A 55,831-nucleotide genomic window follows, 5' to 3' on the forward strand; every position below is an offset into this window, starting at 1 on the left:
TTCTCCGCCGGCCCCGCCGGAGAAGACGCGCCCGACCGCCGTGCGTCCGGACACCCAGTGGGAGCGTGAACATGGACCAAGTCAGCAGATACCTGGTGCTGAGCGACCGCGCGTACGCCGACACCGCCGGCGTTCCGGTCCGGCTCGCCTACGGCACCCGCACCGCGAGCACCGTGGCGGTCGACCTTCCCACCGCGCGGGCCCTGGAGGCCGGCGACGCCGGCGCGATCAGCCCGGCCTGGACCGGCGCCCTGCGCGCGGCCAGGCTGCTCGTACCGGCCGGCGAGGACGAGCTGGCCACCGTGCTCGACCGCAACCGGCGCGCCTCGGCGGACCGTTCGGCGGTGCACATCGCCCTGTTGCCGACCTCCTACTGCAACATGGGCTGCGCCTACTGCGGACAGGAGCACACCCGGGGCGGGCTGTCCCGCAACCACCGCAGCCGGGTGCACGACCGTGTGCTGCGCGCCGTGACCGCCCCGGAGACCCGCAGCGCCCGCATCGACTGGTTCGGGGCCGAGCCGATGATGGGGTACGCCGTCATCCGCGACCTCGCCCCGCGGTTCGTCGCCGCCGCCGCCGAGCGCGGGGTCGCCTACTCCTCGGTGATCGTCACCAACGGTTCCCTCCTGAATCCCGCAAAAATCAACACCCTCATCCGTTCCTGCGGGGTCACCCATTTCGAGATCACGATCGACGGGCCGCCGGATATCCACAATGAACACCGGCCGCTGAAAAGCGGACGCGGATCTTTCTGGAACATCGTGCGTGCCGTGCGTTCCGTACTCGACGAACCGGATCTGGGGCCCACCCATTTCTCGTTCCGGACGAATGTCGATGTGCACAACCAGGACTCCGTGCCCCGCTATGTCGAGCTGATGGCGGAGCTTGGTTTCAGCCACCCCCGCGTATCCTTCTCGATCGCTCCCGTGCACTCGTGGGGAAACGACGTATCGGAGATCGAGGTCTCCAAGTACGAGTTCGCCGAACGCGAGACGGGATGGCTCAAACTGCTCACCGGTCACGGGCTGCACACCCAGCTGCTGCCGACCACCGCGCGGAAGGTCCTCTGCCCCGCCACGACCCGCTCGTCCGAGATCATCAGCAGTACCGGCAACATCTTCTCGTGCAGCGAGTACCCCCTCGTCCCCGAGGCCGAGCGCACCCTCGCGCTGACGCACATCGACCGGGCGGGCACCGAACCGGTCCGGCCGCTGGGGCCCTTCGACGGCTGGAACGACGAGATCGCCGCGGGCAGCACCTGGTGCAAGAGCTGCGTCTTCATGCCCACCTGCGGGGGCTCCTGCCCCAAGGCGTGGCAGGAGGGCCATCCGCCCTGCCCCGGCTACAAGTACAACGTCCAGGACAGGCTGGATCTCATCGCCGCCCAGTGCGGCCTGCACGAGGTGGCCGGCGAGCCCGCCGGAGCCCGGTGATGACGGCGGAGACCGGACCGGGCACCCCGCGCCGGCTGCTCATCGGGGTCTGCGGCTCCGGCAACGTACTCGCCGTCCCGCAGTACCTCATGGCCCTGCGCACCGGCCTCGGACCCGGCGTCGAGATCCGTATGGCCATGACCCGCTCCGCCGCCGCGCTCATCCCGGCCGCGACCATGCGGCTGCTGTGCCGGGACGTGTACTGCGACGGCGAGGACGAACTGACGACCGGTCATGTCGCCCCCGCCGTCTGGGCGGACCGGTTCGTCGTCCTGCCCGCCACCGCCAACATGCTCGGCCAGGCCGCCAACGGGCTCGCCTCCGGACTCCTCAGCTCCGCGCTGCTCGCCCATGAACGCCCGGTGGTGTTCTTCCCGAGCATGAACAGCCTGATGTGGGAGCGCCCCGCCGTCCGCCGCAACGTGGACCGGCTGCGGGCGGACGGCCATGCCGTCGTGGACCCGGTGCCCGCCGCGGGCTGGCAGATCGCCGCCGGCGACGTGCGCAAGAACCTCGGGCTGCCGCCGCCCGCCACCGTGACGGCGGTGATCGGCGAGTTCCTGGACATGCCGGTCGGCCCGCTCGGCGGCTGACCGCACACCATCAGCAGAAGGAGGGCACGTGGCAGCAGCCGGACAGAGGTTCCGTACGGCACTGACGGGCGGACCCATGTCCGTGCGCGGCTTCCGGCTGCTGCTCGCCGGACAGCTCTCCTCCACGGTCGGCGACTACTGCTACGCCGTCGCGCTGCCCTGGCTGATCCTCTCCGGCGACGGCGGCCCGGTCCTGCTCGGCACGGTCCTGGCCTGCTACGGCATCCCGCGCGTCGTCACCATTCCGCTGGGCGGGGTGGTGGCCGACCGCATCGGCGGCCGGCGGGTCATGCTCATGACCGACCTGGTGCGCGCCGCGGCCGTGGGCATCCTCGCGGTGCTCGCCTCGGCCGGGACGCCGACGCTCGGCCAGCTCGCCCCGATCGCCGTCGTCCTGGGCGCCTGCTCCGGCATGTTCATCCCCGCCTCGTACACCCTCCTGCCCGCCCTGCTGCGCAAGGAGGACCTCGGCCGGGGCAACGCCCTGTCGACCATGGTCAACCAGGTCGGCGGACTCCTCGGACCCACCGCGGGCGGCGCCCTGGTGGCGGCCTTCGACGCGGGCCCGGCGCTCACGGTCGACGCCGCGTCCTTCCTCGTGTCGGCGCTCGTTCTCGCCCGGATCCGCACCGGCGCGGACACCCCGGAGCACGACGGGGCCGACGCCGCCGACGAGACCCCGTCCCGCAAGGTGTCCTTCCCGGAACTCCTGCGCCACGGCAGGCTGCTGCACGTCGTCCTCGTGGTGGCCCTCGTCTGCAACCTGGCCTTCAACGGCACGATCGAGGTGGCGCTGCCCGAACTGGCCCACCAGGGGATGGGCGCCACCGGCTACGGGATCCTGCTGACCTGTCTGAGCCTGGGCGGTCTGGCCGGCTCGCTGGTCGCCGCCCGCAGCCGTCCAGTGCGGTCGCCCGCCTATCTGTTCGCCGTGCTCGCGGTCGTCATGGGCGTCGCCCTGAGCGCCGTGCCGTACGCCGGAGGGCTGGCCGGCGCCGCGGTGTGCGTCTGTGTGTACGCCCTGGCCAGCGGCTGGCAGAACATCGTCGTGGTGACGATGCTCCAGGTCTGGGCACCGTCCGCGCTCATCGGCCGGGTCATGAGCCTGGTCATGCTGGCCGTCATGGGCACCTTCCCGGTCTCCGTCGCGGTGGCCGGCTTCGGGGTCCGCCACCTCGGCGCGGCCCCCTTCTTCCCGGTGGCGGGCGGGGCCATCGCGCTCACCGTGCTGGGCGCGCTCACCCAGCGGGTGTTCCGCGAGCACCGCGCCGACACCGAGTACGCCCCGCCGGTCCCCGCACCCGCCGGGGCCCCGGCCGCCCGCTCCACGCATCCAGGGCAGGACAACAGTCAGGAGTCACCACGATGAGCGTGTTCGTCCCGTTGGGCATGGAACGGTTGAAGGGCGGCCCGGACCACGGCGGCCCGCGGCCGGGCCGGGGCACCGGCGACACCGCTTACCTGCTGATCAACCCGCCGGTGACCGACCCGACGACCGCCTACCACTCGATCCCGTACCTCGTGGGCGCCGCCAGAGCGGCCGGCCACACCGAGTACGCCTGCGTGGACGCCAATCTCGACGCCTTCACCTACCTCGCCGACCCCGTGCGCTTCGGCGCCACGCTCACGGCCGCCCGCGCCCTGCGCGCCGAGATCGAGGCCAGGTCCGGCGACCCCCGCCGCCACGACGAGATCCGCTACCGGCAGGCCCTGGCCGCCGAGGGCCTGACCGCCACATCGGCGCGCGACGCGATCCGCGTGTTCCAGGACCCCGAGCACTTCTACCACCCCCCGACCTATGCGCAGGCGGTCGCGGTGACGAGCCGGTGGTGGGAGCTGATCGCCCTGGAGATGCCCCCCGGCGCGGCGGACGGCTTCTCGATGCGGGTCAAGTCCGCCGTCAACCTGTGCAGCACGGCGGACCTGTCCGACCCCGAGGTCCCGGCCGCCGTGGCCCGCCCCTTCGAGGGCTACTTCGCCGACGAGTTCGTCCCGAAGCTGCGCGAACACCCCTGGGCGGTGGTCGGGCTCTCGGTCAACTACACCAGCCAGCTGCCCGTCGCCCTGCGGATGGCCCGCCTGGTCCGCACCGTGCTGCCCGACACGGTGATCGTCTTCGGCGGCACCGAGGTCGGCGACGTGGTCAAGTACGCGTCCGACCCGGCCTCGGCGTGGCGGGTCTTCCAGGACGCCGACCTGATCGTGCCGGGCGAGGGCGAGAACGCCCTCATCGGCATCCTCGACGCCGTGGGGAACGGCGCGGTCCGGGGCGGTGACGCCTTCGAGGGCATCGGCGGCGTGATGACCAGGAGCCGGCCGGACCCCGTCATCGCGTACAGCAGCGTGGCGACGCTCGACCCCCCGGCGTACGACGTGTGGGACTGGGACCGGTACTGGTCGCCCGAGCCGGTGATCCTCTACAGCCCGACCCGCGGGTGCTACTGGAACAAGTGCACCTTCTGCGACTACGGCCTCAACACGGACCGGCCGACCTCGCCCTCGCGGGAACGCCCCGTGGCCGCCGTCCTCGAAGACCTGCGGGAGGTGAGCCGCTACGGCAGGACCCTCTACTTCGCGGTGGACGCGATGTCCCCGCGCTATCTGCGCACCCTCGCCGCCGCCCTCGCCGAATCCTCCCTGGACCTGCGGTGGTCCGCCGAACTCCGGCTGGAGCGGACGTTCCCCAAGCGGGCCGTCGGCGAACTCCTCGCGGCCTCCGGCTGCGTCGCGGTCTCCTTCGGCTACGAGTCGGGCAGCCAGCGGGTCCTCGACCTCATCGACAAGGGGGTGAAGATCGACGCCGTCCCGGACGTCCTGGCCGAACTGGCGCGCAACGGCATCGCCGCGCAGATGATGGGTTTCACCGGTTTCCCCACCGAGACCCGGGACGAGGCGCTGGAGACGTACGAGTTCCTCCACCACCACGAGAAGCTGTGGACGACCGCCGGCATCGGCCTGTTCGCGCTGACCCCCGGCTCCATCGTCGCCAAGGACCCCGGCCGGTTCGGCATCGACCTCCTGCCGACCTCCGCGTCCGACGACATCCGGCGCTATGTCCCCTGGCGCGACCGCCGGTCCGGCGAGGTGCACTGGCCGGAGGCCGAGGACCCGCGCATCCCGCGCTCGTACAGTGCCGGCTACCGCAGGACCAGCTTCGACCGCCCCTTCGTCGGCGGGATCGACGCCGCGCACACCCTGCTCTACCACGCCCGCTTCGGCCGGGGACTGCTTCCCGAGACCCCCGAGGGCCCCGGCCGCGACGAGGAACCCCGCGTCCGCCTGGTCGAGGAACCGGTCGTGACCATCCCCTTCGCCTCCGTCGACGGGCTCACCGGGGTCGCCGACCTGATGGCGCAGGTCAGCCGCCGCAGCCGGGAGCACCTGGACACCACGTCCGGTGGCTACCGGGACTGGCTCGACGGCACCGGCACGGCCCGTGCCGGCTCCTGCGGCGTCCTCGTCCTGGCCCACGGCGACCTGGTGGAGGTGCCCGCCGGTGTGGACTTCGGCACGGACAACGCCGTGACCCGCGCCCTGCGCCTGATGCTCGCGACGCAGGCCCGCGCCTGAGGCGGTCCGGGGCGGCCGATTGAGACGCCGGGCGTCTCGGTTCCGGGGGAACTGGGTATTGGACCGGTCACGCCGCCGGGTGCGAGGGTCTTACCGGACCCTCGCACTCCGTCTCCCGGAAAGGCCCCGCCGTGCCCGACGCCCTCGATGTCGTGATCTGCGAACCCCTGCGCACCCCCATCGGCCGCTTCGGCGGGGTGTTCGCCGGGGAGAAGCCGGCCGCCCTCGCGGCCCACGTGATCGCCGAGGTCGTCGCCCGGACCGGCATCGACCCCGACCGGGTGGACGAGGTGATCCTCGGTCACGCGTACCCGTCGGCGGAGGCCCCCGCGATCGGCCGGGTCGCCGCCCTGGACGCCGGGCTCCCGCAGTCGGTGACCGGCCTCCAGACCGACCGCCGCTGCGGCTCCGGGCTCCAGGCGGTCCTGGACGCGGCGATGCAGATCCGGGCCGGGTTCAGCGAGGTCGTGATCGCGGGCGGCGTCGACGTGATGAGCGGCGCCCCGTACTACACGCACGACGGGCGCTGGGGCATCAAGGGCCCCGGCCTCCAGCTCCACGACGCGCTCGCCCGGGGCCGGGTCACCGCGGGCGGCGTCCACCACCCGGTCCCCGGCGGCATGATCGAGACGGCCGAGAACCTGCGGCGCGCGTACGGGATCAGCCGCGCCGACCAGGACGCGCTGGCCCTGCGCTCGCAGCGGCGGGCGGGTCTCGCCGCCGCCGAGGGCCGGTACGCGAAGGAGACGGTCCCCGTCACCGTACGGACCAGGAAGGGCGAGACGGTGGTCACCGCCGACGAGCACCCCCGCCCCGACACCACCGCCGAACAGCTCGCCGCGCTCCGCCCGGTCATGCTGAAGTCCGACCCGGACGCCACCGTCACCGCGGGCAACGCCAGCGGCCAGAACGACGCGGCGGCCGCCTGCCTCGTGACGAGCGCCGCCACCGCCGAACGCCTCGGCCTCACCCCGCTCGTCCGGCTCGTCTCCTTCGCCCGCGCCGGGGTGCCCGCCGCGACCATGGGCCTCGGGCCCGTCCCCGCGACGCAGGCCGCGCTCGGCCGCGCCGGGCTCACCCTCGCCGACCTCGACCTGATCGAGCTGAACGAGGCGTTCGCCGCCCAGGTCCTGGCCTGCACCCGGGAGCTGGGCCTCGGCGAGAAGGACCACGAGGAGCGGGTCAACGTGAACGGCTCCGGCGTCTCGCTCGGCCACCCCGTCGGCGCGACCGGCGCCCGCATCCTCGCCACGCTCACCCGCGAGCTGCACCGCCGCGAGGCCCGCTACGGCCTGGAGACCATGTGCATCGGCGGTGGCCAGGGCCTCGCGGCGGTCTTCGAGCGCGTGACGGTCTGACGGGTCGGCTACGTGGCTTCCGGGCCGAAGTCCTCCGTGAAGTGGCTGTCGTGCCGGACGCGGAACCGCTTGAGCTCCTCGCCGCCGCGCTGCGACATCTCCGCGACCCGCTCGAAGTACTCCTCGCGCGGGGCACCCGGCGAGAACAGCATCAGCATGGACATCGGTTCGTCCCGCCCCTCGTCCTACTGCTTCACGCGCACCCGCTCGTCCGCCGCCGCTCCCGCCGCCAGGTGGTCCTCTGCCGCGTCCGGGTCCGTCAGCCGGTTCAGCCGGGCCGGCACGTCGAGTCCGACCAGCAGCACCACGATCACCGTGCCCGCGAAGGTCAGCACGGCCAGGGCCCGCCCCAGGCTCATGCCCGACGCCAGGTGAGCGCCGAGCACCGGGGCGACCGCCCCGCCCAGGGCTCCCACGTTGTAGGTGAAGCCCAGCGCCGCGCCCCGGCTGCGGGTCGGGAAGTGGCCGCCGATGTAGCGGGGGAGGAGGCCGGAGATGCCGAAGCCGGTCGCCTGGAGCAGGAAGAGCAGGACGCCGAGGAGCAGCAGGTTGTCCTCCACCGCGAAGACCGGGTAGACGAAGGCGAGCGACGCCAGCAGCGTCAGCGCGTACGCCTTCCTCGTACCGATCCGGTCGCCGAGGAAGCCGGCCGTCCAGCAGCCGGCCATGGTCCCGAAGCCCGCGAAGTACAGGACGTCGGTGACCTGGCCCGTCGAGTAGCCCAGCTCCGTCTTCAGGTACGTCGGCAGCAGCGCCTGGATCGGCCAGGAGTACAGGAAGGCGAAGAACAGCGTCACGATCATCGACAGGTAGAGCACCCAGCCGCGCTTCCCGCCCAGCTGCACGGCGAGCGCCGCCAGCGAGACCCCGGCGACCACCGAGAGCACCGGCACCAGGCCCGCGCCGCCGGGCGTGAAGACCAGGAACAGCGAGAGCGTGGCGACGGCCACCAGGAGCGTGTTGACGGTCGCCCTGCGCGGGGTCCGGAACAGGGGCCGGAACGGGTTGGGCTTCGCACCCTCGTCCGCCACGGACTCCGTCCACTCCTCCGCCTCGGGCAGCGCCCGCCGCATCCACAGCGCGATGGCGATCGGGATCAGCCCGAGGTAGAACATCCAGCGCCAGCCGAGTGACGGCACCACCCAGTCGTACACCTGGGCGGCCAGCACGGAGCCCACCGAGAAGCCGGAGATCAGGAAGCCGCTGGCACGGTTGCGCAGGGCGGGCGGCCAGCTCTCCATGACGTACGTGGAGCTGGCGCTGTACTCGCCGGCCATGCCCATGCCGATGGCCAGCCGGGCGGCGAACAGACTGTGGTAGTTCCACGCGAACCCGCAGGCGAAGGTGCCCAGCGAGTACAGCAGGATGCTCGCCACCATCGACGGCTTCCGGCCGTAGCGGTCGCCGAGGGCGCCGAGCACGGCGCCGCCGAGCCAGCGGGTGATGAAGGCGCCGGAGATCAGGCTGGCGGCCTGCACCGCGCTCAGCCCGAAGTCGTCGCTGATCTCGGTCAGCACGAGGGTGATCAGCACGAAGTCGAAGCCGTCGAGGACGTAGCCGATCCAGGCGGCGAAGAACGACTTCCACTGGGTGCGGCTCACCTGGCGGTACCAGGGGAGCGCGGGGGGTGTGTGGTGCACGGTGACTCCAGGATGCGGGACGGCGCTCGTCGTTGAACAGCCGCCCCGCGAAAAGGGGCAGGTCAGCGCCGGGTGATGCCCGTCACGAAGCGGGCGGTGAGAGCCGTGGGCGCGGTGATGGCGGTTCCGACGACGACGCTGTGCGCGCCGCGTGCCAGCGCCTCGGCCGCGTCCTCGGGGGTGTTGATACGGCCTTCGGCGACGACGGGTACGCCGATCGCGGCGGCGAGTGCCGCGACCAGGTCCAGATCGGGCCCGGTCTGCTTCGGCTGCCCGGGCACGTAGCCGGACAGGGTCGTGGAGACGAAGTCCGCGCCGAGCCGGGCGGCCGTGACGCCCTCGGCCAGGGTGGAGACGTCGGCCATGACGAGCGCGCCGGCCGCGTGCACCGCCTCGACCAGCTCCGCGAAGGTCGAGCCGTCGGGACGCGGCCGGTCGGTGGCGTCCGCCGCGACGACGGCCGCCCCGGCCCCGGCGACCGCGAGGGCGTGCCGAACGGTCGGCGTGATGTAGACGCCGGTGTCGCCGTCCTTCCACAGTCCGATGACCGGCAGGTCCACGGTGGCGGTGATCGCGGCGACGACCTCCGGCTCGTTGGCCCGGACCGCCGATCCGCCGCCGGCGACCGCCGACCGCGCCAGCCGCACCAGTGTGGCGGTGTCCCGCATCGGGTCGCCCGGGGGCGCCTGGCAGGACACGATCAGCTTGCCCCGGAGGGCGGTGGACAGCTCCCGTGCGTTCATCGGAGGACTCCCGGTCGGTGGAGGGGAAGGGTGAGGGTGAGGGCCGCCGCGCCGAGCACGGCCGCGTCGTGGCCGAAGAGCGGGGCGCGCGGGACGAGCCCGCGCAGCGGACCCATCAGCTCGGCCGCGAACGCGTCGCGCAGCGCGTCCCCGTACAGCGGCCCGATGCGCGGGACCCCGCCGCCGACGACAACGCGGTCGGGTCCGAGCGCGTTGGCGAGCCCGCCGAGCACCCGGCCGGCGGCCGAGGCGCCCGTGGTGATCGCGGTGACGGCGTCGGCGTCGCCCTCGGCGGCGCGCGCGGCGACCGTCTCCAGGCGGCCCGCGGGCGCGCCGGTCAGCCGCTCGTAGTGGGCGGCGATCCCGGGCCCGGAGGCGATGACCTCCAGATGGCCGGTGGCCCCGCAGGTGCAGGGCAGCCCGGCCGCCTCCGGGCTCGGCAGGTGGCCCAGGTGCCCGGCGATACCGGCCGCGCCGTGCACCATCCGCCCGTCGGCCGCGACCGCGCCGCCGACGCCGGTCCCGATGGCCGCGAACAGCAGCGAGGCGTGATCGCCGCCGTCTACGCGCAGCGCGCCCAGCTCGGGGCCCGCCGTGGCCCGTACGTCGTTGTCGCAGGCCACCGCGTACCCGGTGCGGTCCGCCAGACCGGTGCCCAGCGGGGTCCCGGCCCAGCCCCGGATCGCGTCGGTGGAGCTGGTGACCGTGCCGGTACGCGGATCGATCACGCCGGCCGCCGCGATGCCGGCCACGGACGCCGTGCGGCCGGGGTCGACCTCGGCGACGGCCGCAGCGAGCGCGTCGAGCACCGCCGGCGCACCCTCCCGGGCCGGGGTGGGCCGGGAGCACCGCGCGACCACGGTGCCGTCCGCGCCGAACAGCGCGGCGGCGATCTTCGTCCCGCCCAGGTCCAGGCCGACGACCGGCCGCCGCGTCGGAAGCGCCCCGGGGGCCGCCGTCGAAGCCGTCATCGGACCGGCGGCAGGCCGGCGTCGCGCAGCCGCCCGGAGACGTACGCGACGGACTCCGCCGACAACTGGATCTGCGGGAACACCGTGTCGCCGCACTCGATGACCCCGAGCAGCCTCAGCGCCGCCTTGAAGGAGCCGAGCGCCGACGAGCTGCGGCCCATGTCCGCCTCCGGGCCCGCGTCGACCATCGCGAACAGCTCGACCAGGCGCTCCTGCTCCTTGGCGGCCAGCGTCCAGTCGCCGGCGCGCGCGGCCTCGTAGAGCCGTACGTAACCGCCCGGGTCCACGTTGCCGATGCCCGGGACGACCCCGTCGGCGCCGGCCAGCAGGGCCGCGTCCACCGTCAGCTCGGAACCGGTGAGGACGCTGAAGCCCGGCACCGGACCGTGCGCCCGGCCCTCCCGCCCGCCGAGCTCCACGACGAGCCGGCGCAGCCCGCCCTCGTCGCCGCTGCTGTCCTTGAGACCGGCCAGCGTGCCGTCCTCGGCCAGCTCGCGGACCAGGGCGGCGGAGAGCTTGCTGTGCACGGCGACCGGGATGTCGTACGCGAACAGTGGCAGGTCCACCTCGGCGCGCAGCCGGCGGAAGTGCGCGGCGATCTCCCGGGGGTGGGTGCGGGTGTAGAAGGGCGCGGTCGCGACCAGGGCGTCCGCGCCGAGGGCGGCGGCGGCTTCGGCGTGCTCGGCGACCCGGGCCGTGGTGGTGTCGATGACTCCGGCGAGGACCGGGACCCGGCCGTCGGTGGCGTTGACGACGGTCTCCAGGACCGTGGCGCGCTGCTCGTCGGTGAGGTAGGCGACCTCGCTGGTGGACCCGAGCGCGAACAGCCCGTGCACACCGCCTCCGACGAGGTGGTCCACGAGCCGGGTGAGCGATGCGGTGTCGACCTCCCCGCGCGGGTCGAGCGGGGTGCAGACCGGCGGGACGACGCCGCGCAGCGGTGCGGGCAGGGACATGATGAAGGCTCCAGACGTGAGACGTAAGATGTCTTATGTCTGCGGTACCTTAATCAGACGCTCCTGCGAACGGTCAAGGGGCACCGGTACCTCGGGAGGACGTTGTGGCGCGGCCCACCATGGCTCAGGACATCGAGCGCAGGGTCAAGGGGCTCATCCTGGAGCGCCGCCTGGCCCCCGGCGACGCCCTGCCCACCGAGGCCGAGCTGATGGACCTCTTCGAGGCCGGCCGGGTCTCCGTGCGCGAGGCCCTGAAGTCGCTCCAGGCGGTCAAGGTCGTGGAGATCCGACGGGGTTACGGGACCTTCGTGGGCTCCCTCTCCCTGTCGCCGTTCGCCGAGGGCCTGGCCTTCCGGGCGGCCGTCCGCCACCGCCAGGGCGAACCGGGCCTGGCCGAGCTGATGAAGGTGCGCGAGGCGCTGGAGGCCGGGCTCGTCGGGGCCGTCGCGGCGGGCGTCCCGGCGGACGACCTCGACGTGCTGCGCGCGCTCGTCGCGACGATGGAGGGCGAGGCGGCGGACGGCGGCAGGGTCGCGCGCGCCACGGACCGGGCCTTCCACCTCGCGCTCTACGCCTCGCTCGACAACCACCTGCTCAGCGAGGTGCTCGACGCGTTCTGGGCCGCGATGGACCGGGTGCGCGAGGACTTCGACGACGGCCACCAGGACCCGTCGGTCACCTGCCGCCAGCACCGCGAGATCGTGGAGGCGGTGGCGGCGGCCGACGGGGAGCGCGCGGTCCGGGCCATGCGCACGCACTTCGACGGCATCCGGGACCGGCTGAACGCGGGGTGACGGGGTTCAGGGCCCGCCCGTGACCGCCCTGACCGCCATGCGCACCGCGCGCTCGGAGACCGCCGCGTAGTCGTCGCCCGCCTCGATCGCCGTCGTGGCGGCGTTCACGATGCCCTGGAGCAGGACCGCCGTGCGGCGGGGATCGTCCTCGCCCAGTTCGGTGAGCGCCTCGGTCAGCGGGGTGAGCAGCGCGCCGTGCACCCGGCCCGCGCTCTCCCGCACCAGCTGGGCGTCCCGCACCCCCGCCAGCGCCCGCGCGATCCGGTGCTCGCCGCTGCGCACCAGTTCCAGCTGCGCCGACACATAGGCGGCGACCCGCTCCCGGGGTGTGCGCGCCGCCGCCATGCCGGCGTCGATGGCGTCCGTCCAGCGGGGCAGCGCGTCCTCGACCACGGCCGCGAGGAGTTCGGGCCGGCCGGGGAAGTACTTGTAGACGCTGTTGCGCGCCAGGCCCGTCGCCCGGGCCACCGCCGCGAAGGTGACCGCCTCCGCGTCGCCGCCCTCCAGCAGTTCGCGCGCCGCCCGCACCAGGGCCTGCCGCTGCCGGGCGTGGTGTTCGGCGACCGTGGCGGCGCTGATCCGGGGCATCCGCCCAGTTTAGAAGCCCCGAGCCCCCGCTGAACCGGACCCCCACTTGGGGACGGTGCGTCCCCATCATCTATGTTGGCGACGCACCGTCCCTAAAAGACGCCGTGCCGGAAGGGACATCCCTGTCGCGTGCCGTCCCTGTCGCGTGCCGTCCCTGACGCGTGCCGTCCCTGGACCGCGCCATCCCCCTCAACCGAATCCCGAAGGAAACCACCCGTGTTCCTCGCACTGCTGGAGCTGCGCGCCGCCCGAGGGCGCTTCGCGCTCATGGGGTCCGTCGTGGTGCTCGTCGCCGCACTCGTCGGCATCGTCTCCGGTTTCACCACCGGCCTCGGCGACGACACCGTCTCGGCCCTGCGCGCCCTGCCCGCCTCCCACCTGGTCTTCTCGTCCGACGCCCGCTCCGACCAGTTCGCCCGCAGCCTCCTCGACGCGAAGACGGCCGCCGCCTGGCGTGCGGACGCGGGCACCGACACCACGCCGCTCGGCGTCTCCATCACCCGTGGCACGACCGACCGGGGCGCCGAGGTAGACCTCGCCGCCTTCGGGGTCGAACCGGACGGCTTCCTCAGCCCCGCCGTCACCGGCGGCAGCCGGCTCACCACGGCCGACGCCGGCACCGTCGTGATCTCCGACGCGCTCACCGACGAGGGGGTGGCCGTCGGCGACACCCTCGTCATCGACCGCCTCGGCATCCGGCTCCGCGTCGTCGGGACCACCGGCCGCCTGAGCTACGGCCATGTGCCCGCCGCCTACGTGCCCCTGAAGACCTGGCAGCGCATCCGGTTCAGCACCCCCGGCGCGCCCGCCGCGACCGCCGTGCCCGACCAGGTCAGCGCCCTCGCCCTGCGCACCCCGCCCACCACCCCGGCGGCGGACCTGGACAAGCGCCACTCGACCACCACGCTCACCGAGGAGGAGGCGTACGAGGCGGCCCCCGGCTACACCGGCGAGCGCGTCACGATGACCTCGATCCAGGTCTTCCTCTACCTGATCGCCCCGCTCGTCGTCGGCGCCTTCTTCGCCGTCTGGACCGTGCAGCGCGGACCCGAACTCGCCCTGCTCCGCGCCCTCGGCGCCTCCCGCAGGCGGCTGCTCGCCCACACCGTCGTCCAGGCGGCCCTGGTCGTCGTGGCCGGCACCGCCTTCGGCGCCGGCCTCGCGGCGGCGGTCGGCCTGCTCGTGGGGGAGCAGGTGCCCTTCAGCCTGCTGGCCACCACGCTCGTCACCACCATGTGCACCGTCGCGGCCGTGGGGCTCGCCGGCACCGCCCTCACCCTGCGGCGGGTCACCGCCGCCGACCCGTTGATCATGCTGGGAGCCAACCGATGAACACCACGACGCCCCGCACGCTCGAACTCGACGGCGTCACCGTCTCCTTCGGGCGGGGCGACACCCGTACCACCGTCTTCGAGGACCTGGCCCTCACCTTCGAACCGGGCGTGATGACCGCCCTCGTCGGCCCCTCCGGCTCCGGGAAGTCCTCGCTGCTCGCCGTGGCGGGCGCCCTGCTGCGGCCCTCGGCCGGCCGGGTCCTGCTCGGTGGCGACGACCTGGCGGCCCTCACCGACGCCGGGCGCGCCCGGGTCCGCCGCGACCACATCGGCTACATGTTCCAGAGCGGCAACCTGCTCTCCGCGCTCCCCGCGGTCGACCAGCTCCTGGCCGCCGCGTACATCGGCGGCCGCAGCCCCCGCACGTACCGGGCCCGGGCCGAGGAGGCGCTGCGCGCGGTCGGCCTGGGGCACCGGCTGCGCCACCGCCCCGAGCAGCTGTCCGGCGGCGAACGCCAGCGCGTCGCCCTGGCCCGCGCACTCTTCCTGGCGCCCCGGCTCCTCCTCGTGGACGAGCCGACCGCCGCCGTCGACCGGTCCCAGGCGGGCGAGCTGGCCGCGCTGCTGGCCGAGCGCACCCGCGAGGACCAGTGCGTCACCGTCGTCGCCACCCACGACCCGGCGGTCGCCGAGGCGGCCGGCCGGGTCGTGGACATGGCCGCGCTGACCGTGTGACTGGCGCGGTGGTTACGGCGTGACCGTCACCGTCGCGCTCCCCGACGCGGTCTTCCCGCTCGCCCGGTACGTCGCGGTGAGCTTCACGTCACCGGAGGCGCCGGCCGGGACGGTGACGGGCACCTTCACATTCGCGCCCTCGCCCGGCCGGGTCGCCGGGAACGCCGCCGGCTTCGTCGTCCAGCCGGCGGGCACGGTCAGCTCGACCGTGCCCGCGTCGCGGCGGACGTCCATCCGGTTGACGACCCGGACGGTGATCTCGGCGGCCGTCCCCGCCTTCAGCGTGGCCGGCGGGGTGAAGGTGATGTCCGCGCAGGTGCCGCCGAGCCACTTCAGGTCGAACGAGGAGTACGTGATGTGCTCGTAGTTCCCCCGCTCGTACAGCAGGCCGAGCCGCCCGCCCGGGAGCCGGGTCAGCGTCGAGTAGGCGGCGGCGCCCGGGTCCACGGCCTTCTTGATCGGCCAGGTCTTCCCGTTGTCGCAGGACATCTTGACCGTGAGGTTCTTGCGCGAGGTGGCCTCGGTGTTGCTGAACAGCAGCCAGGAGGACTGCGGGTCGGAGGCCGGCGCGTCGGGGGCGTACCGCATGACCGAGCCGTTGTTCGCCGGGTCGGGCAGCTCGGTGTCCTGGACGAACGGCGTGTACGTGACCCCGCCGTCCGAGGAGTACGCGACCGTACGGTACGGCGCCGAGCGGTTGTTGAGCATGACCGTGCCGTCGTTCAGCTCGACGGTCTTGTTCTCGTCGCCGCCCGGACCGACCGGGGTGCCCATGTGCCAGGTGTCGCCGTGGTCGTCGCTGTAGGCGCTGACCGCGTAGTTTGCCCCGTTGTTCCGGATCGCGTACTGCTGGATGAGCCGGCCCCTGTGCGGGCCGTTGCGCAGCTGGATGCCCTCGCCGGACGAGGCGAACATCCCGCCCCAGGCCGGGTCCTTGATCTGCTTCGTGATCCGGCGGTGGCTCCAGGTGAGACCGTCGTCGTCGGAGTAGCTGTAGTCGGCCTGGAGGACGTTCGGGTCGGTCTCGTCGTTGCCGGTGGCCGAGCCGAAGAAGCCCTGGTTCTCACCGGCCGCGTAGAACAGGAAGATCCGCCCGGTGACCCGGTCGGCCAGCAGGCTCGGGTCCCCGTACCCCTGGGGCGCGGCGTCCTTGCGGACCACCTGCTGCGCCTGCCAGGTCGTTCCGCCGTCGGTGCTGCGTCGCAGCACGATCCCGATGTTGGACGGCAGGTCGCCCAGGGTGGGCCGGGCGTCGTACGCGGCGAGCAGGGTGCCCTTGTCCGTGGTGGTCAGGGCCGGGATGCGGTAGTGGGGGGAGCCGACGCCGTCGACGGTCAGGTCCTGGGACGTGAGCGTGCCGGGGGCGGGTGACGCGGCCTGCGCGGTGCCGGTCGTGGTGACGACCAGCAGGGCGGCGCCGAGCAGGGCGACAGGGACGGTTCGCTGCATGGACGATCTCTCTCTCGTCAGGAGCGGCCGGCCTGCCCCGATGACAGGCCGGCGAACAGGGAGGCCACCCAGGCCAGTTGCTCCCGCTGCTGGTACTCCGCGCCGCCCTCGTGCCCGTTGAACGGATAGACCCGTACGTCCTTGGGTCCGGCATAGCCGTTGTAGGCGGTGAAGCAGGTGGAGGGCGGGCAGATGTCGTCCATCATCGCGATGGAGAACAGCGCGGGGGCCGTCGCCCGGGTGGCGTGCAGTGCGGCATCGAAGTAGGCGAGCGTGGCGAAGACCTGCTCGGCGCGGTCGCGGTGCAGCTTGAGGTACTCGGCGATCTCGGTGTACGGAGGGCGCCCCGCGATCTCGGCGCCCCGGCGGATGTTGCACAGGAACGGCACGTCCGGCATCACCCCGGCGAGCCCCGGCACCAGCCCGGCGACGGCCAGGGTGATGCCGCCGCCCTGGCTGATCCCGGTCACCACGATCCGGTCCGGGTCGATCCCCGGGTGCTCGCGCACCGCGTCCACGCACCGCACCGCGTCGGTGAACAGCCGCCGGTAGTAGTACGTCTCGGGGCTCTCGACGCCCCGGGTCAGGAAGCCGGGCACTACGCCTGGCGCGCCCCCGTCCGGATCGGCGGTGGCGCCGCCGGCCGCCGACCAGCCCTGCCCCCGGGTGTCCATCAGCAGGTGGGCGTGACCGGCCGAGGCCCACAGCAGGTTCTCGTGGGCCAGGCCCCGGCCGCGCCCGTAGCCCAGGAATTCCACCACGCAGCCCAGGGGTTCGGCCGCCCCGGCGGGCATCCGCAGCCAGCCGCGTACCGGCTGCCCGGCGAAGCCCGGGACCGTCACGTCGTACGTGCGGACCTGGGTGAGCCCCGTCCGCGTTTCCGTGAAGACGGGCTTGTCGGAGGCGTGGGTGCGGGCGTCGTCCAGGGTCCGGGACCAGAAGGCGTCGAAGTCCGCGGGGGCGGACAGCGGCGGCAGGTAGTCGCGGCAGGCGTCGAGCGAGAGGTCCGTCAACGGCATGGAGGTGCCCTCCTGGGGGCGCGGCGGGGAGATGCCGGGGCGTGGCATCGACATCAGATGCATGACGTCAGATGTCCTGTCGGCACACGGACCCTAGGCACCGCCCGAGGCGGCAGTCAAGGGGCGTTCCGGAGTCGCCCGCGCGCCCGCCCGGGCGACGGCCCCGCGCCGCGCGGGCGGCTCAGCGCCGGGCGCGGGCCTCCGCGATCCGGCGGCGCACAGGCGCGTAGTGCTCGCCGAGCGCCTTCATGAATCCGGCGATGTCAGCCGCCCGTGCGGCGTCCACGATGTTCTGGTGGGCGGTGATCGTCTCCGTCTCGTCGGCCTGTGTGAACCCGTCCAGGTGCGGCGCGACGATCGTGTACACGTCCCAGAAGGCCATCGAGAGCTGACCGATCAGCTCGTTGCCCAGCGGGGCCACGAGCTGGGCGTGGAAGGCGCGGTCGGCGTCCACGAAGCCGTGCCCCTCCTGGGCGCCCGTCTCGCGCATGGTGGCCACGAGGGCGTCCAGCGAGTCCAGTTGCTCCACGCTGAGCTGCGAGACGATCCGGTCGGCCATCCCGCGCTCGAACAGCTCGCGCACGTCGACCAGGTCGGCCATGACCTGGAAGTCGTCGTCGGGGGAGAGCAGGCCCCGGAAGGTCAGGCTCTCGACGAGCGCGGACAGGCTCAGCCGGCCGACGTAGGTGCCGTGCCCGTGGCGGACCTCCACGATGTCCAGCGCATTGAGGATCTTGACGGCCTCGCGGACGCTGGAGCGGCTGGCGCCGAGCGCCTCGCACAGGGCGGGCTCGGTGGGCAGCGGGTCCCCGGGGCGGAGCCGTTCCTCAAGGATGTACCGCTTGATTCCGTCCACGACTTCCTGCCGGAGCAGCTGCCGGCCGGGTTTCGTTCCGGACATATGTGAACTCCCCACCTCTTGACCCCTCTCGATTGTCAAGCTACGTTCCCACGCTATCAAGGCATCAGACATCTGACGTCTGACGCTCTGGGTTCCGCGATCCCCGTGAACCCGCGCCAGCTCTCCGTCTCCCGTCCCAGACGCCCCACCTCAAGTCCCTGGAGGACCCGTGCCCGAGCTGAGATCAGCCGGTGTCGAGCGCCGCACCTTCCTGCGTTACACCGGCGTCGTCGGCGCCGCGGCCGCCATCACGGCCGGCCTGTCCGCGTGCGGCGGTCCGTCCTCGACCGCCAACGGCTCGACGGACAAGGGCAGCGGCAGCGACCTCATCGAGGCCGGCCTGTCCTACCCGCTGTCGACCGGATTCGACCCCATGATCACCTCGGGCGCGACCCCGTACGCCGCCAATATGCACATCTTCGAGGGCCTGGTGGATCTCGATCCGGCAACACTCGTGGCACGGCCCGCACTCGCCACCGGGATGCCGAAGAAGATCAACGCCACCACCTACCGCGCCACGCTCCGCGAGGGCGCGACCTTCCACGACGGCTCGCCCGTCACGGCCGACGACGTGGTGTTCAGCTTCGAACGCATCCTGGACCCGAAGAACGCTTCCCTGATGGCCCAGTTCGTGCCCTTCATCGACACGGTGAAGGCCGTCGACGCCGGCACGGTGGAGTTCCACCTCAAGTACCCCTTCGCGCTCTTCCCGTCCCGTATCGCCGTCGCCCGGATCGTGCCGAAGAAGATCGTGGAGCCCGACCCCAAGGCGTTCGACGCCAAGCCGGTCGGCTCGGGACCGTACAAGTTCGTCTCCGCCACCCGCGAGGACAAGATCGTCTTCGAGGCGTACGACAAGTACAACGGCTCCCACCCCGCCAAGGCCAAGAAGATGGTCTGGCGCCTGATGTCCGACCAGTCGGCCCGCGTCAGCGCCATGGAGTCGGGCCGCGTCCAGGCCATCGAGGACGTCCCCTACATCGACGTCAAGCGCCTCTCGGGCTCCGCCGAGACCGAGTCGGTGCAGTCCTTCGGCCTGCTCTTCCTCATGTTCAACACGGCCGACAAGCGGTTCGCCGACAAGCGGGTGCGCCAGGCGCTGCACTACGCCCTGGACACCGAGAAGATCATCTCCACCGCCATGGTCGGCAACGCCACCGCCGCCACCGGCTACGTCCCCGCCACCCACCCCGACTACCGCAAGGCCGCCACCGTCTACACGCACGACGTGGACAAGGCGAGGAAGCTCCTGGACGAGGCGGGCGTCAAGGGACTCTCCTTCACCGTCCTGACCACCGACACCGGCTGGGTCAAGGACATCGCCCCGCTGCTCAAGGAGAGCTGGGAGGCCGCCGGCGTCAAGGTCACACTCGACATCGCCCAGTCCCCGGCCCAGTACGCCAAGATCGACAAGGGCGACTTCGACGTCCTCGTCGCCCCAGGCGACCCCTCGGTCTTCGGCAACGACGCCGACCTGCTGCTGCGCTGGTTCTACTACGGCTTCTGGCCCGAGAGCCGCTACGGCTGGGGCGAGTCCGCCGCGTACAAGAAGGTCAGGCAGACCCTCGACAAGGCCGCCCGGGCCGCCGACGAGGCCAAGCGCAGGGAACTGTGGGGCCAGGTCACCGACCTCGTCGCCGACGAGGCCGCCCTCTACCCGATCCTGCACCGCAAGCTGCCCACCGCCTGGAACGAGAAGGCGCTCCCCGGCTTCAAGCCGCTGCCCACGACGGGCCTGTCCTTCCTGGACGTCAGCCGCGGCTGAGGCCCGCCGGCCCCGCCTGAAAGCCCCGGTCCGGGGCGTACGACCCCACCCGGCGTCCCGGACCGGGCCGCCCAACCGCAAGGAACCCGACGATGGTTGCTTTTCTCCGGCTCGCGCTGCGCCGCGTCGCGATGATGCCGGTGATGATCCTCGGCATCGCGCTGCTCGTCTTCGTGGTGCTGCAGTTCTCGCCGGTCGACCCGGCCTTCAACGCGCTCGGGGAGAGCGCCACACCCGAGGCCCGTGCGGCCTTCGCCGAGGCCAACGGCCTCAACGACCCGCTGCCCGTACGCTACTTCCACTTCCTCGGTCAGCTGCTCCACCTGGACCTCGGCATGACGGTCCCGCCCAGCCAGCCCGTCGCGGACCGCATCACCGCCGCCTTCCCGCTCACCCTCCAGCTGACGATCCTCGGCCTGATCCTCGCGATCGTCCTCGCCGTCGTCGCCGGTGTGCTCGGCGCGATGTACCGCGACCGCTGGCCCGACCAGCTCTTCCGGGTGCTGTCCATGGCCGGGGTCGCCATCCCCTCGTTCTGGCTCGGCGTCCTGCTCATCCAGCAGTTCGCCCTGAACAGCCCGGTCTTCCCGACCGGCGGCTACACCAACCCGGCCGACTCCTTCGGCGGCTGGCTGCGCTCCATGGCCCTGCCCGCCCTCTCGCTCGCCGTCCCCGTCGCCGCCTCCCTCGCCCGTCTCGTACGGACCTCGATGGTCGCCGAACTGGACCGCGACTACGTCCGCACCGCCCGCGGCAACGGCCTTCCCGTCTTCCTGGTGATCCGCTCGGTACTGCGCAACGCGCTCGTCACCCCGCTCACCGTCCTCGGCGTCAAGGTCGGCTACCTGCTCAGCGGCGCCGTCGTCATCGAAGCGATCTTCGACCTGCCCGGCATGGGCAAGCTCATCCTCGAAGGTGTCACGGGCGGCGACGTCGCCCTGGTCCAGGGCACCGTACTGACCATCGCCATCGCGTTCCTGGTGGTCAACGTCATCGTCGACCTGCTCTACCTGCTGGTCAACCCGCGCATCAGGACGGTCTGACATGTTTGCCACCAGCCGGCTGACCACCAAGCTCTCCCGCCCCGGCATCGCCTTCCGCGCGCTCCCGGTCACCTCACGCATCGCGCTCGGCGTGCTGATCCTCGTCGTCCTCGGCGCGGTCCTCGCCCCGCTGCTCACCCAGAACCCGCTCACCACCGGGACCCCCGTCCAGGCACCGAGCGGTGACCACTGGTTCGGCACCGACCGGGCCGGACGCGACGTCTTCGCCCGCGTCGTCCACGGCTCCCGCTACTCGCTGGTCATCGGCCTCGGCGCCACCGCCGTCGCCCTGGTCGCCGGCTCCGTGCTCGGCGCGCTCGCGGCCACCTCGCGCAAGCTCGGCGACGAGTCCGTGATGCGCACCCTCGACGTGGTGATGTCGTTCCCGCCGATCGCGCTGGCCGCCGTCCTCGTCGCCGTCTTCGGCACCAGCGTCCCCGTCATCATCTTCACCATCGCCTTCGTCTACACCCCCTCGCTCGCCCGCGTGGTCCGCGCCAACGTGCTGTCCCAGTACGGTGAGGACTACGTCGCCGCCGAGAAGGTCATCGGCGCCCGGCGCGGCTACATCGTCCTCCGGCACGTCGCCGTCAACTGCATGGCCCCGGTCATGGTGTTCGCCACCGTCATGGTCGCCGAGGCGATCATCTTCGAGGCCAGCCTCTCCTTCATCGGCGCCGGAGTGCAGGACCCCGACCCCAGCTGGGGCAGCGTCCTCGCCTACGGCCGGCAGATCCTCCTGGCCGGCGGCTGGTGGGCCACCTTCTTCCCCGGCCTCGCGCTGCTCGTCACCGTCCTCGCCCTCAACATCCTCTCCGAGGGCCTGACCGACGCCTCCGCCGCGCCCAGGACCGCCCGCCCCGCCGCCCCCTCCGGCACCACCACCGCCCCCGACCCCGTCGAGGCCCGCTCCACCGTGGACATCGACGCCGCCCTGGCCAAGCTCGCCCGGCGTGTCCACGCCCAGGAACCCGCCGTCACCCCGGTCCCCGAGGACGCCGCCGAGCTCCTCGTCGTACGCGACCTCGCCATCCGCTTCCCCGACCGGTACGGCACCACACCGGTCGTGGACGCCCTCTCCTTCACCGTCCACGAGGGCGAGACCCTGGGCCTCGTCGGTGAATCCGGCTGCGGCAAGTCCATCACCAGCCTCGCCGTGATGGGCCTCCTCGCCCGCAACGCCGAGGTCAGCGGCGAGATCCTGTACCGGGGCCGCGACCTCCTGGCACTCCCGCCGAAGGAACGCCGCGCCCTGATGGGCCCCGAGATCGCGATGGTCTACCAGGACGCGCTCTCCTCCCTCAACCCCTCCGTACTCGTCGGCACCCAGCTCAGGCAGCTCACCTCGCGCGGCGGTACGAAGACACCGGCCGAACTCCTCGAACTCGTCGGCCTCTCACCCGAACGCACCCTGCGCAGCTACCCCCACGAGCTCTCCGGCGGCCAGCGCCAGCGCGTCCTGATCGCCATGGCCCTCTCCCGCAGCCCCCGCCTGCTCATCGCGGACGAACCGACCACCGCACTCGACGTCACCGTCCAGGCCCAGGTCGTCGAACTCCTCGTACGGCTCCGCGAGGAACTCGGCTTCGCCATGGTCCTCGTCTCGCACGACCTCGCCCTCGTCGGCGACCTCTCGCACCGCGTCGCGGTGATGTACGCCGGCCGCCTCGCCGAGATCGGCGCCATCCGCTCCGTCCTCACCGCCCCCACCCACCACTACAGCCGCGGCCTGCTCGGCTCGGTCGTCTCGCTGGAGGCCGGCGCCGACCGGCTGCACCAGATCCGCGGTGTCGTCCCCGCACCCCAGGGCTTCGGCCCCGGCTGCCGCTTCGCCTCACGCTGCGGCGCCGCCACCGAACTGTGCCGCACCACCACCCCCGCACTCACCCCGCGCGGCACCGCGCGGGACCACGGCTTCGCCTGCCACCACCCGGCGAAGGCCGCACAGCTCGAAGGGAGCGCCCTGTGATCCGGCTCGACGGCGTTCACGTACGCCACAAGGCACGCAGCGGAGGCGTCTTCCGCCGCGACGCCGTCCACGCCCTCACCGACGCGAACCTGGAGGTGAAGCGCGGCGAGATCGTCGGCCTCGTCGGCGAGTCCGGCTGCGGCAAGTCCACCCTCGCCCGGGTCCTCACCGGCCTTCAGAAGCCCACCGAGGGCACGGTCACCTTCCACGGCCGCGACCTGTGGGAGATGACCGGGACCCAGCGCCGCCAGGACTTCGGCTCCGCCGTCGGCGTGGTCTTCCAGGACCCGTCCACCGCGCTCAACCCACGCCTCACCGTCGAGCAGATCCTCCGCGACCCGCTCGACGTGCACCGCCGGGGCACCCGCGAGGCACGCACCGCCCGGGTCGTCGAACTCCTCGACCTGGTCGGCCTCCCCGGCCACACCCTCGCCGCGCTGCCCGGACAGCTCTCCGGCGGCCAGCGCCAGCGCGTTGCCATCGCCCGCGCCCTGGCCCTGGAACCCGAGCTGATCGTCGCCGACGAACCCACCTCCGCGCTCGACGTGTCGGTCCGCGCCCAGGTCCTCAACCTCCTCGTGGACCTGCGCGAACGCCTCGGCCTGGGCATGGTGTTCATCTCGCACGACATCCAGACCGTCCGCTACCTCGCCGACCGCATCGCCGTCCTCTACCTCGGCCGCATCGTCGAGGAGGGCCGCGCGGCCGACGTCGCCGGCGCCCCCTCGCACCCGTACACCGAGGCGCTGCTCTCCGCGACACCCAGCCTGCTGGAGAGCACCGAGCGCATCGTGCTCACCGGCCCCGTCCCGTCGGCGACCAACCCGCCGACCGGGTGCCCCTTCCGCACCCGCTGCTGGAAGGCGGACGACGCCTGCGCCACGGTCTTCCCCGAGCGCACCGAGGGCCCCCACGGGCACCGCCACCACTGCGTCCACCCCCAGACCCCCGCATCCCCCGTACCGTCCGCAAGGAGCACCGCATGACCGCCCGCACCCCCCGCTACACGGGAGTCATCCCGCCCGTCGTCACCCCGCTCACCGCGGACGGCGAGCTCGACATCCCCTCGCTGGAGCGGGTCGTGGGGCACCTCGTCGACGGCGGGGTCACCGGGCTCTTCGCCCTCGGCAGCTCCGGCGAGACCGCCTACCTCACCCCGGGGCAGCAGGACCGGGTCATCGAGGCCGTCACCGCGGCGGCGGGCGGCCAGGTGCCCGTCCTCGTCGGCGCGATAGAGACGACCACCAACCGGGCGATCGAGCGCGCCCGCCGCGCCGCCGAGCTCGGGGCCGACGCCGTCGTCGTGACCGCGCCGTTCTACACCCGCACCCACGCCACGGAGATCGACCGCCACTTCCGGGACGTCGCCGCCGCACTCGACCTGCCGGTCCTGGCGTACGACGTGCCGGTCTGCGTGCACAGCAAGCTCGACCCGGAACTGCTGCTGCCGCTCGCCGCGGACGGCGTGCTGGCCGGGGTGAAGGACTCCAGCGGCGACGACGGCTCGTTCCGCCGGCTGGTCATCGGCGCCCGCGAGCTGCCGGGGTTCTCCGTGCTCACCGGCCACGAGCTGGTGGTCGACGCGATGATGCTCGGCGGCGCCGACGGTTCGGTGCCGGGGCTCGGGAACGTCGATCCGCACGGGTACGTACGCCTGCACGAGGCGGCGGTGCGCGGTGACTGGCCGGCCGCGCGCGCCGAACAGGACCGGCTGGTCGCGCTGTTCGACATCGTGCGCGCCGCCCGCCCGGGCACGGCGTCGGCCACGGCGGCGGGGCTCGGGGCGTTCAAGACCGCGCTGATGCTGCGCGGGATCATCGCCACCAACGTCATGAGCCCGCCGATGCGCCCGCTGGACGCCGGGGAGAGGGCGGCGGTCGCCGGCTGCCTGGAGCGCGCGGGGCTCGCCACCGTCTGACGCGTACGCCGTACGGCACCGAAGACAAGAGGTCCGGCCGGACAGCTCAGGGCTGTCGGGCCGGACCTCTTCGTGCTCGGGGAAGCGTCAGCTCACTTCTTCGCGGCGCGGGCGCGGCGCATCAGCAGGCCGCCGCCGAGCACCAGCGCGGCGCTGGCGCCACCGGCGATACCCAGGTTCTCGTTGGCACCGGTGTGCGCCATCTGCGGCGGCTTGTGGTGCTTCGGAGGCGTGTGGTGCCAACCGGTGTGGGTCGGCGGGTTGTGCGTGGGCGGGTTGTGCGTGGGCGGGGTCGGCGGGTTGTGGTGGTGGCTGGGCGGGCAGTCGTCGTTGTGGTGGTGCACCGGGGGCTTCGGGGGCTTCGGCGGGTGGTGCGGCTTCGGCGGGTTGTGGTGGTGGCTGGGCGGGCAGTCGTCGTCGTGGTGGTGCACCGGCGGCTTCGGCGGCTTCGGCGGCTTGTGCTCGTGGCCGCAGTCGCAGTCGTGGTCGTGGTGACCCGTCGGGGGCTTGTGGTGCGGCGGCTTGTGGTGCGGGGGCTTGTGGTGCGTCGGCGGCTCCTCGGTGGGCGGGTTGCCCTCGTCGTCGCCGTTCTCGCACTCGTTGCCGGCGGCCGGGTTGAGCAGGCCGACCACGTTGACCGTGTTGCCGCAGACGTTCACCGGGACGTCGACCGGCACCTGGATCAGGTTGCCCGAGAGGACGCCGGGGGAGCTGGCGGCCACGCCTTCGGCGCTCGCGCCCTGGCTGTCACCGGCCTCCGCGTCGCCGCCCTCGTTCTCGCACTCGTTGCCGAAGGCGGGGTTCAGCGCGCCGATCACGTTGACCGTGTTGCCGCAGAGGTTGACGGGGACGTGCACCGGGATCTGCACGGCGTTGCCCGAGGCGACGCCCGGCGAGCCGACCGCGGCACCGTCGGCCGAGGCATCGGCGAAGGCATAGCCGCCGGAGGCCGTCAGGATGCCTGACGCCGCCGCCATGACGAGCATGCTCTTACTCAAGGCTTTTCGCATTGGTGCCCTTCCTTGGGACATTTCTCGCGGACGCACGGTCCGCACTTCGTTCATCAGGCGGTGCAGCAGCCGTCGGACCCGCCATCCGGGGCGGCCCTCCTGGCGGAGCGGCTTGACGACACCCATAACGACGTCCGCGTGCGTGAGAAACGTAAATGCGGTGAATTTTCTGTGCGCACACGGCCAGGTAGCGAGTGAACGTTTCGCCTCTCGATTTCCGACAGTATTACTCGATCACTTTCGTACGGACGTCCGTGTCTTCCGGGCATTCGAGTGAATGGTGATAACCAAACGTCGGCCCGGCAGTTGTTCAGGGCGCTCCGGCTACGGGGTATCCAGTACGAGAAGGGTTCATCGTGATCAAGAAGGTCCTGGCTACGGGTGCCGTCGCCGCCTCCATCCTCGGGCTCGGCGCCGCGCAGGCGATGGCCATCGGCAACGACGGTGGCACGACCTCGGTCAACGGCAACGGTGCCTCGCAGGTGTTCGGCAACGCCGAGACGCGCGGCGACGGCAGCCCGCAGTTCGACCTGGTCCAGGGCTCGCTGAACAAGCCCTGCGTCGGCCTGCCGCTCAAGGCGAACGTCGGTTCGCTCGTCGGCCTCGTCCCGATCGCGGTCCAGGACGTCAACGTGCTGTCCTCGCCGCAGAACCAGCAGTGCACCGAGAACTCCACCCAGGCCAAGGGCGACGAGCCGCTGTCGCACATCCTGGACGGCATCCCGGTCCTCTCGGGCAACGGCGTCGGCAACCGCTGATCCGGCCCTGCGCTCCGGGTCCGGGCCGTCGGCACTCCTCCTCCGAGCGGTCCGGGCCCGTCGGTGCCTCGCGCGTTCCGAGTGGGACACGGTCGGCTGACCGGAACTGCGTCATTCGGGCGGTATCGGAGCGATCTCCTCGCTGAGCAGTGTCGCGTACCGCCCGAAATCGTTACGAATGAAAGCGGCGGAGTTACGAGCGATCAGGTCCGCGCTCGTGCGGCACGAAAGCCGTGGCCGCTCCGGACTCCGCCCAAGAAAGGGTTTCACGTGAAGTACACCAAGATCGCCGCCGTCGCCGCCGGTACGCTCATGGCCATGGGTGCCGCCGCCCCGGCCTTCGCCGACTCGGGCGCCGAGGGTGCGGCCGTCAACTCCCCGGGCGTCCTCTCCGGCAACACCATCCAGGTGCCGGTGCACATTCCGGTCAACGTCTGCGGCAACACCATCAACGTCATCGGCCTGCTGAACCCGGCCTTCGGCAACACCTGCGTCAACGACTGACCCAGGCCCGCCGCATTCTGTCGGATCGAAAAGCCCCGGCCCGCGCTCGCAGCGGTCCGGGGCTTTTCCCGTGCCCGTAATCCGCCGGTGCCCGAATTTTTCCGTGCCCGGGCCGCGAGAAATCCCGGGCCTCCCAGTTTCCCCGTGGTGTCCGGTTCGTTAGCCAGGGAAAGGGCGGCGGAGGACACGGCCAGAGAAGGCCCGTGCGGCGCGGGGACGCGACCGGACCGGCCGCCGCTGAGAAGGGAACCCGAAAGTGAAGTACGCGAAGACCGCCGCATTCGTCGCCGGTTCCGTGGTCGCGCTCGGCACGGCTGCTCCCGCCTTCGCCGTCACCACGACCACGGCCCCCAGCTTCAGCCTCGACGGAGGCGTCAATCAGGTGGTCGCGGCCGCCCCGCAGGCGGTCGACCCGGTGCTCGACACCGTCAGCGGGGCCGCCGAGCGCCTGCACGAGGACGGCACCGTCGGCAAGGTGGCCGGCCAGGCCACCGGCGCGGCCAAGGGTGCGGCTCCGCTCCTGGGCGGCCTCCCGCTCTCGAAGTGACCCGCACCTTTCGGGTGATGTGCCACAACCATTCCCGCCGCGCCCAGTTGATCAGTGCGCTCGGCACCGGCGGGCAATCAGAGAAAACCAGAAGGGCAGTTTCATGATCAAGAAGATGATGGCCTCGGCGGCCGTCGCCGCATCGATCGTCGGCGTCTCCGCCGCGGTCGCCCCGTCGGCCATGGCCATCGGCAACGACCAGGGCACCACCACCGTCAACGGCAACGGTGCCATGCAGGCGTACGGCAACTCCGCCACCCACGGTGACTGGAGCCCGCAGTTCGCGCTCATCCAGGGCTCGCTCAACAAGCCCTGCATCGCCCTGCCGGCCAAGGCCAACGTGGGCTCGATTCTCGGCCTCGTCCCGATCTCGGTCCAGGACATCAACGTGCTGTCCTCGCCGCAGAACCAGCAGTGCACCGAGAACTCCACCCAGGCCAAGGGCGACGAGGCCCTGTCGCACATCCTGGACGACATCCCGATCCTCTCGGGCAACGGCGCCGGCAACAACTGACCGGTACCGACAGCGCACCACACGCGGCCCGGCGGTCGCCCGAAAGGGCGGCTCGCTGGGCCGCTTGCCGTAGTGCGGGCGGCCGTTCCCCGCCACAACGGGTAGGGCCACCCCATGGACCAGCACCACAGTCGGCACCCCGACAGCGCCACCCCGATCTACGACCGGCTCCTCGCCGAGTGGCGGGCCGCCCGGGCCGAACCGGCCCCGGCCTCCCGCCCGGCCCACGCCGGCGGACTCGTGCCTCCGGCGCGCTCCTCGGGCGAATCGGGCGCCCGGGGTTGACGCCGGGTTGTCGAACTCATGCAGGGTCGAACCCATTTGGGTGGATCAGCGGAACCGAAGCGTCCGCACGGGGTTGATCAGTACGTTCCAGAGCGGAACGCTCCGAAAGGTGAAGCGTGATGAAGAAGATGATGGCCGGCGCGGCAGTGGCCGTGTCCCTGGTCGGCCTGTCGGCCGCCGCCGCCCCCTCGGCCATGGCGATCGGCAATGACGGGGGCACCACCTCGGTCAACGGCAACGGCGCCGCCAGCTCGTTCGGCAACAGCGTGACCCGGGGCGACGGCAGCCCGCAGGCGCAGCTCATCCAGGGCTCGCTCAACAAGCTGTGCGTGGGCGCGCCCGTCAAGGCCAACGTGGGCTCCCTCGTGGGCCTGCTGGTGCCCGTCGCGGTCCAGGACATCGACGTGCTGTCCTCGCCGCAGAACCAGCAGTGCGCCGACAACTCCACCCAGGCCAAGGGCGACGAGCCCCTGTCGCACCTGGTGGACGACATCCCGGTCCTCTCCGGGAACGGCGTCGCCAACAACTGATCGCGCACCGCGCCCGCGCCGTCCGTCCTGTGCGGCGTGGGCGCGCAAGGCATGACGGAGGCCCACCACCCTCACCAGGTGGTGGGCCTCTTCCGTGGGCGCCGGATCAGCGGAGGCTGCGCACCGGGAGCACGCAGTGTGCGGAGGTCGCGATGACGTCCGGGTCACCGGCGAACGCGCGCAGCTCCGCCTCGCCGACCGGGAGGCCGGGCGCGCCCTGAGGCCACGGGCGGGTGGCGAACATCGCGTGCACCTCGCCCTGTTCGGCCGCCGCCGCCAGCCACTCGGGCGGCACCGGGTACTGCGCGGTGAAGTGGGGCAGCGTCAGCACCGCCTGGCCGGCCTGGACGAGGAGTTTCACGGGGAGCCCCGGCGTCTCGTCGGCCCGCACCGCGTCACCGCCGACGGTGAGTCCGCTGCGCTGCAACGCGAGCCGCATGGCGTGCTCGCCGGCCGCCGGGCCGTCCGATCCGTCGCCCAGCGAGTAGGCGAGCAGGAAGGCGGCGTCGCGCCCGCTCTGCCGGTACTCGCCGCTCCAGCCGATCAGGGTGAGGGTGCCCAACTGGGCCTGGGTGAACGTGCCGGTGGCTGTCTGGGGGGAGGTCATGTGCGGCACCCTAACCGTCCGCGACCGGTCGAACTCCATGCGTATCACCCGATCGGGGGATGACTGCCCCAACCGGGCCCGCGCGGAATAATCCGTTGAACCGCCGGACCGCCGGGGGCTAAGGTCTGCGACGAGACGGACGGCGGATCTGCCGCCGGTACCGGACCTGGACGCATGCGGAGGTGAGGACATTGACGACGGTCGTTGCGGTGGGCGCTGCCCACGAGCCGAAGTTCCTCTTTGTCACCTCCGTGGCCACCGGCTGACCTCTTCGCGCCCCCGCGCGCACCGCCGGGCCACCCTGTGAAGGGTTTCCCTTGTCTCTCCCGTCCTTCTCCGCTTTCTCCTCCTCCCTCTCCACCGCTTCGCACCCGCTCGCCGCGTACGGCTGGGACGACGACTGGGCCGCCGAGTTCGCCCCGTACGCCGCCCAGGGGCTGGTGCCCGGACGCGTGGTGCGCGTGGACCGCGGGCGCTGCGACATCGTCACGCCCGACGGCACGATCTGGGCGGACACCGCCTTCGTCGTGCCGCGCGACCCGATGCGGATCATCTGCACCGGTGACTGGGCGGCCGTCGACGCCGACGGCGACCCGCGGTTCGTCCGCACACTGCTGCCACGGCGCACCGCCTTCGTACGCTCCACCTCGTCCAAGCGCTCCGAGGGCCAGGTGCTCGCCACCAACGTCGACCACATCGTCATCTGCGTCTCGCTGGCCGTGGAGCTGGACCTGGGCCGCGTCGAGCGGTTCCTGGCCCTCGCCATGTCCAGCTCCGGCGGTGACGCGCTGCTCGGCGACGCCGCCGGGGCGGGTGAGCGGACCGCCGAACCGGTCGTCGTCCTCACCAAGGCCGACCTGGTCCCGGACGCGGCCACCCTCTCCCACCTCGTCCAGGACATCGAGCGCGTCGCGCCCGGTGTGCAGGTGCTCCCGGTCAGCTCCACCACCGGCGAGGGCATCGACGTGTTCTCGGCGATCGTCTCCGGCGGTACGAGCGTGCTGCTCGGGGTGTCCGGCGCCGGCAAGTCCACCCTCGCCAACACGCTGCTCGGCCAGGACGTGATGGAGGTCCAGGCCGCCCGTGACGTGGACGGCAAGGGCCGGCACACCACCACCACCCGCAACCTGCTCGTGCTGCCCTCCGGCGGGGTCCTCATCGACACCCCCGGACTGCGCGGGGTCGGCCTCTGGGACGCGGGGGTCGGCGTCGGTCAGGTCTTCTCCGAGATCGAGGAACTGGCCGAGGAGTGCCGGTTCCACGACTGCGCCCACGAGGCGGAGCCCGGCTGCGCGGTGCGGGAGGCGATCGAGGACGGCACGCTGCCCGAACGCCGCTTCGACAGCTACCGCAAGCTCCAGCGCGAGAACCAGCGCATCGTCGCCAAGACCGACGCCCGCGTCCGGGCCGAGATCCGGCGCGACTGGAAGCGCAAGGGGGCCGAGGGCCGGGCCGCCATGGATGCCAAGCGCGGCCGGATCCGGTAGCGGGACCACCCTGGTCCATGTCCGGAAACCGCGAGTCACGGCGCCCGGCAGGGCGCACACTGGACGCTGTGATGGACGAGGAGACCAGATACGAGGCGGTCAGCAGCCGCGACGCCCGTTTCGACGGCGAGTTCTTCTTCGCCGTCGAGACGACCGGCATCTACTGCCGGCCGAGCTGCCCCGCCGTCACCCCCAAGCGGAAGAACGTCCGCTTCTACCCGACGGCGGCGGCCGCCCAGACGCACGGCTTCCGGGCGTGCCGCCGCTGCCGCCCGGACGCCGTCCCCGGCTCCGCCGGGTGGAACGTCCGGGCCGACGTCGTCGGGCGCGCCATGCGGATGATCGGCGACGGCGTGGTGGACCGGGAAGGCGTCCCCGGGCTCGCCCACCGGCTCGGCTACAGCTCCCGCCAGGTGCAGCGCCAGCTCAACGCCGAACTGGGCGCCGGACCCGTCGCCCTGGCCCGCGCCCAGCGCGCCCACACCGCCCGGGTCCTGCTCCAGACCACGGCCCTGCCCGTCACCGAGATCGCCTTCGCGGCCGGGTTCGGCAGCCTGCGCCAGTTCAACGACACCGTCCGGCAGATCTACGCCCGCACCCCGAGCGCCCTGCGCGCCGAGGCCGGTACGGGGCTGGGCATCGCGGTCCGCCGGGCCGGCACCACCGGCATCCCGCTCCGGCTCGCCCACCGGGGGCCGTACGCCGCCGGCGACGTCTTCGACCTGCTCGCCGCCGGGCCGGTCGCCCGCGTCGAGGAGATCACCGGGGAGCCCGGCCGCCGCACCTACCGGCGCACGCTGCGCCTCCCCTACGGCACCGCCGTCACCTCCGTGGACGAACGGTCCGCCGGGAAGTGGCTGGACGCCCGCATCCACCTCACCGATCTGCGCGACCTGACCACGGCCGTCCAGCGGCTGCGCCGGCTCTTCGACCTCGACGCCGACCCGTACGCGGTGGACGAGCTCCTGGCCGCCGACCCCTCGCTCGCCCCGGACGTCGCGGCCCGGCCGGGCGTGCGCTCGCCGGGCGCGGCCGACGCCGAGGAGTTCGCCGTGCGTGCCCTGGTGGGCGACGCTGCGGCGGGGGAGCTGGTCGAGGAGTACGGCAAGGCGCTGGACGTGCCGTGCGGCGCGCTGACCCACGTCTTCCCCGAACCGGCCGTGCTCGCCGACGCGGCCGACGACCCCGCCCTGCGGGCCCTGGCGACCGCGCTCGCCGACGGCACCGTACGCCTGGACGCGGGCGCCGACCGCGACGAGGCCGAGGAGGGACTCCGCCGGCTGCCCGGCATCGGACCCGCCACCGCCGCGCTGATCCGGATGCGCGGACTGGGCGACCCGGACGTGGACCCGTACGGCGTCCCCGGCGCGGCCGGCTGGCGCCCCTGGCGGTCGTACGGTGTGCGGCGGGCCCGGCGACTGGCTCAGCCCCAGATCAGCGCGCCCAGCCAGGCGCCCGTCACCAGCAGGCACGCGAAGAGCTCCACGAGTACCGAGTAGCCGTTCGCCCGCATCACCGAGCGGACCGACGCCCAGCCCGCGCCCCGGCTGCCGAGGCGGAGCCGTTCCGCCCCGAAGATCACTCCGACGTATCCGACGACCGCGCCGACGACGGGCAGCACGAAGAAGCCGACGATCGCACCGAGCCCGCCCAGCAGCAGCGTCCGGCGCGGCGCCCCCGACTCACGGGGCCGGCGTGGGGGCAGCAGCGGTTTGAGGGCCTGGTTGAGCAGGAGCAGCGCCGTGGACCCGATCAGCACGGCCCACGCGGCCGGGGTCATGTCGGTGAGCGCCCACCACAGGACGGCGGCCCAGACGATCGCCTGCCCCGGCACGCCCGGCACCAGCACACCGATCAGGCCGAGCAGCATGACCAGTCCGACGGCGACGAGCTGCCACACACCCATCTGACCAGCGTGCCCGAGCCCACCGGGTCCCGCCCGTTCGGACCAGGCTTCAGCGGGCCACCCAGCCCCGTTCGTACGCGTGCCAGCCGAGCTGGAGCCGGGTGGAGACGCCGGTCAGCTCCATCAGGCCCTTGACCCGGCGCTGCACGGTCCGCAGACCCAGGTCCAGTTGCTTGGCGACGCTCGCGTCGGTCAGGCCGGCCAGCAGCAGCGACAGGATCTCCAGATCGGTCGGGTCCGGTCCGCCCGGCTGATCGAGCACCGCGCCGCTCTCGCCGAGCCGCAGCGGCATCGCCTCCCGCCACACCGCCTCGAAGAGCCCGGTCAGCGATTCCAGCAGCCCCGACGCGTGCACGACCAGCGCTGCGGGCTCCGCGCCCCGGCCGGTCAGCGGCACCATGGCCAGCGCCCCGTCGGCGATCACCAGTTTCGTCGGGACCCGGGGGACCACCCGGCACTGCTCGTCCCGGCTGAGCGCCGCCGACAGCTCCACGAGCCCGGACTCCAGGCCCAGCACCTCACGCTCCACGACCACCCGGAACGAGACCCCGCGGGTGGCCGCCTCCTCCTCCGACTCGTTGTCCAGGCCGCTGACCGCGATCGGCTTCCCGGTGACCAGCGCGCACACCTCGCTCGTCGCACCCAGCTGGAGCTGGTGGAAGCGGTGGGCCACCGCGCTCGCCCCGGTGACCACCTCGACCAGATCGTGGACGGCCGGTTCGGCGGCGTCGGCGCGGTACTCCTCGGCGAGCAGCACCGCCGCCAGCTCGGCCTGTTCCAGCTGATGGCGCTGCTGGGTGAGCAGGGCCCCCAGGGCGACCCCGGGCGGCGCCGCCACCCAGCGGCCCGTGCGGGCGGAGGACTGGGCGGCCAGGCCGTGCTGTTCCAGCCGGCGCAGCGCGCGTTCCGTGTCCCGCTCGGGGAGCGCCAGCCGGTGCGAGAGGTCGGACACCTCCGCGGCCCCCAGCGCCACCAGTGCGCGGTAGGCCGACTCCTGCCGCTCGTCGAGACCTATGGCTGCCAGCATCCCCGACCCCTCCCCGGACCAGTGCGTACGCGTCTCGGCGTACCCGCGTGGCGAAAAGTCGCCACGGCGTGATCTCGCCACGGCACATCATCGCCGTACCGTGCGCCACTCTGCCAATGTGGCGGCACAGCGACGCCGGCGGCCCCGGTCGGCCCCCGCTCGACGGACCGGTCCGCCGGGCGCCCTTCCCGTGGGGGGTGGGGGTGCCCGGCGGACCCATTTTCCGGATGCCCGTTTTCGTACGGCCCCCGCGGTCGACAATAAGGACATGAGTCAGCAGGGGGAGAGGCCCGAGGCCCACGAGGACGACTGGTGGCGCAGGCTGTACGACGAACCCGCCCCGGACACCGGGGCGAACGGCACGGCCGACAGTCTCGACGACCGCTTCGACTCGGCGTCGGACACGGTGGCGTCCGGGAGGGGCGCGGCTCACGCGAGGCCGGGTGGGATACCCGCGCCGAGGGAGGAGCCGCGGCCGGTGGCCGTCACCCGGCCGGCGGACACCCCGCCGGACACCCCGCCGGCCCCGGAGGCCCGCGCGCCGTCGGCGGAGCGGACGCCGGACCGAGCCCCATGGGAGCCGGTGACCGGGCCGGTGCGGCCGCGTACCTTTCCGGGGCCGCCGGCCCCCGAGCCCCCGCCGCCGAACCCCGGGCCACCCGCCTCGGAGGACCCCCGCGTGCCCGCCGCGCCCCCGCTGCCCGGGCGGCCCGTCACCGAGCGGACCGGGGCGGACGGGCCCGCGGCCGAGGAGGCGTCGGGGGAGTCGGCCGAGGCGCCCCGGCCCCTGGTCGCCCACGTCGGGGGCCGGCCGCCCACCTACGACGCCGAGCCCACGGCGTTGCCCGCCGCCGACCCGTACGAGCTGGACCGCGTCGTCCCGGACACGGTGCTGGACGGTGCCACGTACGGGACGTACACGCTGCGTGCCGCGTCCGTACGCGGTGACTCGGCAAGGTTCCGGGGCGAGCCGCGCCGCGACGCGCTGCTGACGACGCGTTTCGGGAGCGGGGAGGACGCGCTGGTGCTGGTGGCCGTCGCCGGCGCGTCCCGGGGCGGGGAGGGGGCGTACACGGCGGCGGCGGACGCCTGCCACTGGATCGGCGAGGCGGTCGGGCGCAGCCACGCCCGGCTCTCCGACGACATAAGGGCGGGCCGCCGGGCCGACCTGAAGTCCGGGCTCCACCGGCTCACCGACCGCGCCTTCGGCAAGCTGCGCGCCCGCGCCGCCGAACTGGGCATGGAACCGGACGCGTACACCGCGAGCCTGCGCTGCCTGCTGCTGTCCACCGACCCCGGATGCCGCACCCGGGTGTTCTTCGGTATCGGCGCCGGCGGCCTCTTCCGGCTGCGCGACGGCAGCTGGCACGACCTGGAACCGGCGGTGCCGCCGCGCGCCGCGCTGAGCGGGGAGCCCGTGGTCGGCTTCGGCTCCGCCGCGCCGGAGAGCGGGCCGGACGGCGACCGGCTGACTATGGACCTCGGCATCGCCACCGGCCCCGCCCCGTTCGTCGAGGACCCGCTCCCGCCCCCTGCCGAACCGTTCCGCTTCCGCGCCTCCGTCGCCCGGCCGGGGGACACCCTGCTGCTGTGCGGGGCGGGGCTCGCCGATCCGTTGCGCGGCGAACCGGAGCTGGCCGCCGAGCTCGCCACGCGCTGGTCCCCCGCGGAGGCGCCGGGTCTCGGGGCGTTCCTGGCCGACACCGGTATCCGGGTGAAGGGGTACGCGGACGACCGGACGGCGGTCGGCGTCTGGGAGGCGTAACGGCGCACACCATGGGTTGATGGATCCGGACAACCGTCCGGGCCGGGGTTTGGCGCCCCGCGTCCCGGACAGCCGGACGTGCACGGAGCACAGGCAGAGGGAGTGCGTCACCCATGGCCAAGCAGAACGTGTCGGAGCAGTTCGTCGACATCCTCGCCCGGGCGGGCGTCAAACGCCTGTACGGGGTCGTCGGGGACAGCCTCAACCCGGTGGTCGACGCCGTGCGGCGGCACGCGGACGTCGAGTGGATCCAGGTCAGGCACGAGGAGACGGCGGCGTTCGCGGCCGGCGCCGAGGCGCAGATCACCGGGGACCTGGCCGCCTGCGCCGGGTCGTGCGGGCCCGGCAACCTGCACCTCATCAACGGCCTGTACGACGCCCACCGTTCGATGGCCCCCGTACTCGCGCTGGCCTCGCACATCCCGTCGAGCGAGATCGGCCTCAACTACTTCCAGGCGACCCACCCCGAGCTGCTCTTCCAGGAGTGCAGCCACTACAACGAGATGATCTCCAACCCGCAGCAGATGCCCCGGCTGCTCCAGACCGCCATCCAGCACGCGGTCGGCCAGGGCGGGGTGAGCGTCGTGACCATGCCGGGCGACATCGCCGGGCAGCCCGCCCCCGAGCGGTCCGCCGAACACGCCCTGGTCACCTCGCGCCCCACCGTGCGGCCGGGTGACGGCGAGATCGAGAAGCTGTGCCGGATGGTGGACGAGGCCAAGCGGGTGACGCTGTTCTGCGGCAGCGGCACGGCGGGCGCCCACGCCGAGGTCATGGAGTTCGCCGAGCGGATCAAGTCCCCGGTGGGGCACGCCCTGCGCGGCAAGGAGTGGATCCAGTACGACAACCCGTACGACGTCGGCATGAGCGGGCTGCTCGGCTACGGCGCCGCCTACGAGGCCACCCACGAGTGCGACCTGCTGATCCTGCTCGGCACCGACTTCCCGTACAACGCCTTCCTGCCCGACGACGTGAAGATCGTGCAGGTCGACGTGCGGCCGGAACACCTCGGCCGGCGCACCAAGCTGGACCTGGCCGTCTGGGGCGACGTCCGCGAGACCCTGCGCTGTCTGACGCCCCGGGTGAAGGTGAAGAACGACCGCAAGTTCCTCGACCGGATGCTCAAGAAGCACGCCGACGCCCTGGAGGGCGTGGTCAAGGCGTACACCCGCAAGGTCGAGAAGCACGTCCCGATCCATCCGGAGTACGTGGCCTCGGTGCTGGACGAACTCGCCGACGAAGACGCCGTGTTCACCGTGGACACCGGCATGTGCAACGTCTGGGCGGCCCGCTACCTGACGCCCAACGGCAAGCGGCGGGTCATCGGTTCGTTCAGCCACGGTTCGATGGCCAACGCGCTGCCGCAGGCCATCGGCGCCCAGTTCACCGACCGGAACCGGCAGGTCGTCTCGATGTCCGGCGACGGCGGATTCACCATGCTCATGGGCGACTTCCTGACCCTCGTCCAGTACGACCTGCCGGTCAAGGTGGTCCTCTTCAACAACTCCTCGCTGGGCATGGTCGAGTTGGAGATGCTGGTCGGCGGCCTGCCGTCGTTCGGGACGACCAACAAGAACCCGGACTTCGCGGCCGTGGCGCGCGCGGCGGGGGCGTACGGCGTCCGCGTCGAGAAGCCCAAGGAGCTGACGAGCGCCCTCAAGGACGCCTTCAAGCACAAGGGCCCGGCGCTGGTCGATGTCGTCACCGACCCCAACGCGCTCTCCATCCCGCCGAAGATCAGCGCGGACATGGTGACCGGCTTCGCCCTGTCCGCCAGCAAGATCGTGCTCGACGGCGGGGTGGGCCGGATGCTCCAGATGGCCCGCTCCAACCTCCGGAACGTACCCCGGCCGTGAACTGATCGAGTGTCAAAAGGGCCGCACGCGAGCCCTTGGCACCCTCAGAGCCATGTGACATATTACTGCCGTGTTCACGAGACAGCCTCTGGATGTTGTCGTCGTCGGAGCCGGTGCCGTCGGCGCCGCCTGCGCGTACTACGCCACCCGGTCCGGCCTCTCGGTCGCGGTGGCGGACGGCGGACCGGTCGCCGGCGGCACCACGGGGGCGGGGGAGGGGAACCTCCTGGTATCCGACAAGCCGCCGGGACCCGAACTCGCCCTCGCCCGGCTCTCCGCCGCCCTCTGGCAGGAGCTGTCCGGGGTCCTGCCCGGGGCGGTCGAGTACGAGCGGAAGGGCGGCCTCGTGGTCGCGGCGGACGAGCGGTCCCTCGCGACGCTGACCGCGACCGCCGCCGGACAGTGCGGGGCAGGGGTCCGCACCACGGCAGTCGCCCCGCACGAACTGCCCGAGCTGGAACCGCACCTGGCCCCCGGCCTCGCGGGCGGCGTCCTCTACCCGGAGGACGCCCAGGTCCAGCCCGCCCTCGCCGCCGCCCACCTGATCCGCGCAGCCCGCGACGCCGGAGCGGCCCTGCACACCGGCCGCCCGGTCACCGCCGTGCTCACCGGACCCACGGGCGTGGTGCGCGGCGTGCGTACCGGGGCCGGTGACCTGCTCGCCCCGGCCGTGGTCAACGCGACGGGCGTACGGGGCGGGGAGTTCGCCGCGCTGGCGGGCGTGGAGCTGCCCGTCCTGCCCCGGCGCGGGTTCGTCCTGGTGACCGAGCCGCTGCCGCCGCTGATCCGGCACAAGGTGTACGCCGCCGAGTACGTGGCCGATGTGTCCAGCGCGTCGGCCGCCCTTCAGACGTCACCGGTCGTGGAGGGCACCCCCGCCGGGCCCGTCCTCATCGGCGCCAGCCGCGAACGCGTCGGCTTCGACCGCACCCTGTCCGTGCCGGTGATCAGCAGACTGGCCGAAGCGGCCGCCGCGCTCTTCCCGGTCCTCGGAACCGCCCGGGTGCTCCGCGCCTACCACGGCTTCCGCCCGTACCTGCCCGATCACCTCCCCGCCATCGGCCCCGACCGCCGGGTCCCCGGCCTCTTCCACGCCTGCGGGCACGAGGGCGCCGGCATCGGACTCGCCCCGGCGACGGCGGCCCTGGTCACGGCGGCGATCCGGGGCGAGGCCCCGCCCCTGGACGCCGAACCGTTCCGGCCGGACCGCTTCGTGACGGACGCCGGAGGCGGGTGAGCCGCCTGCTCCCCGAAGCCGCCGCCCCCGTACCGCCCCAAGCCGCCCGCCCCTCCCCGTACCGCCCGATCCACGCGACAGGAGCCCCGGTGAGACGAGCACGCCGACGTGACCCCGCCCGCACCCCGGCCGGGCTTGCCGGTGCCGAGCCCGGGACCGGGTTCGAGATCACCTTCGACGGGCGCCCGGTCCCCGCCCTGCCCGGCCAGAGCATCGCGGCCGTGCTGTGGGCCGCCTCCGTCCTCAGCTGGCGTACCACCCGGGGCGGGCGGCCCGGGGGAGCCTTCTGCGGGATCGGCTCCTGCTTCGAGTGCCTGGCCACCGTCAACGGCCGGCCGAACCTGCGGGCCTGTCTGCTGCCCGCCCGCCCCGGTGACGCCGTCACCACCCAGGAAGGGAACGGACATGCCGCACCCCGCCCCTGACCGCGCCGAGGTCGCCGTGGTGGGCGCGGGCCCGGCCGGGCTCGCCGCCGCCGTCACCGCCGCCGACGCCGGGCTCGACGTGCTGCTGATCGACGCGGCCGACGCCCCCGGCGGCCAGTACTACCGCGCACCCGCCCCCGGTCTCGGCGCCACCCGCCCCGAGGCCCTGCACCACGGCTGGGACACGTTCACCGCGCTCACCGCCCGCCTCGACCGGCACCGCGCCACCGGGCGGGTGCGCCACCTCACCGGCCACCACGTCTGGGCGGTGACGCGGACCGGCGAGGACTGGACCCTGCACGCGCTCACCGGCCCCGACGGCGGCGAGGGAGCCGCCCCGCGCGCCCGCCGCCTCGTGCTCGCGACGGGCGCCGTCGAACGCCAACTCCCGTTTCCCGGCTGGACCCTGCCCGGCGTGGTCGGCGCGGCCGGGGCCCAGGCGATGCTCAAGTCGGGGCTCGTACTGCCCGGGCGGCGCGTCGTCGTCGCCGGAAGCGGTCCGCTGCTCCAGGCCGTCGCCCTCTCCCTGGCCAGGGCCGGGGCCCGGGTGCCCGCCCTGGTGGAGGCCGCCGGTTACGGGGCGTACGCCCGTGCCCCCCGGGTCCTGGCCGCGAACCCCGACCGGCTCGCGGAGGGCGCCCGCCACCGGGCCGGCCTCGCCCGGCACGGGGTGCGGATGCTCACGCGCCGGGCCGTCACCGCCGTCCAAGGCACCGAGCGGGTGGAAGGGATCACGGTCAGCCGGATCGACCGCGCCTGGCGGCCCGTGCCGGGGACCGGGCGGCGCATCGACTGCGACGCGCTCGCCGTAGGCCACGGACTCGTGCCGCACCTGGACCTCGCCCTCGGCCTCGGCTGCGCCACCCGCACCGGCACGGACGGCTCGGCGGCCCTGGAGGTCGACGAACAGCTGCGCACCACCGTGCCCGGAGTCTGGGCCGCCGGCGAGACCGGGGGCGTCGGCGGTGTCCGACTGGCCCTGGCCGAGGGCGAGTCGGCCGCCCTCTCGGTGATCGCCGACGTCCGGGGCGGCCGGGCGCGGCCCCGCGCGGGGGCGCTGCGCCGCAGCCGGCGCCGGATGCGCGGGTTCGCCGCGCTGATGGGGGCAGTGCACCGGCCGGGGCCGGGGTGGACCGGCTGGCTCGCCCCGGACACCGAGGTCTGCCGGTGCGAGGAGGTCACCGCGGGCACGGTCCGGACCGCCGTCGCCGAGCTGGGCGCGGGCGACGGCCGCACGGCCAAGCTGCTCACCCGGGCGGGCATGGGCTGGTGCCAGGGCCACACGTGCGGCTTCGCCGTCCGCGCCCTGGCCGCCCCCGACGGCGAAGCGCCTCCCGACCGGCGCCCGCTCGCCTGCCCGGTCCCGCTCGCCACGCTCGCCCGGGCCGCCCGGTCCGAGGACGTCTGAGCCCCCGTACGCCCGTACCCACCCCGAAGGAGCCCGTATGACAGCCGAGCCCACCCGCACCGGTGCCCCCTGGCGGGGGGTCATGGTCGCCACACCGCTCACCCTCCGCGAGGACCGGTCCGTCGACTTCGACGCGTACGCCGCGCACGTCCGCGACCTCCTCGACGCGGGGTGCGACGGGGTGGTGCCCAACGGCTCGCTGGGGGAGTACCAGACCCTCAGCGACCGGGAGCGCCGGGAGGTCGTGCGGGTCGCGGTCGAGGCGGCCGGGGACGGGGCCAGGGTGATGCCCGGCGTCTCCTCGTACGACAGCGCGCAGTCCCGTCGCCGCGCCGAGGAGGCCGCCGACGCCGGGGCCGGGTCCGTCCTGCTGCTGCCCCCGAACGGCTACCCGTGCGAGGACGCGGCCGTCCGCGCGCACTACGCCGAGGTGGCGGCGGCCGGGCTGCCCGTCGTCGCCTACAACAACCCGTACGACACCAAGGTGGATCTGACGCCCCGGCTGCTCGGGCAGCTCCACGCGGAGGGTTCGGTCGTGGCGGTCAAGGAGTTCAGCGGCGACGTCCGCAGGGCGTACGAGATCGCGGAGGAGGCGCCGGGCCTCGACCTGCTCGTGGGCGCCGACGACGTACTGCTCGAACTCGCCCTGGCCGGGGCGGTCGGCTGGATCGCCGGCTGCCCCAACATGCTGCCGGGCGGCTGTGTCGAGCTGTACCGGGCGGCCGTCTCGGGGGACCTGGAGCGGGCCCTGCCGCTCTACCGGCGGCTGCACCCGCTGCTGCGGTGGGACTCCAAGCCGGAGTTCGTCCAGGCCATCAAGGCGTCCATGGACATCGTCGGCCGGCACGGCGGGCCCACCCGGCCGCCCCGTCTGCCGCTGGACGCCGACGCCCTGGCCGCCGTACGCGCCGCGACGGAGAAGGCACTCGCCGAGGGCCTGGACTGAGAGGGGGAGGCACGATGCGCAGCCGCCACGTCTTCCACGCCGTCGACTCGCACACCGAGGGCATGCCCACCCGGGTGATCACCGGCGGGATCGGCACACTCCCCGGCGCCACCATGGCCGAGCGCCGCGCGTACTTCCTGGCGCACCGGGACGCGGTGCGCACCCTGCTGATGTACGAGCCGCGCGGCCACTCCGCGATGAGCGGGGCCGTCCTCCAGCCGCCGACCCGGGCCGACGCCGACTTCGGGGTGCTGTTCATGGAGGTCTCCGGCTGCCTGCCGATGTGCGGGCACGGCACGATCGGGGTGGCGACCGTGCTGGTGGAGACCGGCATGGTCCCGGTCACCGAACCGGTCACCACCGTACGGCTGGACACCCCGGCGGGGCTGGTCACCGTGGACGTCCGAGTCGAGGGCGGGGCCGCCACCTCCGTCACCCTCACCAACGTCCCGGCCTTCAGTGCGGGGCTCGGACTCACCGCGAAGGTCCCCGGGTTCGGCGAGGTGCCGTACGACCTCGCCTACGGCGGCAACTTCTACGCGATGGTGCGGCTGGAGGACCTGGGCCTGCCGTTCGACCGGGCACGCAAGGGCGAACTGCTTGCGGCAGGGCTGGCGTTGATGGAGGCCGTCAACGCCGCCGACCGGCCGGTCCATCCGGTGGACCCGGCCATCCACGGGCTCAAGCACGTCCAGCTGATCGCGCCCGGCTCCGACGCGGCGCACTCGCGGCACGCGATGGCCATCCACCCCGGCTGGTTCGACCGCTCGCCGTGCGGCACGGGCACCTCCGCGCGCATGGCCCAGCTGCACGCCCGGGGCGAACTCCCGCTGGACCGGGACTTCGTCAACGAGTCCTTCATCGGCACCCGGTTCACCGGCCGGCTGGTCGGCGAGACCGCCGTGGGCGCGCTGCCCGCCGTCGTCCCGACGGTGACGGGAAGGGCCTGGATCACCGGGACCGCGCAGTACTTCCTGGACCCGGACGACCCCTTCCCGGAGGGCTTCCTGCTGTGAGCCCGCGCCGGGTCCAGGTCCAACGTGACATTGTATTCTGGCCCTCCGCACGGTGCTGGAGGAACAGACATGGCCCGCCTGACGTCGCTCAACGCCATCTCGGCCCACGAGCACCTGCGCGACCAGGTGGCACACGCGCTGCGGGCGGCCCTGGTCTCCGGCGAACTGCGGCCCGGCACGGTCTACTCGGCGCCCGCGCTGGCCGCCCAGTTCGGCGTCTCGGCCACCCCCGTCCGTGAGGCGATGCTCGACCTGGTCCGCGAGGGCCAGGTCGAGGCCGTCCGCAACAAGGGCTTCCGGATCACCGAACTGACCGACCAGGACCTGGACGACTACACCGAGCTGCGCGCGATGATCGAGGTGCCCACGGTCGGCCGGATCGCGCGGATGGGGCTGACGCGCGAGCTGGAGGCGCTGCGGCCGGTCGCCGAGGAGATCGTCGAGGCCGCCCGGCGGCACGACATCCTCGGTTACCTGGAGGCGGACCGGCGCTTCCACCTCGCCCTGCTGGGGCTGGCCGGCAACCGGCGGCTGGTCGAGGAGGTCGGCGAACTCCGCAAGCGCTCGCGGCTCTTCGGGCTGAACCGGCTCTCCGAGTCCGGGCAGCTGACCGCGTCGGCCGAGGAGCACATCGAACTGCTCGACCTGGTGGTCGCCGGGGACGCCGAGGGCGCGGAATCCTGCATGCTAGGCCACATGTCGCACGTCCGCTCGCTGTGGGCAGACGGCCGCCGGGGCGAACCGGTGGGCCGGGCGTAGCGCCTCAACCTCCCGCTTAGCCAACGGCGTTGACCCGTCCGGGCCATGTCGTCACGGCCGCTTCCTAAAGACATGTGACATGTGCCATTGTACTGAGGGCGCGCTTGAGGTCGTGTTCATGTCATTTAGCTGACCGTTCCGGTCGCCCGCCGTCCGGCCTCACCGCGCCACCCCCCCACGGCCGCGCAACGGCGCGCGGCCACCACACCGCTGGGAGGCGGCACGTGAAGAGACGAACGGCCCGACAGAGAGTCACCGGACTCACCACCGCGGCCCTGGCGGCCTGGCTGGGCATCGGCATGCTCGCCGCACCGGCCCCCGCCGCCGAGCCCCGGCCCGCCGCCCCTGCCGCCGCTCACCGGGCGGCCGTCCAGGCGCCGCCCGAGCCGGGTGGCCCCGCCGCGCGGGCCGCCACCGCGCCCGCCCAGGACCCGGCCCACCTGGGCGAGGCGGCCCTCAGCCCCGCCGACCGCGCCCCGCTCAGCGCCTCCAAGGACGCGCTGCGGCGCGACTACGACGACCCTCGCGCCACCCGCCCGAGCCACCCGGCCCCCTCCATGAAGGTGAAGTCCCGGGCGCGAGCGGCAACGTGCTCCGTCGCCGACTTCGTCAACCGCACCGGCGGCGCCCTCGTCCAGCAGATCAAGGCGTCCACCAGCGACTGCGTCAACACCCTGTTCGCCGTCAAGGGCGACGACGGCTACCGCGCCTTCCGTGAAGCCCAGATGGTCACCGTCGCGAACGCCCTGCGCGACGGATCCGCCGCCTACCCCGGCGACAGCAGCACCGGCATGCCCCAGCTGGTGCTCTACCTCCGGGCCGGGTACTACGTGCAGTACTACGACCCCGGCACCGTCGGCTCGTACGGCACCGCCCTGCGCACCGCCGTCCAGGGCGGCCTGGACGCCTTCTTCGCCTCCGCGCGCTCCCGCGACGTCACCGACGCCAACGGCGAGACCCTGGCCGAGGCCGTCGTCCTCATCGACAGCGCCGAGCAGAACGCCCGCTACCTGTCCGTCGTGAAGCGGCTGCTGGCCGGCTACGACTCCACGTACAACGGCTCCTGGTACATGCTCAACGCGGTCAACAACGTCTTCACGGTGACCTTCCGGGGCCACCAGCTGCCCGCGTTCGTCAGCGCCGTCGAGGCCGACCCGAGCCTGCTCGGCGCGCTCGCCGGTTTCGCCCGCGACCACCTGGACCTGCTGGGCACCGACCAGTCCTACCTGGCCTCCAACGCGGGCCGCGAGCTGGCCCGCTTCCTCCAGGAGGACACGTTGCGCCCCACGGCGAAACCGCTGGTCATCGACCTCCTCGGCCGCTCCTCACTCACCGGGCGGACCGCGCCGCTCTGGGTCGGCCTCGCCGAGATGGCCGACTACTACGACAGCGCGAACTGCTCCGCGTACGGCACCTGCGACCTGGCCGCCCGCCTCAGGAGCGCCGTCCTGCCGATCTCGTACACGTGCAGCGACAGCATCCGCATCCTCGCCCAGCAGATGTCCTCGGACGATTTGACCGAGGCGTGCACCAGCCTGCGCGGCCAGGACGCCTACTTCCACCGGGTCGCCAGGGACGGCGGGCCCGTCGCGGGTGACCGCAACGCCACCATCGAGGTCGTCGTCTTCGACTCGAGCTCCGACTACCAGACCTACGCCGGCGCCATCTACGGCATCGACACCGACAACGGCGGGATGTACCTGGAGGGCGACCCCTCGGCAGCCGGCAACCAGCCGAGGTTCATCGCCTACGAGGCCGAGTGGGTCCGGCCCGACTTCCAGATCTGGAACCTCAACCACGAGTACACCCACTACCTCGACGGCCGGTTCGACATGGCGGGTGACTTCGCCGCCGGAGTCACCACCCCGACCGTGTGGTGGATCGAGGGCTTCGCGGAGTACGTCTCCTACTCGTACCGCGATGTCGTCTACGACGACGCTCTCACCGAGGCCGGCGCGCACACCTACGCCCTGCGCACCCTCTTCGACACCACCTACGAGAACGCCGACCAGACCCGCGTCTACAACTGGGGCTACCTCGCCGTCCGTTTCATGCTCCAGTCGCACCGCGCCGACGTGGACAAGCTCCTCGGCCTGTACCGCGCCGGTGACTGGAACGGCGCCCGCACCCTGCTCACCGCCGCCATCGGCAGCCGGTACGACACCGACTGGGCCGCCTGGCTCACTGCGTGCGCAGCGGGCAGTTGCGGCACCGTCACCGACCCGCCGACCGAGCCCACCACCCAGTGCCCCGGCACCGACACCCGCGAACTGGGCCAGGACTGCGCCCGCGACGGGCAGCACGCCACCCGGGGCGACTACGCCTACCTGTACCTCTACGTACCCGCCGGCACCGACCGGCTGACCGTCACCACCGGCGGCGGCACCGGCGACGCCGACCTCTACTACAGCACCACCGGCTGGGCGACCACCGGCTCGTACACCGCCAAGGCCACCGGCAGCGGCAACGCGCACACCCTCACGGTGGACCACCCGGCCGCCGGCGCGCACTACATCAGCCTGTACGGCGCGCAGGACTTCGGGCAGGTGAGCGTCACGACGAGCTACTGACCCGGCACGCCCTCAGAGCAACCGCAGCGCGTCCGGCCCCGCCCGGTCCCGGATGATCTCCACCAGCCGGTCGAAGAGGGTCGGACCGCGCCCCGCAGCCGCCTGCGCACACTCCTCGCGCAGGCGGCTGCGGTTGCTCTCATGCGCACGGGCGGCCAGCCGCTCCAGATGGCGGGCGGTCTCCGCGTGCCCCAACGCGCTCGCGGACAGGGCGTGGTCGCGCCACTCGAAGACGAAGTCGTCGTCCGGCGCACCCATGCCACCGCTCAGACAGTCCGCGAAGGCGTCGAGATTCCGCCCGAAGTAGCCGCCCGGCCCGTTCACCGCCTCGCCGACCACGGTCCAGAAGCTGTCCAGGCCGGTGATCAGGGAGCCTTCGAGCACATAGGTCACGGTCATGGGGACGACCCTACTGGTGCGGGTCCGCGCCGCAGGTGGGGGACTGCGGCGCGGACCCGGGCGGGGGGAGTGGTCAGCAGTCGTGGTCCACCAGGTCGAACGTCTCGTAGTGGTCGGCGGTGTAGTAGTCCTCCCGGCTCTCCTCACCCGTGACGATGCGCCGCGCGCCACGCGTCGGGGAGCCGGGGGTGATGACGGTGTACTCGTGGTAGTAGCCGGTGCTCTGCGACGGCAGCACGCCCTCGCGGTTCTGGAAGACGGTGCCGTCCTGGTCGTACGGGAACGGGCCGCCGGCGTCGATGAGGTCCAGGGTGTCGTGGGCTTGGGACGGCAGGTCCGAGTAGCAGACGCTGCCGACCGATGCGGTCGTCGCCGAAGCGGTGGCCGTGACCGGGCCGCCGACGAGGAGAGCGGACAGAAGGGCGGCCGCGCCGCCGAGCGTGGTGATCCGTGGGGGGATTCGCATGCTCCATGATGACGCGCGTAGACAGCGCCGCGTCAACGCCAACCAGGGTGAATTCTTCGAGAGTTAACCGTGGAGAGGGAACACACCCCGCCCCCGGGGGGCTCCGGAGTGCCACGGCCGTGCGGCGCTCGAACGGAAGTCCGGGGTCGGCTCACGGGCTGACGGAGCGCCAGATGTGATACGGGACCGTGCGGACGGCCTCCTCGATGTCGATGTCACCCACGGCGAGCCAGCGCCGCGCGATGCTCGTCACCGGACCCAGGATCAGCGACTCCAGGACCGGCAGCGGCAGCGCGACCAGCTCGCCCGACTCCTGGTGCGCTCGGAGCCAGGCGGCGAGCGGTGCGATCCGGGCCTCCTGTGCACCCCGGAGCTGCCGCGCGTTCGTGATGGCCTCGCGGTCGACGGTGACGGAGTGCATCAGCCGGGCCGCGTCCGGATGCGCCTGGACGAAGCGGAGGTACGCCTCCGTGAGCGCGTGTACGCCGCCGCGCGCGTCCGTGACCTGTTCCATCGCCTCGACCACCTCGCCGAGGAGACGGCCCAGCCAGGACTGCGCGAGAGCGAGGACCACGCCCTGAAGGCTGCCGAAGTGGTGGTAGATGCTGCCCGCGCTCACGCCGCTGGCCGAGGTGATGGCGTTCAGCGTGAGGCCGGCCTCGCCCTGGGCCGCGTACAGCTCCAGGGCGGTGTCGAGCACCTGGGCGGCCGTGGCCTCCCCGCGCTGTTGCTTCGGACTCATCGACGCGGCCCCCGCTTACGGAATCTCTGGCTCCTCATGGTGCCTCAGGGGACAGCGTAGAAGAAGGTTCCGGAATTGTTTCCGGAAGTTGTTCCAATCGGCGCCCTCTTTGCTTCACACTGAACGTTTGCCGCGCCAAGTCACGGCCGTACATGGGGACTTCAGGAGACCGATGTGAACAACGACGACCACGTGGGCGACGAGGACTACCTCGACGGAGGCATCAAGCCGCTGACGCCGACGGACCCGGCGCGCATCGGGCCCTATCTGCTGCTGGGGCGGCTCGGCGCGGGAGGCATGGGCCGGGTCTACCTCGCCCGCTCCGACGGGGGCCGCACCGTCGCGGTCAAGGTGGTGCACCCGGAGCACGTCGCGGACCCGCAGTTCAGGGGCCGTTTCAGGCGTGAGGTGGAAGCGGCACGGCGCGTCGGCGAGCGCTGGACCGCGCCCGTCCTGGACGCGGCGCCGGACGCCGAATTCCCCTGGGTAGCCACGGGTTACGTGCCCGGGCTCTCCCTGGAACAGGTCGTGCGGGGCCACGGCGCCCTGCCCGCCGCCTCGGTGCAGGCGCTCGCCACGGGGCTGCTGCACGCGCTGAAGGACATCCACGCGGCGGGCATCGTCCACCGCGACCTCAAGCCGTCCAACGTGATGCTCACGATGGAGGGGCCCAAGGTCATCGACTTCGGGATCGCCCGTGCCGTCGGGACCGCCGTCGAGTCCCTGCTCACCAGTACCAACATGATGATCGGCACGCCCGGGTTCATGGCCCCGGAGCAGGTGCACGGGGAGAGCGCGGTACCGAAGAGCGACGTCTTCACCCTCGGCTGCGTCCTCACGTACGCGGCGACCGGGACGCTCCCCTTCGGGCACGGGGCGAGCAACCAGCACGCGATCATGTACCGGATCGCCGAGGCCGAACCCGAGCTCGATCGGGTCCGGGACGCGGATCTCAAGGCACTGATCGCCCGGCTTCTGGCCAAGCCGATCGAGGACCGGCCCTCCGTGGACGAGCTGCTGGCCGAGCCGGGGCGCGAGGCGGGGCCGGTCGCCGCCTCGTGGCTGCCCGCCGCCGTCGTGAGCCACCTGGCCCGCCAGTCGGCGCAGTTGCTCGACGCCGAGGCGGAGCCGCTGCGCCAGGAGGGCGACCGGGCGACGATGGACCTCCGGGCGGCGCCCGAGGCGGCGGCGGTGGGGGAGGACGAGAGGATGGAGGAGAAGCCGAAGCGGGAGAAGCGGCGCCGCCCCTGGATGGTCGCGATCCCGCTGGTGGTCGTGATCGGCGGGGGCGGCGGCACGCTGGCCGTCCTCCAGCCGTTCAGCCACGACGGCGCCGACGCGCACGCGGCGCCCCCGGCCGCCACTTCGACCGGCCCGACCGCCGCACCGGGGCCCTCGGTTGCAGGCAGCGCCTCGCCGGCCGGGAGCAGGAGCCCGAAGGCGTCGCCCAGCAAGTCACCGAGCAGGAAGAAGGCGGACGCCGGCGAGGACGGGAAGGACGGCAAGGACGGGGAGCCGGGCACCGACGGCCGGAACGCCGGCGACGCGGGCACCACGGGCGGCGGCTCGTCCACGGGGGGTTCCTCCGGCGGCGGTTCGTCCTCCACCGGGGGCGGTTCCTCCACCACGACCAGCGGCGGCAGTTCGGGCGGCAGCAGTTCGGGCGGCTCCACGAGCACGTCCGGCGGCGGGGGTTCGACCACCACGTCGGGCGGTTCTTCCGCCGGCGGCTCGGGCGGCGGCGACAGCGGCACGGTGCCGGCGGCGTTCGTCGGCACCTGGAAGTTCGGGGAGGTGTACAACCCGGGTCAGCCCGGCACCATCACCATCTCCAAGAACGGAGTGGTGCGCCTCAGCGACTACGTGTACAACAACTGCCCGTACGAGGCGGAGGTGACGTCCAGCACCAGCAGCCGGCTCAACGTGGGGACGCTCAAGCTCGTCGGCCCCAACCCCGGGTACTGCTACACCGCGACGGGCGCGACCTTCTTCGTGACCAACGGCAGCGGCATCCAGCACGACGTCAGCGGGATGAAGTACTACTACAAACGCGCCTGAGCCCCGCACGATTGCCTCCGCTCCGTAGGACTCCGCAAGCGTGACAGCCGGTAGGCGGGGCATGCATTGCGTGAGCACCTTCGAGACAGGGGGCGAATGACCGTGTGGGCGGGGGAAACGATGGAGCGTCACGAAGAGGCCCGGATGCATCGCAGGGTGGACCGGGCCGATCTGGCCGCCGTGGGAGAAGTCCGCGGTGCAGTGCGGGAGTTACTGCGCTACCGGTGGAAGGAGGAACCGGCGCAGGTCGCCGAGCTGCTGCTCAGCGAGCTGGTGACCAACGCCCTGGTGCACACGGACGAGGGCGCGGTCGTCGCCGTGAGCGTCGCACCCCGCCGCCTGCGCGTGGAGGTGCGGGACTTCGTCCCCGGAATGGACCCCGGGCCGCACGTACCGTCCGCCGACGACGGTACGCACGGCCGGGGACTTGTCCTGGTGGAGAGCCTTGCCGACTCCTGGGGGATAAGCCCCCGCTCGCTGGGCAAGGTGGTGTGGTTCGAACTGGACGGCGAACGGCCCTGACGATCCTTCCGGACCACCAGGGCCGTTCGCGTACGTCCGCCGTCCCGTGTCAGCCGAACTGCTGCTCCAGGTCCTTCAGCTTCTGCTCCAGCGAATCGAGCCGGGGCAGGGCCTGGGTGTCGTCCTCGGCGGTCAGGTCGACCGCGGCCGATTCGCTCGCGCCCAGTTCAGGGACGCTCGCCGAGTTCGAGTGGTTCACGGCTTGCAGGGATGGCCGGGGTCGCAGGGGCAGCTGACCCGGCTCGGATATGGCGGGCTCCGCGACGGACTGCGCGGAGCCCGTCCCCGGGGCCAGTGCGGGCACCTCGACCGGGGAGCCACCCCGCCCGAGCCGGCCCCAGGCCCGGTTCTGCCGGTTCAGGGCCTTGATGTGCGCCCGGTCCAGCTTCTCCTGGTCCCTTCTGCGGAGACGGTTCTGCTCCTTCTCCCTGCGGTCCTCGCGTACCTCGTCGACCGCCTCGTCCAGCGTGCGTACGCCTTCGAGGAGCATCAGCGACCAGGCGCCGAAGGTCTCCCGGGGCGCGCGCAGCCAGCGCACGATCCGGATCTGCGGCAGCGGCCGGGGCACGAGGCCCTGCTCGCGCAGCGCGGCCCGGCGGGTCTGCTTCAGCGCGCGGTCGAACAGCACGGCGGCCGAGAGCGACATGCCCGCGAAGAAGTGCGGGGCACCCGCGTGGTCGATGCCGCGCGGCGCGTGCACCCAGTTGAACCAGGCGGCGGCACCGGCGAAGGTCCACACCAGGAGGCGCGAGCCGAGCGCCGCGTCCCCGTGGCTGGCCTCCCGTACGGCCAGGACCGAGCAGAACATCGCCGCCCCGTCCAGGCCGAAGGGCACCAGGTACTCCCAGCCGTTCGAGAGGCCGAGGTTCTGCTCGCCGAAGCCGACGAGCCCGTGGAAGGAGAGTGCGGCGGCGACCGCCGCGCAGCAGAACAGCAGCACGTACGAAGCGGTGGCGTACATCGCTTCCTTGCGTCTGCGCCGCTCCTCGCTGCGTTCCCAGCTGTCGTCGGCCGAGGCTGTGTCAGAGGCGCGCCTTCCGCGCGCGACCACCGCCACCGCCGCCATGACCCCCACGAGCAGCACGGCGCCCGGAAGCAGCCAGTCAAGCGATATGTCGGTCAGTCTCATGCGCGGTCCCTTGCGTCACGTAGGGCGTTTCGGGCGCCATCGTGGCGGAAATCCCTTCCCGTCCAGGCGGTTTCGGGACAAGAGAACGCCAACGGGGTGCAGGAGACCGTCGATATGGGCGTTCTGGTCGAACGCCCTTCAGCGGTGTGCGCATGGTGTTCGAATACGCGCCACCCGTCCGGGCGGTGTGGGCGCGGCGGAGTGGATCAGGGCGCGGGCGTCAGTTTGCGGACCCGCTCCTCGTCGCACGTACGCGGGCACGTGACACAGGTGTCCTCGGGGCGCAGCGTGTAGAAGAGGCAGCAGCTCGCCCGGTCCCGGGTCGGCAGCGCTTCGCCGTTCGGCCCGGTCAGCTCGCGGAAGCCCGCCGTGCCGACGTACGGCTCGGTGGTGCCGGGCAACAGCGCCTCCAGCTCCCGCATGGCGCGCCGCTCCTCGCCCAGCAGATGGGCGACGTACCAGAGGCCCTCGACGATCTCGTCGGTCGCCATCCCCCACAGGGCCCGCTTCCCGCGCCGCATCCGCGGCCGGAAGCCCTCGAGGACCGGGGCCAGGTGTTCGGCCACCGCGTCCAGCACCTCGGCCCGCAGCGCCGCCTCGTCGGCCACCACCCGGGCCCCCGGCGACCCGGCCGCCGGGTCGCCGGGCAGGCAGGCGAACTCCCGCACCCGCAGCGTCAGATGGCCCAGGGCCCGCTGGAACGAGACGTCCTCGACCGGGACGCGGGGCACTCGGCGGTGCAGGAACCACGGCACCGTCACCAGCAGGCAGGCCGGCCAGGCGTAGCGGTGCAGTCCGAAGCTGGCGATCACATCGGGCCGGCCCTCCTGGCCGTAGTCCCGCCGCACCTGCTCGGAGTCGAAGGCGAGGAACGTGTCCAGGGCCTCACCGCCCGCCGCCAGCTCGTGCGCACCGACCCAGCCGGGTCCGCCGGGGGCGCTCTCGCCGTCGGCCAGGATCTCTGCGCGCAGCCCGGGGAAGACCTCGGTCAGGCGCGCGTAGGCGTCGGCCACGGGTGAGGCCGTCACCGCGGGGAGCAGGGCGGGCAGGGTCATGCGGGGACCACCGATTCACGATCGTCAGCAGGTAAGCCTTACCTTACCCTGCCGTATCAATGTGTGAACCGGGGGTCGTTACGCCTATCGTGCACACAGGGCGCCCGACGCGCGAGCGCGCCCGTGACCGGCCGAGGAGGTGCCCGTGGAGCAGGGCGGAGCGCGCGAGGAGGTGCGTCCCCCGTACGGCGGTGCCGTGCCGGGCTCGGCCGTCAGGGTGCCCGAGCAGGCCCGCGGCGAGCACACCCACGGGGAGCACCCGCACGAGGCGCCCGCCCCCCGCGTCCAGGTGCGCCGGCACTCCGTGCGCGGCCAGATCCTGGAGGCCCTGCGCGCCGCACTGGTCGACGGCGAGCTGGTCCCCGGCCAGGTCTACTCGGCGCCGGCCCTCGGCGCCCGCTTCGGTGTCTCCGCCACCCCGGTGCGCGAGGCGATGCAGCGACTGGCCACCGAGGGGGCCGTGGAGGTCGTACCGAACCGGGGCTTCCGGGTCGCCGAGCGGGGACCGCGCGAGCTGGCGGAGCTGGCCGAGGTCCGCGCCCTGATCGAGGTCCCCGTCATGCTGCGGCTCGCCCGCACCGTCCCGCCCGCCCGCTGGTGCGCGCTGCGCCCGCTGGCGGACGCCACCGTGGCCGCGGCGGCCGTCGGCGACCGGGCCGGCTACGCGGACGCGGACCGGGCCTTCCACGGCGCGGTGCTCGCCCTCGCCGGGAACCCCAGCCTGGTGGCCGTCGCCGACGACCTGCACCGCCGCTCCCAGTGGCCCCTGATGGACAACCCGGTCACCCGGCGCGCCGACCTGCTGGCCGACGCCTCCGAGCACACCGCGCTGCTCGACGCGCTGATCGCCCAGGACGTGGCGGTCGTCCAGTCACTGGTGCGCGAGCACTTCGCGGGCGCCGACGGCTGACCCCCGTAGGCCCTGAGGCGTACGGGGACGGGCGCCTCGGTCTCAGTTCGCCCCGACCGTCTCCGGCGGGGGCTGGTCCAGGTGCGGGCCCAGCCAGGTCGGGACGCCGCCCAGCAGCCGGAAGAGCCGGGCCGCCTCGGCGCGCAGCCGGGTCGCCGCCTCCGGCTCGGACTCGGCGTCGGCCAGCGCGATGAGCGCCGGGGCCGTACCGACCAGATAGCCCAGCTCCTCCCTTATCCGCAGGGACTCCGCGAAGCCGTGCCGGGCCTCCGCCAGCTCGCCCTCGCGCAGCGCGATCAGGGCGAGATGGCGCCAGGTCGAGGAGAGCAGCAGCGCGTCGCCCTGCTCGGTGGCGCCGGCGTGCGCCCTGCGGTACGCGGCCCGGGCGGCCTGCGGGGAGTCCGCGATGTTCTGCGCGATCAGGCCGCGCCGGAAGTCGAGCAGCGGCCGGCCCTGGGCGGCGGGGGAGAGCAGGGCCGCCGCCCGGCCGAGCGCCACCCGGGCCTCGTCGGCCCGGTCCCGCACCCCGAGCAGCGTCGAGGCGTACGCGAGGTAGCCGCGCTCGCAGGCCGCCGCGCCGCGCTCCTCGTCGTCGTGGGCCATGGCCTCGGCGGTGCGCAGGGCGTCCTCGGCGTCCGTCCAGCCCTGCCCCGTGTACAGGCACCGCTCGGTCAGCAGGGCCGTCCGCTGGAGGGCCGCGGCCGGGTCGGTGGCGGCGTCGTGTTCCAGCAGGGCCGCGGCGTCCGTCCAGCAGGCGCGTGAGCGCAGCCGCCATACCGCGGTCTGGAGCGGAGGATCGTCATCTGCTGTCGTTCCGGAACCAGACATGGCGGTATGCGCCACGTTGCCCTCCCCGAGCGCGCCTTCGAGCTGTTGAGTATGGGCCGCATCACAGCACGGAATGGCACGCCGGGCCAAGAGGTCGAGGCAATGTCAGGTGAAACTTTTCACAATCGACCGCACGGGGTACAGCCCTTGTCCGGCCCGGGATTTCAGCTCATCCGCAGGGCGAGGAAGAAATCGAGCTTGTCCTCCAGGCGTGCCAGGTCACGCCCCGTCAACTGCTCGATTCGCCCGACCCGGTAGCGCAGCGTGTTGACGTGCAGATGCAGCCGGGCCGCGCAGCGGGTCCACGAACCGTCGCAGTCCAGGAAGGCTTCCAGGGTCGGGATCAGCTCCGCGCGGTGGCGCCGGTCGTACTCGCGCAGCGGGTCCAGCAGCCGGGCGGTGAACGCCCGCCGCACGTCGTCCGGGACGAACGGCAGCAGTAGTACGTGCGAGGCCAGCTCGTGGTGGCCGGCGGCGCAGACCCGGCCGGGCCGGGCCGCCGCCACCCGGCGCGCGTGCCGGGCCTCCTCCAGGGCGCCGCGCAGACCCTCCGCCGAGTGCACCGAGGCGCTGACACCCAGGGTCAGGCGGCCGTCGTCGCCGAGGCCCGCGGAGAGCGGGGCGCGCACGGCGGCGAGCAGCGCGTCGGCGTGCAGGGCGGGCCCGACGTCCGGTGCGTCGGCGTCCGCGTCCCCGGCACCGTCCTGGGGCGCGTCCGGGGCGGCGGGCAGCGGCACCAGGGCGATGGCCTCGTCACCCGTGTGCGCGACGGCGATCCGGTCCGCCGAATCGGGGCCGGTCGCCGCCGGATCGACCAGGATCTCCTCCAGCAGGGCCTGGGCGACCGGGCCGCCCCGGACCCCGGACGCGCCGTCCGCGTCCCACTCGACCCGGGCCACCACCACCTGCCAGTGCGGTGCGGTGCCGAGGCCGGGGAGCAGGACCGGGGCCGCCACGCGCAGCCGGGCGGCGATCTCGGCGGGCGCGGCCCCCGCCTGGACCAGCTCCAGGACCTCCTGGGCGAGCCGGCGGCGCACCGTGCGGGCCGCGTCGCGGCGGTCGCGCTCGACCGCGATCAGCTGGGTGACGCCCTGGAGGAGGTCGAGCCGCGCGGCCGGCCAGTCGCTCGCGTCGGCCTCCACGGCGAGCAGCCAGTCGGAGAGCACCGACTCCCGGACGTCGCGGGCGGGCGGCACCGCGCCGCCCCGGCCGTTGTTCCGGATCGGGAAGAGCGAATACGTCGTACCGCCGAGGGCGGCCCGGTGCGGGGCGCGGCGGCCGGAGCGGACGGCGGCCAGATGCAGCCCGGCCAGCTCGGCCCCGGCGGCGGCGGGCAGCGGGGCGCCCGCACCCGCGATCTGCCGCCCGGTGGGGGAGAGCACCCAGGCGTGGAGGTCCAGGTCGGAGCCCAGGAGATCGAGGACCACCTCGGGGCCGCCACCCGTCGGGCCCGAGGTCATCAGCCTGCGGTGCCGATCCACCACGGCCGCCAGGTCGCCCGCACGCTCGCCGGACACCTGGCGCACCACGTACTCGGTGATCGTTGCGAAAGCGACCGTCTCGTGGACCGCGAACAGCGGCAGCCGGTGGTGGCGGCACGCCTCCACGAGATCGTCCGGGATGTCGCCCAGCTCCGCCTCGCCGGCCGCGAGCCCGGCTACCCCGGCGCCCGACAGGATGCGCACGAACGGCTCCGAGTCCTCGGCGTCCCGGCGCCAGGCAAGACCGGTCAGGACCAGCTCGCCGCCGGTGAGGTAGCGGCTCGGGTCGCGCAGGTCGGTCGTCATCACGCCGCGGACCGACCGGTCCAGCTCCTCGTCGCCGCCGAGCAGCCGCAGGCCCA

General features: G+C 73.1%; 53 protein-coding genes (1 of these 53 cut by a window edge). 33 read left to right on the forward strand and 20 right to left on the reverse strand.

What is annotated here, in order from left to right; translation table 11 throughout:
• The first annotated feature begins 71 nt into the window (after positions 1-71).
• From ACN6LM_RS10570 to ACN6LM_RS10590, 5 genes are all read left to right on the forward strand, one after another.
• Complete coding sequence (locus ACN6LM_RS10570) at positions 72-1,436, forward strand: radical SAM protein (protein ID WP_445065060.1); 1,365 nt, start codon at positions 72-74, stop codon at positions 1,434-1,436.
• Positions 1,436-2,029, forward strand: coding sequence for a flavoprotein (locus ACN6LM_RS10575; RefSeq protein ID WP_445065061.1), 594 nt, complete (start codon positions 1,436-1,438; stop codon positions 2,027-2,029). The genes ACN6LM_RS10570 and ACN6LM_RS10575 overlap by 1 nt, the downstream gene beginning before the upstream one ends.
• 28 nt (positions 2,030-2,057) lie before the next feature.
• Entirely contained in the window at positions 2,058-3,398 is a 1,341-nt protein-coding gene (locus tag ACN6LM_RS10580) for an MFS transporter (protein ID WP_445065062.1), read from the forward strand.
• The gene (locus tag ACN6LM_RS10585; protein ID WP_445065063.1) at positions 3,395-5,599 is read left to right on the forward strand and encodes a B12-binding domain-containing radical SAM protein; all 2,205 of its coding nucleotides are present in this window, start codon (positions 3,395-3,397) and stop codon (positions 5,597-5,599) included. Before ACN6LM_RS10580 ends, ACN6LM_RS10585 begins: the two co-directional genes overlap by 4 nt.
• A gap of 131 nt (positions 5,600-5,730) precedes the next feature.
• Positions 5,731-6,957, forward strand: coding sequence for an acetyl-CoA C-acetyltransferase (locus tag ACN6LM_RS10590; RefSeq protein WP_445065064.1), 1,227 nt, complete (start codon positions 5,731-5,733; stop codon positions 6,955-6,957).
• An 8-nt stretch (positions 6,958-6,965) separates the two neighbouring features.
• On the opposite strand, the gene ACN6LM_RS10595 is transcribed toward ACN6LM_RS10590, so the two are convergent.
• The 5 genes from ACN6LM_RS10595 to ACN6LM_RS10615 all read right to left on the reverse strand — a co-directional run bounded on the left by ACN6LM_RS10595 (position 6,966) and on the right by ACN6LM_RS10615 (position 11,267).
• Complete coding sequence (locus tag ACN6LM_RS10595; RefSeq protein WP_445065065.1) at positions 6,966-7,121, reverse strand: hypothetical protein; 156 nt, start codon at positions 7,119-7,121, stop codon at positions 6,966-6,968.
• Between the two features lie 21 nt (positions 7,122-7,142).
• The gene (locus tag ACN6LM_RS10600) at positions 7,143-8,597 is read right to left on the reverse strand and encodes a sialate:H+ symport family MFS transporter (RefSeq protein WP_445065066.1); all 1,455 of its coding nucleotides are present in this window, start codon (positions 8,595-8,597) and stop codon (positions 7,143-7,145) included.
• Between the two features lie 62 nt (positions 8,598-8,659).
• The gene (locus ACN6LM_RS10605) at positions 8,660-9,340 is read right to left on the reverse strand and encodes an N-acetylmannosamine-6-phosphate 2-epimerase (RefSeq protein WP_445065067.1); all 681 of its coding nucleotides are present in this window, start codon (positions 9,338-9,340) and stop codon (positions 8,660-8,662) included.
• Positions 9,337-10,311, reverse strand: coding sequence for an ROK family protein (locus ACN6LM_RS10610; protein WP_445065068.1), 975 nt, complete (start codon positions 10,309-10,311; stop codon positions 9,337-9,339). Before ACN6LM_RS10610 ends, ACN6LM_RS10605 begins: the two co-directional genes overlap by 4 nt.
• Positions 10,308-11,267, reverse strand: a complete 960-nt coding sequence (locus ACN6LM_RS10615; RefSeq protein WP_445065069.1) for a dihydrodipicolinate synthase family protein — start codon at positions 11,265-11,267, stop codon at positions 10,308-10,310. The genes ACN6LM_RS10610 and ACN6LM_RS10615 overlap by 4 nt, the downstream gene beginning before the upstream one ends.
• A gap of 104 nt (positions 11,268-11,371) precedes the next feature.
• Between ACN6LM_RS10615 and ACN6LM_RS10620 the strand changes: the two genes are divergently transcribed.
• The gene (locus tag ACN6LM_RS10620) at positions 11,372-12,061 is read left to right on the forward strand and encodes a FadR/GntR family transcriptional regulator (RefSeq protein WP_445065070.1); all 690 of its coding nucleotides are present in this window, start codon (positions 11,372-11,374) and stop codon (positions 12,059-12,061) included.
• Between the two features lie 6 nt (positions 12,062-12,067).
• Here ACN6LM_RS10620 and ACN6LM_RS10625 read toward each other — a convergent pair whose 3' ends face one another.
• Complete coding sequence (locus ACN6LM_RS10625) at positions 12,068-12,649, reverse strand: TetR/AcrR family transcriptional regulator (protein WP_445065071.1); 582 nt, start codon at positions 12,647-12,649, stop codon at positions 12,068-12,070.
• Positions 12,650-12,865: 216 nt separating this feature from the next.
• On the opposite strand from ACN6LM_RS10625, the gene ACN6LM_RS10630 reads away from it, so the two are divergent.
• Both ACN6LM_RS10630 and ACN6LM_RS10635 read left to right on the forward strand, forming a co-directional pair.
• Positions 12,866-13,981, forward strand: a complete 1,116-nt coding sequence (locus ACN6LM_RS10630; protein ID WP_445065072.1) for an ABC transporter permease — start codon at positions 12,866-12,868, stop codon at positions 13,979-13,981.
• Positions 13,978-14,658, forward strand: coding sequence for an ABC transporter ATP-binding protein (locus ACN6LM_RS10635; RefSeq protein WP_445065073.1), 681 nt, complete (start codon positions 13,978-13,980; stop codon positions 14,656-14,658). The genes ACN6LM_RS10630 and ACN6LM_RS10635 overlap by 4 nt, the downstream gene beginning before the upstream one ends.
• Positions 14,659-14,670: 12 nt before the next feature.
• Here ACN6LM_RS10635 and ACN6LM_RS10640 read toward each other — a convergent pair whose 3' ends face one another.
• The 3 genes from ACN6LM_RS10640 to ACN6LM_RS10650 form a co-directional block, all read right to left on the reverse strand.
• On the reverse strand, positions 14,671-16,107 hold the full coding sequence (locus tag ACN6LM_RS10640; protein WP_445065074.1) for an exo-alpha-sialidase: 1,437 nt from the start codon (positions 16,105-16,107) through the stop codon (positions 14,671-14,673).
• 17 nt (positions 16,108-16,124) lie between these two features.
• Entirely contained in the window at positions 16,125-17,126 is a 1,002-nt protein-coding gene (locus ACN6LM_RS10645) for an acetylxylan esterase (protein WP_445065129.1), read from the reverse strand.
• A 181-nt stretch (positions 17,127-17,307) separates the two neighbouring features.
• Positions 17,308-18,027, reverse strand: a complete 720-nt coding sequence (locus tag ACN6LM_RS10650; protein ID WP_445065075.1) for a FadR/GntR family transcriptional regulator — start codon at positions 18,025-18,027, stop codon at positions 17,308-17,310.
• Between the two features lie 169 nt (positions 18,028-18,196).
• Between ACN6LM_RS10650 and ACN6LM_RS10655 the strand changes: the two genes are divergently transcribed.
• The 5 genes from ACN6LM_RS10655 to ACN6LM_RS10675 all read left to right on the forward strand — a co-directional run bounded on the left by ACN6LM_RS10655 (position 18,197) and on the right by ACN6LM_RS10675 (position 24,722).
• Entirely contained in the window at positions 18,197-19,792 is a 1,596-nt protein-coding gene (locus tag ACN6LM_RS10655) for an ABC transporter substrate-binding protein (protein WP_445065077.1), read from the forward strand.
• A gap of 92 nt (positions 19,793-19,884) precedes the next feature.
• A complete protein-coding gene (locus tag ACN6LM_RS10660; RefSeq protein WP_445065078.1) occupies positions 19,885-20,835 on the forward strand; it encodes an ABC transporter permease in 951 nt (316 codons plus the stop codon).
• Position 20,836: 1 nt separating this feature from the next.
• A complete protein-coding gene (locus ACN6LM_RS10665; protein WP_445065079.1) occupies positions 20,837-22,804 on the forward strand; it encodes a dipeptide/oligopeptide/nickel ABC transporter permease/ATP-binding protein in 1,968 nt (655 codons plus the stop codon).
• Entirely contained in the window at positions 22,801-23,790 is a 990-nt protein-coding gene (locus tag ACN6LM_RS10670; RefSeq protein WP_445065080.1) for an oligopeptide/dipeptide ABC transporter ATP-binding protein, read from the forward strand. The genes ACN6LM_RS10665 and ACN6LM_RS10670 overlap by 4 nt, the downstream gene beginning before the upstream one ends.
• The gene (locus ACN6LM_RS10675; RefSeq protein WP_445065081.1) at positions 23,787-24,722 is read left to right on the forward strand and encodes a dihydrodipicolinate synthase family protein; all 936 of its coding nucleotides are present in this window, start codon (positions 23,787-23,789) and stop codon (positions 24,720-24,722) included. Before ACN6LM_RS10670 ends, ACN6LM_RS10675 begins: the two co-directional genes overlap by 4 nt.
• Positions 24,723-24,814: 92 nt before the next feature.
• Here the strand turns inward: ACN6LM_RS10675 and ACN6LM_RS10680 are convergent, their stop codons facing one another.
• The gene (locus ACN6LM_RS10680; protein WP_445065130.1) at positions 24,815-25,708 is read right to left on the reverse strand and encodes a chaplin; all 894 of its coding nucleotides are present in this window, start codon (positions 25,706-25,708) and stop codon (positions 24,815-24,817) included.
• A 380-nt stretch (positions 25,709-26,088) separates the two neighbouring features.
• On the opposite strand from ACN6LM_RS10680, the gene ACN6LM_RS10685 reads away from it, so the two are divergent.
• The 6 genes from ACN6LM_RS10685 (at position 26,089) to ACN6LM_RS10710 (ending at position 28,870) form a co-directional block, all read left to right on the forward strand.
• Positions 26,089-26,490: a rodlin gene (locus tag ACN6LM_RS10685; protein WP_445065082.1), complete on the forward strand. Its 402-nt coding sequence runs from the start codon at positions 26,089-26,091 to the stop codon at positions 26,488-26,490.
• Positions 26,491-26,760: 270 nt separating this feature from the next.
• Positions 26,761-26,994 (forward strand): chaplin, encoded by a 234-nt coding sequence (locus tag ACN6LM_RS10690; RefSeq protein ID WP_445065083.1) that lies wholly within the window; start codon positions 26,761-26,763, stop codon positions 26,992-26,994.
• 256 nt (positions 26,995-27,250) lie between these two features.
• Positions 27,251-27,541 (forward strand): hypothetical protein, encoded by a 291-nt coding sequence (locus tag ACN6LM_RS10695; RefSeq protein WP_445065084.1) that lies wholly within the window; start codon positions 27,251-27,253, stop codon positions 27,539-27,541.
• A gap of 103 nt (positions 27,542-27,644) precedes the next feature.
• A complete protein-coding gene (locus ACN6LM_RS10700) occupies positions 27,645-28,055 on the forward strand; it encodes a rodlin (protein WP_445065085.1) in 411 nt (136 codons plus the stop codon).
• Between the two features lie 114 nt (positions 28,056-28,169).
• A complete protein-coding gene (locus ACN6LM_RS10705; protein ID WP_445065086.1) occupies positions 28,170-28,340 on the forward strand; it encodes a hypothetical protein in 171 nt (56 codons plus the stop codon).
• Positions 28,341-28,459: 119 nt separating this feature from the next.
• Positions 28,460-28,870 carry a rodlin gene (locus ACN6LM_RS10710; protein ID WP_445065087.1) on the forward strand — a complete coding sequence of 137 codons (411 nt, stop codon included), beginning with the start codon at positions 28,460-28,462 and terminating at the stop codon, positions 28,868-28,870.
• A 106-nt stretch (positions 28,871-28,976) separates the two neighbouring features.
• Here the strand turns inward: ACN6LM_RS10710 and ACN6LM_RS10715 are convergent, their stop codons facing one another.
• Positions 28,977-29,477 carry a DUF5949 family protein gene (locus ACN6LM_RS10715; protein WP_445065088.1) on the reverse strand — a complete coding sequence of 167 codons (501 nt, stop codon included), beginning with the start codon at positions 29,475-29,477 and terminating at the stop codon, positions 28,977-28,979.
• A gap of 317 nt (positions 29,478-29,794) precedes the next feature.
• Between ACN6LM_RS10715 and rsgA the strand changes: the two genes are divergently transcribed.
• Together rsgA and ACN6LM_RS10725 are read left to right on the forward strand one after the other, a co-directional pair.
• A complete protein-coding gene (rsgA, locus tag ACN6LM_RS10720; protein WP_445065089.1) occupies positions 29,795-30,964 on the forward strand; it encodes a ribosome small subunit-dependent GTPase A in 1,170 nt (389 codons plus the stop codon).
• A gap of 71 nt (positions 30,965-31,035) precedes the next feature.
• A complete protein-coding gene (locus tag ACN6LM_RS10725; RefSeq protein ID WP_445065131.1) occupies positions 31,036-32,463 on the forward strand; it encodes a DNA-3-methyladenine glycosylase 2 family protein in 1,428 nt (475 codons plus the stop codon).
• On the opposite strand, the gene ACN6LM_RS10730 is transcribed toward ACN6LM_RS10725, so the two are convergent.
• Together ACN6LM_RS10730 and ACN6LM_RS10735 are read right to left on the reverse strand one after the other, a co-directional pair.
• Positions 32,388-32,870 (reverse strand): DUF456 domain-containing protein, encoded by a 483-nt coding sequence (locus tag ACN6LM_RS10730; RefSeq protein ID WP_445065090.1) that lies wholly within the window; start codon positions 32,868-32,870, stop codon positions 32,388-32,390. The genes ACN6LM_RS10725 and ACN6LM_RS10730 overlap by 76 nt on opposite strands.
• A gap of 49 nt (positions 32,871-32,919) precedes the next feature.
• On the reverse strand, positions 32,920-33,897 hold the full coding sequence (locus ACN6LM_RS10735) for a helix-turn-helix domain-containing protein (RefSeq protein WP_445065091.1): 978 nt from the start codon (positions 33,895-33,897) through the stop codon (positions 32,920-32,922).
• 268 nt (positions 33,898-34,165) lie between these two features.
• Here ACN6LM_RS10735 and ACN6LM_RS10740 point away from each other — a divergent pair, with 268 nt between their 5' ends.
• The 9 genes from ACN6LM_RS10740 to ACN6LM_RS10780 all read left to right on the forward strand — a co-directional run bounded on the left by ACN6LM_RS10740 (position 34,166) and on the right by ACN6LM_RS10780 (position 45,879).
• Positions 34,166-35,662, forward strand: a complete 1,497-nt coding sequence (locus ACN6LM_RS10740) for a protein phosphatase 2C domain-containing protein (protein WP_445065092.1) — start codon at positions 34,166-34,168, stop codon at positions 35,660-35,662.
• 113 nt (positions 35,663-35,775) lie between these two features.
• Positions 35,776-37,518 carry a pyruvate dehydrogenase gene (locus ACN6LM_RS10745; protein ID WP_445065093.1) on the forward strand — a complete coding sequence of 581 codons (1,743 nt, stop codon included), beginning with the start codon at positions 35,776-35,778 and terminating at the stop codon, positions 37,516-37,518.
• Positions 37,519-37,588: 70 nt separating this feature from the next.
• Positions 37,589-38,755, forward strand: coding sequence for an NAD(P)/FAD-dependent oxidoreductase (locus ACN6LM_RS10750; protein WP_445065094.1), 1,167 nt, complete (start codon positions 37,589-37,591; stop codon positions 38,753-38,755).
• Positions 38,756-38,844: 89 nt separating this feature from the next.
• Complete coding sequence (locus tag ACN6LM_RS10755; protein WP_445065095.1) at positions 38,845-39,180, forward strand: (2Fe-2S)-binding protein; 336 nt, start codon at positions 38,845-38,847, stop codon at positions 39,178-39,180.
• Positions 39,161-40,588, forward strand: coding sequence for an FAD/NAD(P)-dependent oxidoreductase (locus tag ACN6LM_RS10760; protein WP_445065096.1), 1,428 nt, complete (start codon positions 39,161-39,163; stop codon positions 40,586-40,588). The genes ACN6LM_RS10755 and ACN6LM_RS10760 overlap by 20 nt, the downstream gene beginning before the upstream one ends.
• A gap of 37 nt (positions 40,589-40,625) precedes the next feature.
• Positions 40,626-41,534 (forward strand): dihydrodipicolinate synthase family protein, encoded by a 909-nt coding sequence (locus tag ACN6LM_RS10765; protein WP_445065097.1) that lies wholly within the window; start codon positions 40,626-40,628, stop codon positions 41,532-41,534.
• 14 nt (positions 41,535-41,548) lie between these two features.
• Positions 41,549-42,550: a proline racemase family protein gene (locus tag ACN6LM_RS10770; protein WP_445065098.1), complete on the forward strand. Its 1,002-nt coding sequence runs from the start codon at positions 41,549-41,551 to the stop codon at positions 42,548-42,550.
• Between the two features lie 69 nt (positions 42,551-42,619).
• Positions 42,620-43,309: a GntR family transcriptional regulator gene (locus ACN6LM_RS10775; RefSeq protein ID WP_445065099.1), complete on the forward strand. Its 690-nt coding sequence runs from the start codon at positions 42,620-42,622 to the stop codon at positions 43,307-43,309.
• A gap of 224 nt (positions 43,310-43,533) precedes the next feature.
• Positions 43,534-45,879, forward strand: a complete 2,346-nt coding sequence (locus ACN6LM_RS10780; protein WP_445065100.1) for a M9 family metallopeptidase — start codon at positions 43,534-43,536, stop codon at positions 45,877-45,879.
• Between the two features lie 12 nt (positions 45,880-45,891).
• Here the strand turns inward: ACN6LM_RS10780 and ACN6LM_RS10785 are convergent, their stop codons facing one another.
• From ACN6LM_RS10785 to ACN6LM_RS10795, 3 genes are all read right to left on the reverse strand, one after another.
• Complete coding sequence (locus tag ACN6LM_RS10785) at positions 45,892-46,278, reverse strand: barstar family protein (protein WP_445065101.1); 387 nt, start codon at positions 46,276-46,278, stop codon at positions 45,892-45,894.
• A 73-nt stretch (positions 46,279-46,351) separates the two neighbouring features.
• Entirely contained in the window at positions 46,352-46,744 is a 393-nt protein-coding gene (locus ACN6LM_RS10790) for a ribonuclease domain-containing protein (RefSeq protein WP_445065102.1), read from the reverse strand.
• A gap of 151 nt (positions 46,745-46,895) precedes the next feature.
• Complete coding sequence (locus ACN6LM_RS10795; RefSeq protein WP_445065103.1) at positions 46,896-47,486, reverse strand: TetR/AcrR family transcriptional regulator; 591 nt, start codon at positions 47,484-47,486, stop codon at positions 46,896-46,898.
• Positions 47,487-47,660: 174 nt separating this feature from the next.
• On the opposite strand from ACN6LM_RS10795, the gene ACN6LM_RS10800 reads away from it, so the two are divergent.
• Both ACN6LM_RS10800 and ACN6LM_RS10805 read left to right on the forward strand, forming a co-directional pair.
• A complete protein-coding gene (locus ACN6LM_RS10800; protein ID WP_445065104.1) occupies positions 47,661-49,544 on the forward strand; it encodes a serine/threonine-protein kinase in 1,884 nt (627 codons plus the stop codon).
• 156 nt (positions 49,545-49,700) lie between these two features.
• Positions 49,701-50,066, forward strand: a complete 366-nt coding sequence (locus ACN6LM_RS10805; protein WP_445065132.1) for an ATP-binding protein — start codon at positions 49,701-49,703, stop codon at positions 50,064-50,066.
• A 49-nt stretch (positions 50,067-50,115) separates the two neighbouring features.
• On the opposite strand, the gene ACN6LM_RS10810 is transcribed toward ACN6LM_RS10805, so the two are convergent.
• Together ACN6LM_RS10810 and ACN6LM_RS10815 are read right to left on the reverse strand one after the other, a co-directional pair.
• Positions 50,116-51,195, reverse strand: coding sequence for a DUF2637 domain-containing protein (locus tag ACN6LM_RS10810; RefSeq protein ID WP_445065105.1), 1,080 nt, complete (start codon positions 51,193-51,195; stop codon positions 50,116-50,118).
• 206 nt (positions 51,196-51,401) lie between these two features.
• Complete coding sequence (locus ACN6LM_RS10815; protein WP_445065106.1) at positions 51,402-52,250, reverse strand: (2Fe-2S)-binding protein; 849 nt, start codon at positions 52,248-52,250, stop codon at positions 51,402-51,404.
• Between the two features lie 145 nt (positions 52,251-52,395).
• Here ACN6LM_RS10815 and ACN6LM_RS10820 point away from each other — a divergent pair, with 145 nt between their 5' ends.
• Positions 52,396-53,160, forward strand: coding sequence for a GntR family transcriptional regulator (locus ACN6LM_RS10820; protein ID WP_445065107.1), 765 nt, complete (start codon positions 52,396-52,398; stop codon positions 53,158-53,160).
• Between the two features lie 42 nt (positions 53,161-53,202).
• Here the strand turns inward: ACN6LM_RS10820 and ACN6LM_RS10825 are convergent, their stop codons facing one another.
• A complete protein-coding gene (locus ACN6LM_RS10825) occupies positions 53,203-53,988 on the reverse strand; it encodes a hypothetical protein (RefSeq protein ID WP_445065108.1) in 786 nt (261 codons plus the stop codon).
• Between the two features lie 164 nt (positions 53,989-54,152).
• Positions 54,153-55,831, reverse strand: partial view of a PucR family transcriptional regulator gene (locus ACN6LM_RS10830; protein WP_445065109.1) — the 3' portion only. Its footprint extends 34 nt past the window's final position; only the last 1,679 of its 1,713 coding nucleotides appear in the window; the start codon falls outside the window, past its right edge — the gene reads right to left on this strand; its stop codon occupies positions 54,153-54,155.

It is taken from the genome of Streptomyces sp. SAS_281, from assembly GCF_052542855.1.

Excerpts from the sequence above, each read along its gene's own strand:
- ACN6LM_RS10570 (WP_445065060.1), top strand. The coding sequence starts at position 72 with ATGGACCAAGTCAGCAGATACCTGGTGCTGAGCGACCGCGCGTACGCC.
- ACN6LM_RS10575 (WP_445065061.1), top strand. The coding sequence starts at position 1,436 with ATGACGGCGGAGACCGGACCGGGCACCCCGCGCCGGCTGCTCATCGGG.
- ACN6LM_RS10585 (WP_445065063.1), top strand. The coding sequence starts at position 3,395 with ATGAGCGTGTTCGTCCCGTTGGGCATGGAACGGTTGAAGGGCGGCCCG.
- ACN6LM_RS10595 (WP_445065065.1), bottom strand. The coding sequence starts at position 7,121 with ATGTCCATGCTGATGCTGTTCTCGCCGGGTGCCCCGCGCGAGGAGTAC.
- ACN6LM_RS10605 (WP_445065067.1), bottom strand. The coding sequence starts at position 9,340 with ATGAACGCACGGGAGCTGTCCACCGCCCTCCGGGGCAAGCTGATCGTG.
- ACN6LM_RS10610 (WP_445065068.1), bottom strand. The coding sequence starts at position 10,311 with ATGACGGCTTCGACGGCGGCCCCCGGGGCGCTTCCGACGCGGCGGCCG.
- ACN6LM_RS10615 (WP_445065069.1), bottom strand. The coding sequence starts at position 11,267 with ATGTCCCTGCCCGCACCGCTGCGCGGCGTCGTCCCGCCGGTCTGCACC.
- ACN6LM_RS10625 (WP_445065071.1), bottom strand. The coding sequence starts at position 12,649 with ATGCCCCGGATCAGCGCCGCCACGGTCGCCGAACACCACGCCCGGCAG.
- ACN6LM_RS10635 (WP_445065073.1), top strand. The coding sequence starts at position 13,978 with ATGAACACCACGACGCCCCGCACGCTCGAACTCGACGGCGTCACCGTC.
- ACN6LM_RS10640 (WP_445065074.1), bottom strand. The coding sequence starts at position 16,107 with ATGCAGCGAACCGTCCCTGTCGCCCTGCTCGGCGCCGCCCTGCTGGTC.
- ACN6LM_RS10645 (WP_445065129.1), bottom strand. The coding sequence starts at position 17,126 with ATGCCGTTGACGGACCTCTCGCTCGACGCCTGCCGCGACTACCTGCCG.
- ACN6LM_RS10650 (WP_445065075.1), bottom strand. The coding sequence starts at position 18,027 with ATGTCCGGAACGAAACCCGGCCGGCAGCTGCTCCGGCAGGAAGTCGTG.
- ACN6LM_RS10660 (WP_445065078.1), top strand. The coding sequence starts at position 19,885 with ATGGTTGCTTTTCTCCGGCTCGCGCTGCGCCGCGTCGCGATGATGCCG.
- ACN6LM_RS10665 (WP_445065079.1), top strand. The coding sequence starts at position 20,837 with ATGTTTGCCACCAGCCGGCTGACCACCAAGCTCTCCCGCCCCGGCATC.
- ACN6LM_RS10675 (WP_445065081.1), top strand. The coding sequence starts at position 23,787 with ATGACCGCCCGCACCCCCCGCTACACGGGAGTCATCCCGCCCGTCGTC.
- ACN6LM_RS10680 (WP_445065130.1), bottom strand. The coding sequence starts at position 25,708 with ATGCTCGTCATGGCGGCGGCGTCAGGCATCCTGACGGCCTCCGGCGGC.
- ACN6LM_RS10700 (WP_445065085.1), top strand. The coding sequence starts at position 27,645 with ATGATCAAGAAGATGATGGCCTCGGCGGCCGTCGCCGCATCGATCGTC.
- ACN6LM_RS10705 (WP_445065086.1), top strand. The coding sequence starts at position 28,170 with ATGGACCAGCACCACAGTCGGCACCCCGACAGCGCCACCCCGATCTAC.
- ACN6LM_RS10710 (WP_445065087.1), top strand. The coding sequence starts at position 28,460 with ATGAAGAAGATGATGGCCGGCGCGGCAGTGGCCGTGTCCCTGGTCGGC.
- ACN6LM_RS10715 (WP_445065088.1), bottom strand. The coding sequence starts at position 29,477 with ATGACCTCCCCCCAGACAGCCACCGGCACGTTCACCCAGGCCCAGTTG.
- ACN6LM_RS10725 (WP_445065131.1), top strand. The coding sequence starts at position 31,036 with ATGGACGAGGAGACCAGATACGAGGCGGTCAGCAGCCGCGACGCCCGT.
- ACN6LM_RS10730 (WP_445065090.1), bottom strand. The coding sequence starts at position 32,870 with ATGGGTGTGTGGCAGCTCGTCGCCGTCGGACTGGTCATGCTGCTCGGC.
- ACN6LM_RS10735 (WP_445065091.1), bottom strand. The coding sequence starts at position 33,897 with ATGCTGGCAGCCATAGGTCTCGACGAGCGGCAGGAGTCGGCCTACCGC.
- ACN6LM_RS10740 (WP_445065092.1), top strand. The coding sequence starts at position 34,166 with ATGAGTCAGCAGGGGGAGAGGCCCGAGGCCCACGAGGACGACTGGTGG.
- ACN6LM_RS10745 (WP_445065093.1), top strand. The coding sequence starts at position 35,776 with ATGGCCAAGCAGAACGTGTCGGAGCAGTTCGTCGACATCCTCGCCCGG.
- ACN6LM_RS10760 (WP_445065096.1), top strand. The coding sequence starts at position 39,161 with ATGCCGCACCCCGCCCCTGACCGCGCCGAGGTCGCCGTGGTGGGCGCG.
- ACN6LM_RS10765 (WP_445065097.1), top strand. The coding sequence starts at position 40,626 with ATGACAGCCGAGCCCACCCGCACCGGTGCCCCCTGGCGGGGGGTCATG.
- ACN6LM_RS10770 (WP_445065098.1), top strand. The coding sequence starts at position 41,549 with ATGCGCAGCCGCCACGTCTTCCACGCCGTCGACTCGCACACCGAGGGC.
- ACN6LM_RS10775 (WP_445065099.1), top strand. The coding sequence starts at position 42,620 with ATGGCCCGCCTGACGTCGCTCAACGCCATCTCGGCCCACGAGCACCTG.
- ACN6LM_RS10785 (WP_445065101.1), bottom strand. The coding sequence starts at position 46,278 with ATGACCGTGACCTATGTGCTCGAAGGCTCCCTGATCACCGGCCTGGAC.
- ACN6LM_RS10790 (WP_445065102.1), bottom strand. The coding sequence starts at position 46,744 with ATGCGAATCCCCCCACGGATCACCACGCTCGGCGGCGCGGCCGCCCTT.
- ACN6LM_RS10795 (WP_445065103.1), bottom strand. The coding sequence starts at position 47,486 with ATGAGTCCGAAGCAACAGCGCGGGGAGGCCACGGCCGCCCAGGTGCTC.
- ACN6LM_RS10810 (WP_445065105.1), bottom strand. The coding sequence starts at position 51,195 with ATGAGACTGACCGACATATCGCTTGACTGGCTGCTTCCGGGCGCCGTG.
- ACN6LM_RS10815 (WP_445065106.1), bottom strand. The coding sequence starts at position 52,250 with ATGACCCTGCCCGCCCTGCTCCCCGCGGTGACGGCCTCACCCGTGGCC.
- ACN6LM_RS10825 (WP_445065108.1), bottom strand. The coding sequence starts at position 53,988 with ATGTCTGGTTCCGGAACGACAGCAGATGACGATCCTCCGCTCCAGACC.